The sequence below is a fragment of the Thiovibrio sp. Mzg5 genome (assembly GCF_055379285.1).
Genome location: NZ_AP022872.1, coordinates 2,734,810 through 2,792,480, shown reverse-complemented (window position 1 = coordinate 2,792,480; position 57,671 = coordinate 2,734,810). Strand labels below are relative to the sequence as shown.

47 protein-coding genes (2 of these 47 only partly in view) are annotated in these 57,671 nt (G+C 56.7%); 8 read left to right on the top strand and 39 right to left on the bottom strand.

Annotation, left to right across the window (positions count from 1 at the left end; translation table 11 throughout):
- Both ACZ46D_RS12935 and ACZ46D_RS12930 read left to right on the top strand, forming a co-directional pair.
- Nucleotides 1-1,032, top strand: partial view of an acetate/propionate family kinase gene (locus ACZ46D_RS12935; protein ID WP_464927851.1) — the 3' portion only. It extends 207 nt beyond the left edge of the window; 1,032 of the gene's 1,239 nt are visible here — the last part of the coding sequence; its start codon lies beyond the left edge, outside the window; its stop codon occupies nt 1,030-1,032.
- A complete protein-coding gene (locus tag ACZ46D_RS12930) occupies nt 1,014-1,808 on the top strand; it encodes an ABC transporter substrate-binding protein (RefSeq protein WP_464927850.1) in 795 nt (264 codons plus the stop codon). Before ACZ46D_RS12935 ends, ACZ46D_RS12930 begins: the two co-directional genes overlap by 19 nt.
- A 15-nt stretch (nt 1,809-1,823) precedes the next feature.
- Here ACZ46D_RS12930 and ACZ46D_RS12925 read toward each other — a convergent pair whose 3' ends face one another.
- The 4 genes from ACZ46D_RS12925 to ACZ46D_RS12910 all read right to left on the bottom strand — a co-directional run bounded on the left by ACZ46D_RS12925 (nt 1,824) and on the right by ACZ46D_RS12910 (nt 4,698).
- The gene (locus ACZ46D_RS12925) at nt 1,824-2,267 is read right to left on the bottom strand and encodes a hypothetical protein (protein WP_464927849.1); all 444 of its coding nucleotides are present in this window, start codon (nt 2,265-2,267) and stop codon (nt 1,824-1,826) included.
- A gap of 72 nt (nt 2,268-2,339) precedes the next feature.
- Nucleotides 2,340-2,540, bottom strand: coding sequence for a hypothetical protein (locus ACZ46D_RS12920; RefSeq protein ID WP_464927848.1), 201 nt, complete (start codon nt 2,538-2,540; stop codon nt 2,340-2,342).
- Between the two features lie 277 nt (nt 2,541-2,817).
- Nucleotides 2,818-4,311 carry a methyl-accepting chemotaxis protein gene (locus ACZ46D_RS12915; protein ID WP_464927847.1) on the bottom strand — a complete coding sequence of 498 codons (1,494 nt, stop codon included), beginning with the start codon at nt 4,309-4,311 and terminating at the stop codon, nt 2,818-2,820.
- A 195-nt stretch (nt 4,312-4,506) separates the two neighbouring features.
- On the bottom strand, nt 4,507-4,698 hold the full coding sequence (locus ACZ46D_RS12910) for a hypothetical protein (protein ID WP_464927846.1): 192 nt from the start codon (nt 4,696-4,698) through the stop codon (nt 4,507-4,509).
- Nucleotides 4,699-5,291: 593 nt separating this feature from the next.
- Between ACZ46D_RS12910 and dusB the strand changes: the two genes are divergently transcribed.
- The 4 genes from dusB (at nt 5,292) to ACZ46D_RS12890 (ending at nt 22,040) form a co-directional block, all read left to right on the top strand.
- Nucleotides 5,292-6,251 (top strand): tRNA dihydrouridine synthase DusB, encoded by a 960-nt coding sequence (dusB, locus tag ACZ46D_RS12905; RefSeq protein ID WP_464927845.1) that lies wholly within the window; start codon nt 5,292-5,294, stop codon nt 6,249-6,251.
- Between the two features lie 766 nt (nt 6,252-7,017).
- Nucleotides 7,018-11,019 carry a beta strand repeat-containing protein gene (locus tag ACZ46D_RS12900; protein WP_464927844.1) on the top strand — a complete coding sequence of 1,334 codons (4,002 nt, stop codon included), beginning with the start codon at nt 7,018-7,020 and terminating at the stop codon, nt 11,017-11,019.
- 42 nt (nt 11,020-11,061) lie between these two features.
- Entirely contained in the window at nt 11,062-12,678 is a 1,617-nt protein-coding gene (locus ACZ46D_RS12895) for a ShlB/FhaC/HecB family hemolysin secretion/activation protein (protein WP_464927843.1), read from the top strand.
- A gap of 302 nt (nt 12,679-12,980) precedes the next feature.
- Entirely contained in the window at nt 12,981-22,040 is a 9,060-nt protein-coding gene (locus ACZ46D_RS12890; protein WP_464927842.1) for a glycoside hydrolase family 94 protein, read from the top strand.
- Between the two features lie 95 nt (nt 22,041-22,135).
- On the opposite strand, the gene ACZ46D_RS12885 is transcribed toward ACZ46D_RS12890, so the two are convergent.
- The 7 genes from ACZ46D_RS12885 to ACZ46D_RS12855 form a co-directional block, all read right to left on the bottom strand.
- Nucleotides 22,136-23,455 carry a diguanylate cyclase domain-containing protein gene (locus tag ACZ46D_RS12885; RefSeq protein WP_464927841.1) on the bottom strand — a complete coding sequence of 440 codons (1,320 nt, stop codon included), beginning with the start codon at nt 23,453-23,455 and terminating at the stop codon, nt 22,136-22,138.
- Nucleotides 23,456-23,721: 266 nt separating this feature from the next.
- Nucleotides 23,722-24,018 carry an ElaB/YgaM/YqjD family protein gene (locus ACZ46D_RS12880; protein WP_464927840.1) on the bottom strand — a complete coding sequence of 99 codons (297 nt, stop codon included), beginning with the start codon at nt 24,016-24,018 and terminating at the stop codon, nt 23,722-23,724.
- A 78-nt stretch (nt 24,019-24,096) separates the two neighbouring features.
- Complete coding sequence (locus ACZ46D_RS12875; RefSeq protein ID WP_464927839.1) at nt 24,097-24,288, bottom strand: Thivi_2564 family membrane protein; 192 nt, start codon at nt 24,286-24,288, stop codon at nt 24,097-24,099.
- Nucleotides 24,289-24,455: 167 nt separating this feature from the next.
- Nucleotides 24,456-24,611, bottom strand: coding sequence for a DUF3309 family protein (locus ACZ46D_RS12870; protein WP_464927838.1), 156 nt, complete (start codon nt 24,609-24,611; stop codon nt 24,456-24,458).
- 67 nt (nt 24,612-24,678) lie between these two features.
- On the bottom strand, nt 24,679-25,065 hold the full coding sequence (locus ACZ46D_RS12865; RefSeq protein WP_464927837.1) for a hypothetical protein: 387 nt from the start codon (nt 25,063-25,065) through the stop codon (nt 24,679-24,681).
- A 196-nt stretch (nt 25,066-25,261) separates the two neighbouring features.
- A complete protein-coding gene (locus ACZ46D_RS12860; protein ID WP_464927836.1) occupies nt 25,262-26,017 on the bottom strand; it encodes a BON domain-containing protein in 756 nt (251 codons plus the stop codon).
- Nucleotides 26,018-26,145: 128 nt separating this feature from the next.
- Entirely contained in the window at nt 26,146-28,182 is a 2,037-nt protein-coding gene (locus tag ACZ46D_RS12855) for an OmpA family protein (RefSeq protein WP_464927835.1), read from the bottom strand.
- Between the two features lie 35 nt (nt 28,183-28,217).
- Here ACZ46D_RS12855 and ACZ46D_RS12850 point away from each other — a divergent pair, with 35 nt between their 5' ends.
- Nucleotides 28,218-28,505, top strand: coding sequence for a hypothetical protein (locus tag ACZ46D_RS12850; RefSeq protein ID WP_464927834.1), 288 nt, complete (start codon nt 28,218-28,220; stop codon nt 28,503-28,505).
- 44 nt (nt 28,506-28,549) lie between these two features.
- Here the strand turns inward: ACZ46D_RS12850 and gspF are convergent, their stop codons facing one another.
- From gspF to ACZ46D_RS12725, 25 genes are all read right to left on the bottom strand, one after another.
- Nucleotides 28,550-29,755, bottom strand: a complete 1,206-nt coding sequence (gene gspF, locus ACZ46D_RS12845; RefSeq protein ID WP_464927833.1) for a type II secretion system inner membrane protein GspF — start codon at nt 29,753-29,755, stop codon at nt 28,550-28,552.
- Nucleotides 29,756-29,764: 9 nt separating this feature from the next.
- Nucleotides 29,765-31,234, bottom strand: coding sequence for a type II secretion system ATPase GspE (gene gspE / locus ACZ46D_RS12840; protein WP_464927832.1), 1,470 nt, complete (start codon nt 31,232-31,234; stop codon nt 29,765-29,767).
- A 9-nt stretch (nt 31,235-31,243) separates the two neighbouring features.
- Nucleotides 31,244-33,376 (bottom strand): type II secretion system secretin GspD, encoded by a 2,133-nt coding sequence (gspD, locus tag ACZ46D_RS12835; protein WP_464927831.1) that lies wholly within the window; start codon nt 33,374-33,376, stop codon nt 31,244-31,246.
- Between the two features lie 46 nt (nt 33,377-33,422).
- The gene (locus tag ACZ46D_RS12830) at nt 33,423-33,902 is read right to left on the bottom strand and encodes a type II secretion system protein N (RefSeq protein ID WP_464927830.1); all 480 of its coding nucleotides are present in this window, start codon (nt 33,900-33,902) and stop codon (nt 33,423-33,425) included.
- A gap of 2 nt (nt 33,903-33,904) precedes the next feature.
- Nucleotides 33,905-34,717, bottom strand: coding sequence for a type II secretion system protein N (gene gspN / locus ACZ46D_RS12825; protein WP_464927829.1), 813 nt, complete (start codon nt 34,715-34,717; stop codon nt 33,905-33,907).
- Nucleotides 34,717-35,205 carry a type II secretion system protein M gene (locus ACZ46D_RS12820; protein ID WP_464927828.1) on the bottom strand — a complete coding sequence of 163 codons (489 nt, stop codon included), beginning with the start codon at nt 35,203-35,205 and terminating at the stop codon, nt 34,717-34,719. The genes gspN and ACZ46D_RS12820 overlap by 1 nt, the downstream gene beginning before the upstream one ends.
- Nucleotides 35,202-36,428, bottom strand: coding sequence for a type II secretion system protein GspL (gspL, locus tag ACZ46D_RS12815; protein ID WP_464927827.1), 1,227 nt, complete (start codon nt 36,426-36,428; stop codon nt 35,202-35,204). Before gspL ends, ACZ46D_RS12820 begins: the two co-directional genes overlap by 4 nt.
- Nucleotides 36,425-37,315: a type II secretion system minor pseudopilin GspK gene (gspK, locus tag ACZ46D_RS12810; RefSeq protein WP_464927826.1), complete on the bottom strand. Its 891-nt coding sequence runs from the start codon at nt 37,313-37,315 to the stop codon at nt 36,425-36,427. Before gspK ends, gspL begins: the two co-directional genes overlap by 4 nt.
- A 23-nt stretch (nt 37,316-37,338) precedes the next feature.
- Nucleotides 37,339-37,947: a type II secretion system protein GspJ gene (locus tag ACZ46D_RS12805; protein WP_464927825.1), complete on the bottom strand. Its 609-nt coding sequence runs from the start codon at nt 37,945-37,947 to the stop codon at nt 37,339-37,341.
- Nucleotides 37,948-38,340 carry a type II secretion system minor pseudopilin GspI gene (gspI, locus tag ACZ46D_RS12800; protein ID WP_464927824.1) on the bottom strand — a complete coding sequence of 131 codons (393 nt, stop codon included), beginning with the start codon at nt 38,338-38,340 and terminating at the stop codon, nt 37,948-37,950. It lies immediately after the preceding gene.
- Nucleotides 38,318-38,827, bottom strand: coding sequence for a GspH/FimT family pseudopilin (locus ACZ46D_RS12795; RefSeq protein ID WP_464927823.1), 510 nt, complete (start codon nt 38,825-38,827; stop codon nt 38,318-38,320). Before ACZ46D_RS12795 ends, gspI begins: the two co-directional genes overlap by 23 nt.
- A 27-nt stretch (nt 38,828-38,854) precedes the next feature.
- Complete coding sequence (gene gspG, locus ACZ46D_RS12790; protein ID WP_464929290.1) at nt 38,855-39,283, bottom strand: type II secretion system major pseudopilin GspG; 429 nt, start codon at nt 39,281-39,283, stop codon at nt 38,855-38,857.
- 180 nt (nt 39,284-39,463) lie between these two features.
- The gene (locus ACZ46D_RS12785) at nt 39,464-40,618 is read right to left on the bottom strand and encodes an OmpA family protein (RefSeq protein WP_464927822.1); all 1,155 of its coding nucleotides are present in this window, start codon (nt 40,616-40,618) and stop codon (nt 39,464-39,466) included.
- Nucleotides 40,619-40,760: 142 nt separating this feature from the next.
- Nucleotides 40,761-42,653 (bottom strand): Ig-like domain-containing protein, encoded by a 1,893-nt coding sequence (locus tag ACZ46D_RS12780; RefSeq protein WP_464927821.1) that lies wholly within the window; start codon nt 42,651-42,653, stop codon nt 40,761-40,763.
- A 536-nt stretch (nt 42,654-43,189) separates the two neighbouring features.
- Nucleotides 43,190-44,218, bottom strand: a complete 1,029-nt coding sequence (locus ACZ46D_RS12775) for an ABC transporter permease (RefSeq protein ID WP_464927820.1) — start codon at nt 44,216-44,218, stop codon at nt 43,190-43,192.
- Nucleotides 44,215-44,895, bottom strand: a complete 681-nt coding sequence (locus ACZ46D_RS12770; protein WP_464927819.1) for an ABC transporter ATP-binding protein — start codon at nt 44,893-44,895, stop codon at nt 44,215-44,217. The genes ACZ46D_RS12775 and ACZ46D_RS12770 overlap by 4 nt, the downstream gene beginning before the upstream one ends.
- On the bottom strand, nt 44,889-46,943 hold the full coding sequence (locus tag ACZ46D_RS12765) for a hybrid sensor histidine kinase/response regulator (protein ID WP_464927818.1): 2,055 nt from the start codon (nt 46,941-46,943) through the stop codon (nt 44,889-44,891). Before ACZ46D_RS12765 ends, ACZ46D_RS12770 begins: the two co-directional genes overlap by 7 nt.
- A gap of 29 nt (nt 46,944-46,972) precedes the next feature.
- The gene (locus ACZ46D_RS12760) at nt 46,973-47,377 is read right to left on the bottom strand and encodes a hypothetical protein (protein ID WP_464927817.1); all 405 of its coding nucleotides are present in this window, start codon (nt 47,375-47,377) and stop codon (nt 46,973-46,975) included.
- 68 nt (nt 47,378-47,445) lie between these two features.
- Entirely contained in the window at nt 47,446-48,003 is a 558-nt protein-coding gene (locus ACZ46D_RS12755) for a DUF1003 domain-containing protein (RefSeq protein WP_464929289.1), read from the bottom strand.
- A 51-nt stretch (nt 48,004-48,054) separates the two neighbouring features.
- Nucleotides 48,055-48,534 (bottom strand): LapA family protein, encoded by a 480-nt coding sequence (locus ACZ46D_RS12750; RefSeq protein ID WP_464927816.1) that lies wholly within the window; start codon nt 48,532-48,534, stop codon nt 48,055-48,057.
- Nucleotides 48,535-48,672: 138 nt separating this feature from the next.
- Nucleotides 48,673-48,963 (bottom strand): sll1863 family stress response protein, encoded by a 291-nt coding sequence (locus ACZ46D_RS12745; protein ID WP_464927815.1) that lies wholly within the window; start codon nt 48,961-48,963, stop codon nt 48,673-48,675.
- A 33-nt stretch (nt 48,964-48,996) separates the two neighbouring features.
- Nucleotides 48,997-49,248, bottom strand: a complete 252-nt coding sequence (locus ACZ46D_RS12740; RefSeq protein ID WP_464927814.1) for a GlsB/YeaQ/YmgE family stress response membrane protein — start codon at nt 49,246-49,248, stop codon at nt 48,997-48,999.
- A gap of 55 nt (nt 49,249-49,303) precedes the next feature.
- On the bottom strand, nt 49,304-49,954 hold the full coding sequence (locus ACZ46D_RS12735) for a hypothetical protein (protein WP_464927813.1): 651 nt from the start codon (nt 49,952-49,954) through the stop codon (nt 49,304-49,306).
- A 58-nt stretch (nt 49,955-50,012) separates the two neighbouring features.
- A complete protein-coding gene (locus ACZ46D_RS12730; protein WP_464927812.1) occupies nt 50,013-50,234 on the bottom strand; it encodes a hypothetical protein in 222 nt (73 codons plus the stop codon).
- 119 nt (nt 50,235-50,353) lie between these two features.
- Entirely contained in the window at nt 50,354-50,500 is a 147-nt protein-coding gene (locus ACZ46D_RS12725; protein WP_464927811.1) for a lmo0937 family membrane protein, read from the bottom strand.
- A gap of 212 nt (nt 50,501-50,712) precedes the next feature.
- Between ACZ46D_RS12725 and ACZ46D_RS12720 the strand changes: the two genes are divergently transcribed.
- A complete protein-coding gene (locus ACZ46D_RS12720; RefSeq protein WP_464927810.1) occupies nt 50,713-50,847 on the top strand; it encodes a hypothetical protein in 135 nt (44 codons plus the stop codon).
- Nucleotides 50,848-51,408: 561 nt separating this feature from the next.
- On the opposite strand, the gene ACZ46D_RS12715 is transcribed toward ACZ46D_RS12720, so the two are convergent.
- The 3 genes from ACZ46D_RS12715 to ACZ46D_RS12705 form a co-directional block, all read right to left on the bottom strand.
- Nucleotides 51,409-53,145 (bottom strand): sigma-54 interaction domain-containing protein, encoded by a 1,737-nt coding sequence (locus ACZ46D_RS12715; protein WP_464927809.1) that lies wholly within the window; start codon nt 53,143-53,145, stop codon nt 51,409-51,411.
- Nucleotides 53,146-53,220: 75 nt separating this feature from the next.
- On the bottom strand, nt 53,221-54,750 hold the full coding sequence (locus ACZ46D_RS12710) for a sigma-54-dependent transcriptional regulator (protein WP_464927808.1): 1,530 nt from the start codon (nt 54,748-54,750) through the stop codon (nt 53,221-53,223).
- A gap of 74 nt (nt 54,751-54,824) precedes the next feature.
- Nucleotides 54,825-57,671, bottom strand: the 3' portion of a protein-coding gene (locus ACZ46D_RS12705) for a hybrid sensor histidine kinase/response regulator (RefSeq protein ID WP_464927807.1). Its footprint extends 471 nt past the window's final position; 2,847 of the gene's 3,318 nt are visible here — the last part of the coding sequence; the start codon falls outside the window, past its right edge — the gene reads right to left on this strand; the stop codon is at nt 54,825-54,827.

Sequence of the window (57,671 nt, the reverse complement as noted above, 5' to 3'; positions counted from 1 at the left end):
CTGATCGCCTCGGTCCTCCGGGAAACCGGGGCGCTCGCCGACACCGGGGAACTCAGCGGCATCGGCCACCGGGTGGTACACGGCGGCGAGAAATTCAAGGAACCCGCCCGGGTTACTGCCGAGGTCCTGGCCGCGATCCGGGCCTTGATCCCCCTGGCGCCGCTGCACAATCCGGCCAATCTCCTCGGCATGGAGGTAGCCATGGAAAGCGCTCCGTCCGTGCCCCAGGTTGCCGTATTCGACACCGCCTTCCACCAATCCCTTCCCCCCCACGCCTACCGCTACGCCATCCCCAAAAAGCTCTACGAGGCACATCAAGTCCGGCGCTACGGCTTCCATGGCACCTCGCACCGCTATGTGGCGAAAAAAAGTGCCGAATTTCTAAAAAAACCACTGAACACCCTCAACCTCATCAGCCTGCATCTGGGCAACGGCGCCAGCGCCGCCGCCATCCAACAGGGGAGGTGCATCGACACCTCCATGGGTCTCACCCCTCTTGAAGGATTGATCATGGGCACCCGCTGCGGCGATCTCGACCCGGCGATCATCTTTTACCTGGAGCGGGAAACCGGGCTTGCCTCCGGGGAGATCGAATCGATCCTCAACAAGGAAAGCGGGCTCAAGGGGATCTGCGGGGCCAACGACATGCGCACCGTAGGGGAGCTTGCAGCAGGCGGCAATCCGGAAGCGCAACTTGCCATCTCCATGTACTGTTATCGGATCAAGAAATACATCGGCGCCTACCATGCGGTGCTGGGGGGGCTGGACGGGCTGATCTTTACCGGCGGCATCGGAGAAAACGCCGACTTTATCCGGGCGGGGTGCTGCGAAGGCCTTGCCCATCTGGGGTTGGAACTGGATAAGGGGAAAAACCATGGGCGGCTGGAAGGATGTGCCGCCCTGGAAAGCGGAGCCAGCCGGGTGAAAATCCTGGTTATCCCCACCAACGAAGAGCTGGAAATTGCCGAACAGACGATCGCCTGTCTGGAGGCTGACTCATCAGGGAGCGCATTATGTCTCGCAAAACAATGACAACAAAGATCATGGCCGTGCTGTCTGGCTACCTTCTCTTGAGCCTCGTCGGCTGTAGCCTGAATGAAAGGAGCGCCCGGCCTTCTTGGGAAAACGGGGTGCTTCGGGTGGGGGTTACGCCAAATTACCCTTGCCTTATCCATAAGACCGCGGAAACTGGCCTGATTTCCGGCTTTGAAGCCGAATGCGCCGCCCTGCTTGCCAAAAGGCTCCACAGCAGACTCCAGTTTGTTGAGCTGGAATGGGAAGCGCAAATCCCCGCCCTGGAGCGCAGGGAGGTTGACATCATCATGTCCGCCATGTCCATCACCGAGATGCGCAAGCTCCAGGTGGCCTTCAGCGAGCCATACCTCACCATCAGCCAGATGGCCCTAACCACCAAAGACGGGGAAGAGAAGTTCCCGTCCGCCCAAGCGATTCTTGCCACCGGCAAGGCCATCGGCGTGGAAAAGGGAACCACCGGGGATATCTTTGTCCAGCGCTATTGCCCTACGGCGGAACCGTTTTTCTTCTCCTCGCCGGATGCCGCAGTGCAAGCGCTCCGTGACAAACGCATCGACCTCTTCATCCACGATGGGCCGGTGCTCGGCTCCTATGTGGCCCCAACCGTCGCAGACGGACTGGTTCTGCTCCAGACTCCCCTGACCAGCGAAGAGCTTGCCTGGGCGATGCGCCGCGACGATCCTGCCCTGCTCAAGGCGGTGAACTCCGCCCTTGGAGCCTGGAAAAGAGATGGCACCTTGGAGCAACTCCTCAAGAGGTGGTTGCCCCAATGAGCAGCCGAGCCCGCCTCAGATTTGCTGAGCCTTTCGCCACCCCGCCGCCTTGAGGCGAGTGACGCGGTCGATGTTCCAGCTCAGGATCGCCTGAAGATACTGGCGCTGATCCTCGCGCAGAAGGGCCATGATCTTTTCCCTCTCTTCCCGGATCTCCTCCCGTTCGCCGGGATACATCTCCAGCCAGCAGGCATAGCCCTGATCAAAGAGGAATTCCGGGTGCACCGCCTCGGGGTCCAGCTGCAATTTTGCCGTGAGCAGCATGGTGGCGAGGAGCATATCATACTCAACCACCCAGCCGTTGTCGTTGAGCATGGAACGCCCATCAAACGGAGCATCTCCGGGACAATTCGGGCAGAATACCCGCTGGATGACGTCTGCTTGCAGAAGGTTATCGCGGAGATGAAACTGAACGGTTCTGGCGCCGCACTCACAGGTTTTTCGCACATCAATGCACATATCACTCCTCTTTTTTTCTTTGCCTCGCCGCTTTCTCGGCTTCCCAAATAGTGCGCAACCAGGCCGGGGGTTTCAGAACCTTCGCGGCAGAGGGGCAGAATCCTTCCGGCCATCGATTATTTTCTGGAGTTGCTGGCGTTCAGCCCGCGCATCCTGCAGCTCGCTCTGAATCGTCATCTCCTCCTCCGGTGCTGCGGAAAGCAGAAGTTTTTCCAGCCGCTCAACCTGTTGCTGCGCCCGATAGAGTTCCCGTGCCAAATCCCGTAAAGACATGCGGTTACCTGTGTGGATGGTGTTTTTTGTATAATGCCCGAAAGGCGGGCAAGGCCGCGCCATTGAGCCTGCCCTGTCTGTGGTGATAATCTTGACCGGGATGGTGAAAAGGATCCCTGCCATGCGCCCTTTGCCGGCAAAGCGCACCATAGATATCTTGAAATCAAAGACGAAGCAGAAGAGGCCGCACCCCGGAATGGGGTGCGGCCTCTTGCAAAAACGTACAATCTTAAAAAGTCGTCAGGCAAGACGGAACGGTCGCCCCCCGCTACCTCTTCTAATCCCTACTCCCCTCCACCAAGCGGGTAAGATGGCCGATATTATCGCGGAGCATCAAAGTCTGGGAGGTGACTGCCTCGGAGGCTGCTGCCAGTTCCTCGGCATTAGCCGCCATCTGCTGGGTGCCGGTGTCCATCTCGGTCACGGCCTTGTTGATCTGGATAACCCCCTGGGTCTGCTCATGGGAAGCGGTGGAAATCTCTTCCACCAGAATAGCCACTTTCCGAGAACCCTCGACCACATCCGTGGATTCCGCCACAACCTCATTGACCTTTTTCAGGCCGTCATTGACGTTGGCGATGGCCCGTTCAATCAGATCACTGGAGGTTCTTGCCGATTTGGCAGTCCGTTGCGCAAGATTGCGCACCTCATCGGCAACCACGGCGAAACCCGCGCCCTGTTCCCCGGCCCTGGCCGCTTCCACCGCTGCATTCAAGGCGAGGAGATTGGTCTGGAAGGCAATCGCCTCGATCTCCCGAATGATGGTGGCGATGGCGTCGCTGTCCTTTTTGATGTTCTGCATGGAAACCTGCATGGCCGCCACATTGGCGTTTGCCCGGGCACCAATCGCCTCATTCTGCTTCATCCCGGAATTGGCCTCGCCGGAGTTGGCGTCATTCTGCTGGACCATGGCGGTGATCTCTTCAAGGGAGGCGCTGGTCTCCTCCAGCGATGCCGCCATCTCCGAAGCCATTTCCGCCACCATCTGGGAGGTGCTGGCCGTGGCCTGGGCCTCTTCCGAGATGCGATCGGCGCTTTCGTCCAGATCACTGACAATGGCATTGATGGAACGGACAAGCATCTGCACGACAAAAAAGGCGAACAGGCCAACGGCCACAAGAGAGATAACCCCACCAATGATGAAGAACAGGCCGAACATCTTCACCTCGGCCATGGCCTTTGCCTTGGTCAGTTCCTGTCCCCCGCGCAGCTCGTCAACCGCGGCCTTACTGCTTCCCATCAGGCTGTAATACTTTTCAAAAAATTCCCCGTCAAAGGCCTCCAGGGCGGTGGACTTATCCCCTTTTTCCAGGGCCGGCAGGATTTTATTGTTGATGATCTCTTCCATCTTCGGCCAGGAGGCGGTCAACTCGTCATAGGACGCCATAACCGCCGGGGCCTGATCCACCGCGTGGCATGACCCGCAATACAATTTTTTGCCTCCGGGATTAACAAGACTTTCCCGCATTTCGGCAATGGCCTCGTCAAACTTCTTGCTGGTGGTTTTCAGACCACTCAAGGTTTCCGGATCGTAATCCATGATCTGGCCCTTAAGAATGCTGTTGAGGAGGTTGAGATTGAGACGGATCCGGGCGACCTTGTCAATGTAATCCATCTTGAGTTCGATGCCGGTGTACATCGCGCCCCCGATCTGCACCCGCTGGATGATGAACTGGGCAATCGCGACGCTTGAAACCATGGAAAACGCAACAAACCCAACGATAAGAAAAAGCTTTACCCGCAGACTCAAGCCGTCAAACCACTCTCTCATAACCCCTCCCCTTATGCGCACATCATTAAAGCCATATTCAACTATTTTGCATTATATCGTATACTCTTGCTTTTTTTACCACTATTTTTCTCACTTTCCCGTTAGTTGCCAGAAATAGTGACGCCAAGGGTGCCAACCAAAAAAACGAGGCGGACCGATCTCTTTTCATTAAACACCCAAATGGGCCGGAAGGCTTCACTCCAGTTCACAGGCAAAAAAACCGATGGAAAGGTTCCACAACTTGTTTCTGATATTCTGCCCAGACAAGTATAATTTTTTGTACCCCTGTCCAGCAATATCCCCTCCACCTTGACGATCCTCATGGCATTTTTCAATTCCTCCCCAGCAAAACTCTCTCTCCACCGGTACAAAAAAACTTGCACCCATACAACATCCTGAAACAACAACACAAACTGCCTAATCACCACTACGCCCCTTTATTCCCGTTCAAAATTTTGTACCCCGCCCACTTTTTCCCGCCTACAGCCACCCCCCAGAACAGCCCATGATTCCTGCAAAAAACCAAATTACATTAAAAATAAAACCATTGGCACGCTTGTTGCTTTACCAGAAAGACAGTAAAACAACTCTTATCTCCTTTCTCCTTAAAAGAAGACCGACTTTCCCCGCGAAGTCGGTCTTCTTTTTTTTGCGCAGACTAGCAAGCCAACGACATCCCAGTTCGCATCCTTCTCCAACCAAGCACTTTTCTCCGCACAGTCTTTTTTGCTGTTTGCACTCTGCGCCAAAGCCCGATATATTGCGAGCCCTGTGGCCGTCGGCGCCTTGCCCACCATAAAGACCCCGCAGCCAACCCTCCCGAACCCGGCAAGGGGGTTCGGTTTTACCCCGCCTCGTTTTCGGCACCGGCCTATCACACAATTCTCAGTCTCTTGCGGGACGGAGGCATGCCGCTCACGCTGCCCTCCATCTTCCCTGTTGTTTCATTTCACAAAACCAGCCGACACCATGAGCCTGCGATGACCTTTTCCCTTGGGACAATCCCCATTAAAAATCCATTCATTCTCGCACCCATGGCCGGCGGCACCGACCTGCCCTTCCGCCTGCTCTGTAAAGAATATGGGGCTGGCCTCTGCTATTCCGAGATGATCGACTGCCATGGCCTGGTGGCGCAGCAACAAGACTGCCTGGAACTGCTCCTTACCAACGCCGCAGAACAGCCGGTGATCATGCAGCTTTACGGCAACGACCCCACCACCATGGGAGAAGCTGCGGCAATCCTCAGCGAACAGCCCATTGCCGGTATCGATATCAACATGGGCTGCCCCATGGAAAAAGTCGTCCAGACAGGCGCCGGAGCCGCATTGATGAAAAACCCGCGCCTTGCTGAAAAAATCATCACCTCTGTCTATAAAAATTCAACAAAATCGGTGACCGTCAAGATCCGCTCGGGCTGGAACCAGCACACCATTACCGCCCCGGAGATTGCCAAAATTGCGGAAGGCGCAGGCGCGCAAGCCATTGCCATCCATGCCCGCACCTGGAGCGACGGATTCACCGGCCCCATTGACCACAGGGTCATACTGCAAATCATGGAAAGCGTTTCCATCCCCATTTTTGCAAACGGCGACATCACCTCCCATGAGCAGGGGGTGGCCCTGCTTAAAAAAATCGGCTGCGCCGGAGTGATGATTGGCCGGGCCGCCCTGGGCGCACCCTGGATCTTTTCAGGGGGTGTGAATCAGCACCCCTCCATGGCTTACAGGATCAAGGCCCTGCAACGCCACCTTGAACTCGCCGAGATCCACCTTGCCCCGGAACCAAACCTCTCTAAAATCAGAAACCACGCCTGGAAATACTTTCGCGGCACAACCAATGGCGGTGCCATCCGCAAACAGATCGACGCCACCTCCACCTACCCTGAGCTGAAGGCCTTGGTCCAGACCCTTGCCGAACGGGTATTAAAACCCTCTGCCTGAACTACTGCGGGGATGCGATTACACGAAAACAGCCACGGGCTCAAACCATGTCTTCCGGCACCGCCTTTTCCCTCGGCCCAATAACCCTCTGAATTTCATACTATCTCTTCCGGATCACAGGGATAGGATCTCACTCGCTCTGCCTGCATATCAATATATCTGGAACCGGATACCGCAGAAAACGAAGGGGGGTCTTCCCCTGTAATTATATTGTCATATCGACATGTTCTGACATGTCAGGAAATTCCTGATATGTCAGGTAGCGCTCTCCTCAAAAGCATTCATCTCCCCTCTCATTAGTCACTTAAGTTCATATTATTTCAATATGATAGTAGCATATATCCCGGCAAAAACACTCCTGGCACACATTCTGCTATTCAAATAACAACAGCAAACGCCAAGGCCTGTTTCCCTTGGGTGCGATTGGTGCATCATAAAAATGCGGCATCTGCTGCGTTCGATTGTTGTGTTACGACCTAATATCCCATCTGATCGCCAAACAATCTCAGCCAGGGCATTTTAAAAATCCCCTTTATCCCCTAGCCGAGCTCTGGAGATGCTGCCGAAAAATGAATTTGCACTGTTTGAGGCGCCGCCGAGGTTGCAAACCTCCGACAGAATGGAAGGGTACCATCAACAGCTATAAACTTCAGGTGTCCTGTCGGCAGAAAAATGGCGAGGTGCTTTTTCCCGCCATTCTTTTTCTTTGGGTGTAGCAAAAAAATAAAGACTTTTCTTTTTTGAACATCTGGTATGGGTGATATCGATGATAACAGCAAGGGGCAACCCTGTTTCAACCTTGTGGCAACAGATAGCCATTACTGCGGCGATTGCCTCCCTCTTTGCCGCAGGCCAAGCCAGGGCGAATGGCACAAATCCAACCGTGGTTGCGGGCCAGGCCAGCTTCTCCACTCTGGGAAGTTCATTAAACATCAGCAACAGCCCTGGAACAATTATCAATTGGCAAGGGTTTTCGATCGGTGCGGGCGAAACCACCCGCTTTATTCAGCAAAGCGCTGCCTCGAGCGTCCTCAATCGCGTTATCGGTCCCGATCCTTCATCCATCCTCGGCACGCTCACCTCGAATGGCAGGGTCTTCCTGATCAATCCGAGCGGCATTCTGGTCGGGCAGGGCGCACACATCGACGTGGCCGGGTTGGTGGCCTCAACGCTCAACCTGAGCAACCAGGATTTTCTCGAGGGTCGGCTCAATTTCTCGGCCAACTCGCTTGCCGGCAAGGTGGAAAATCAGGGCAGTATCACCACGCCTTCGGGTGGCAGCGTCTATCTGGTCGGAGCAAACGTCACCAACAGCGGCATCATCAACAGCCCTCAGGGCGACGTAATCCTGGCCGCCGGTCAGTCGGTGAAGATCTTCGACTCCAGCACACCGGGGGTGAGGGTAGAAGTCACGGCGAGCGATAATTCCGTTGTCAACCTCGGCGAGATCCTTGCGCAAAGCGGGGAAGTCGGCATTTACGGCGCGGTGCTTCGCAATGCGGGCATCATCGATGCCGACCAGGTGGTGCGCGACATCAACGGAAAAATCGTCCTGCGTGCGAAGCAGGACGTGACCTTAGATTCCGGCAGCCGCCTCAGCGCCAACGGTGAGCAGGGCGGCGAGATAACCATTCAGTCCGAAACCGGTACCACGCAAGTATCCGGCACGATCGCAGCCAAAGGCACGGGCGAGGCGACAGGCAAAGGCGGCACCGTCCAACTGCTGGGCAATCGCGTTGGGCTGATGGCGGCGAATGTCGACGCGTCCGGCACGACGGGTGGCGGTACCGTTTTGGTCGGCGGCGACTACCAAGGGAAGAATCCGTCCGTGCAGAACGCCTCGGTGACCTCTGTGAGTCCTGACTCGAGCGTTACGGCCGACGCGATCACCAGCGGTAATGGCGGCAAAGTGATCGTCTGGTCGGAGGGCGACACGTCGATCGGCGGCACCCTGACTGCGCGCGGCGGCGCGAATTCCGGCGACGGTGGGTTCATTGAAACCTCCGGCAAGCATGTATTGCTTGCCGACGGCACGAGAGTCAATACGCTGGCGCCGCACGGTAAGACCGGTCTCTGGCTGCTTGACCCCTTCGATTGGACAATCGCTGCCGCAGGGGACGAGACTCCGGCCAGTGTGATCGCCAGCTTGAGCGCGACGAACCGCACGATTTTGGCAGACAATGATATCACTGTCGCCGATGCGATTGCCTGGGTTACCGGCCAAACCCTTACGCTGAACGCGGGACATGACGTGCTTGTCAACGCCGCGATGACCGCCAGCACCATTGGCGCCGGGATCGAGTTGATCGCTGGCAATGACGTGATCGCCAATGCCTCGCTCGTCGCCAGTGCCAACACTGCAGTGATCGATGTGAGCGCCGGGCATAATGTGAGCGTTACCACGGTCACCGCCAACGGTGGTGGTTCCGTGAACCTGCGCGCCAACAACAACGTGATCGTAAACGGCGTGATCACCGCCGACACTAATCTCGATTCCGTGATTCTGCGCGCCGACAATGATGGCACCGGTCCCGGTGCCGCCGGGGGGACGGTTACCTTCGTGGGTCCAGGTTCTGTTGTCACCCCTCGGGCAATAATTCGCTTCAATCCGAATGGATACGTCAATACAAGTGCGGAAATTGCAAGTTACGTTACAAAGGTGTCAGCACTCTTGGACGCAAAAGCGTGGGTGTTCGCGCAGGGAAACAATAAGACCTATGATGGTACGAACGCGGCAACACTTTCGTTCAAGGGTACACCCACTGACGGTGGTGCCGTCACACTGGTCGACCCTGGTTCAGGGGCAACTTTCTCGGACAAGAACGCTGTTGCCGGGAAGACGATCACTTATGCCGGTTTTACCCTCGTTGGTGGCGATAGCGGCAGATTTTCTCTATTCGGCAGCGGTTCCGGGACTGCGACGGCGGACATCAACAAAGCCGCCTTGAGCGTGACAGCCAACGCCGTCACCAAGACCTACGACGGCACCCTCGCAGCCATAGGCACGGGTACGGTCGGTGCCATCGCCGGTGCCGGGGATGTGGTGAACAGCGCCGGCAGCCAGGCCTTCCTTGACAAGAACTTCGGTATCGGCAACAAGACCGTCCGTGCTTCCGGCGTCACGATCAAAGATGCGCTCAATGCCGACATGAGCACCAACTACACCATCACCTACATCGACAACCTCGTCAGCACCATCAACAAAGCCCCCTTGAGCGTGACAGCCAACCCCGTCACCAAGACCTACGACGGCACCCTCGCCGCCACGGGCACGGGGACGGTCGGCGCCATCGCCGGGGCCGGGGATGTGGTGAACAGCGCCGGCAGCCAGGCCTTCCTTGACAAGAACTTCGGTATCGGCAACAAGACCGTCCGTGCTTCCGGCGTCACGATCAAAGATGCGCTCAATGCCGACATGAGCACCAACTACACCATCACCTACATCGACAACCTCGTCAGCACCATCAACAAAGCCCCCTTGAGCGTGACGGCCAACCCCGTCACCAAGACCTACGACGGCACCCTCGCCGCCACGGGCACGGGGACGGTCGGCGCCATCGCCGGGGCCGGGGATGTGGTGAACAGCGCCGGCAGCCAGGCCTTCCTTGACAAGAACTTCGGTATCGGCAACAAGACCGTCCGTGCTTCCGGCGTCACGATCAAAGATGCGCTCAATGCCGACATGAGCACCAACTACACCATCACCTACATCGACAACCTCGTCAGCACCATCAACAAAGCCCCCTTGAGCGTGACAGCCAACCCCGTCACCAAGACCTACGACGGCACCCTCGCCGCCACGGGCACGGGGACGGTCGGCGCCATCGCCGGGGCCGGGGATGTGGTGAACAGCGCCGGCAGCCAGGCCTTCCTTGACAAGAACTTCGGTATCGGCAACAAGACCGTCCGTGCTTCCGGCGTCACGATCAAAGATGCGCTCAATGCCGACATGAGCACCAACTACACCATCACCTACATCGACAATCTCCTCAGTACCATCAATAAAGCCGCCTTGAGTGTGACGGCCAACCCCGTCACCAAGACCTACGGCACGACCGACCCGCTGCTGAGTTACACCACCGGCCCCTTTCAATTCGCTGACACGGCGGCCACCGTATTGAGCGGCGCACTCAGCCGCGCGGCGGGCGAGAGCGTCGCGAGCGGACCTTACGCCATCAGCCAGGGCAGTCTGGCTGCGAACAGCAACTACAGCATCGCCTACACCGGCAACACACTCACAATCACCCCAGCACCGCTGAATGTTGCCGCAAATCCCCAGAGCAAAATCTTCGGGACGAACGATCCGGCACTGACCTTTAGCTTTACGGGGGTGGTAAACAACCCGGCACTCGGCATCACCGACACCGCAGATACCGTACTTTCTGGCGCGCTCACGCGCGTCCCCGGCGAAAGTGCCTTGGGCGGACCATACGCCATCACCCAGGGCAGCCTTGCGGCCAACAGCAATTACACCCTTGGTTTCACGCCCAACAACCTCATCATCATCGGTGCTGCTGCCGAGCCAGTTTTGGGTTTCAATCCGGTGCAGGTTGTTTTTGCCGGAGTAATTAATAACGAGTTCTACTACCGTCCCGGCAACTTCTGGCATATCTCTTTGAATCCAAACAACGCTGACCCGGGATTCGACGTGATGCGGGGGACAAACGATTTCAACGCACGCCTGAATCGTTACGATTCTGATTTCGGGGGAGATTTTTTTGAAACCTGGTCATTCCCGCAGCAATTTGAGAAAGTCGATGAGAAATAACTTTTTGTTCAGGATTTACCGGAGTTCAGGAGAGGGGGTGACATGCCGTTAATTTTTCGTTGCATGGTACTTGCGGTGGCGCTGCTGCTGACATCGGCGCCTTGCTTTGCCCAGACACAGACGGAGCGTTTCGATATTGATCGTTTCAAGATCGAAGGCAATACGTTGCTCCAGTCCGATGAAATAGACGCGGTGCTCAAGCCCTTCACCGGCAAAAACCGCGAGTATGCCGATGTGCAGCGCGCCATCGAAGCTCTCCGGCAGCGCTATCGCGCCGGAGGTTTTAGCGTGGTATGGGTGGTCGCCCCCGAACAGGACCTCGACCAGGGGATAGTCACGCTGCGGGTCATCGAATCGCGGATCGGCAAGGTCACCATCCAAGGCAACCGTTTTTTTGATGATTTGAACATCCGCGCCGGCCTTCCGGCGCTCAGGGAAGAAGTTTCACCCAGAGCGGGGGATATCTCAGCGGACGCGCAGCTTTGCAACGAGAATCCGGCCAAACAGGTGGATGTGGTCTTGCGCCCCGGCGAAAAACAGAGCGTGGTGGACGCCACCGTCGAAGTCATCGATGTCCGGCCGCTCAAGGGATTTCTAACCTTTGACAATACCGGCAACCCGCAGACGGGCGACTTTCGTCTCGGCGTCGGCATGCAGCATGCCAACCTGTTCAACCGCGATCACGTTGGCACGCTCAATTACGTCACCTCGCCGGGGAAGGAGGATCAGGTAAGCCTCTACAGCGCGAGCTATCGGCTGCCGCTGTATTCTCTGGGCGATTCCATGGATTTCATCATCGCGTACTCGGATGTAAGCGCCGGCACCGCACAAACCGTTGCCGGGCCGCTCGCTTTCTCCGGCCAGGGCGCTGTTTACGGCTTGCGCTATAACCAGTTGCTGAAGCGGCGAGGCGAATATTCGCACCGGCTCGTTTACGGCCTCGATTATCGCGCCTACGAAAACGACTGCACGCTCGGCGATTTCGGCGTGACCGGCTGCGGGCCGGCTGCGGTGGATATCACCGTGAGGCCCGTGAGCCTGGCATACAGCGGCAATTGGGCAAAGCCCGGGCGGATCTCCGATTTTTATATTACCTTATCGCACAATATACCTGGGGCAGATAATGGAAAAGGGAGTGATTTCGATGCGGCGCGGCCGAGTCCCTATGGCGGGGATGGAGCGTCTTCCCATTACACGATCCTTCGCTTTGGCGCCAGCACGGTGAAGGCCTTTGAGAGCAACTGGCAAGTCCGCGCCGCGTTCAACGCACAGTACACCGATGATGCCCTCGTCTCCGGCGAACAATTCGGCATTACCGGCGCGACTTCCGTTCGCGGCTTTCTGGAGCGCGAAATTGTCCGCGATACCGGCTATTCCGTCAATCTCGAACTCTATACGCCCAATCTGGCGGGTGAACTGATCCCCGGCGAAGGCAACCTGCGCGGCTTGCTGTTTTGTGACCTCGCCAAGGCTGCCAATAATCCGTTGGCCGGGGAAGCCGAACAAGACACCTCCATCGCCAGCATTGGCGCAGGTCTTCGCTGGAACATCCAGAGGAACTTCAATATGCGCTTCGATTTGGCGCGGGTAATGGATGCAGGCGGGAGCAAGCAAGCCGGTGACTTTCGCGGGCACATCTCTGTCTATATTGGCTTTTAGTGCCAGCACTATTTCTCGATCCAATACTTTGTAAAATCTTCTGGAACAGTCCGCACAGTTCCTTTCTGAGCACTTCAGTCACGGGAAATACTTCACGTTGACAGGATCCTCAGGCTATGTTGCGTAAAGGATAAATCGTGGGCGTTGGCATTCTAATTGGTTATTTCGCAAAACCTGATGAAGCTCGCAAAGCCCTTCGGGAGCTGGGGAAACAAGACTTCCACCGCACCGCTTTGGTGCAGAAGAGGACGAACGGAGAGGTTCACATTACGGATCCTTTCCTCTGGCGCCGCGCTTACGGCGTGACCCTGGCTGTCATCCTGTCCGGCGGGATAGCCGAAGTTGCTTTTCTCGTTCTCTCCTGGTGGGGCTTGTTTCCGAGCGGCAACCTTTTTACTACGCTGACCTTGTTCCTCTCGACGATCACCATCGGCGGCCTGGTCGCGCTGTTATGGTTAAGACGCTCCAGGTACGGGGTTGCATCTGGGATCATCCGGGATCACGCCCGCTGGCTTGTGTCCGGGGAATCCGTCCTGCTTCTCCAGGCACCGGTCGAATCTTTACCGCGTCCGGTGGCTCTGCTCCGGGAAAACGGCGATATCCCTCCGGCGCTGTTCGTCATGCACCGCAAATGCGAGCGGCGGTCCGAGGCGCGGATCCCCAAGGTAAAGCTTTCCCCTGCCCAGGTTATTGAGCATGCGCAACGTCATGCCCGGGAGCAGCAGGTGGATCTGAAGCCCCATCGCAATTTTGAATTGCTCAAGCGCCTCAAACAGTCCCGGCAATGGGTCCGTCAGGTCTGTGAAGACCTTGCCGCGGCGAGCCGCTTGGAACAAAAAGCCACGCCGGCGGCCGATTGGATCCTGGATAACGAGTACATCCTGGAAGGGAACACCCGCGATGTATTGCGGAACCTTCCCCGGCGTTTTTACCAACAGCTGCCCACCCTGGCCTCTGATCCCTATCGCGGGTTGCCGTGCGTCTATGGTCTGGCCAAAAATCTTGTTTCCCATACAGAGCTGCGTCTTGATCGGGAGAATATCCTGGCGTTTATCGAAGCCTACCAATCCGTGCGCACGCTGACCATCGGCGAACTCTGGGCGACCCCCCAGATGCTGCGCATCGCGCTGATCGAGAGCATCCAGAATCTGGCCGTGACCGCTCTGACCAATCTGCGCGAACGTCAGTTGGCCGATTTTTGGGCCAACCGGCTGATAGCCGCCAATCGCCGCGATGCCAACCAACTCTTCGCAATTTTAGAGGAACTCGCCACCTCAGAGTTGCATCCCAGTCCGTATTTCGCTACGCAGTTGGTCAGTCTGCTGTACGACGAGGCCGCCGCCTTGGCGCCGATCAAAAACTGGCTTGAGCGCACGCTCAAAACCCCCCTGCACGACCTTAATCTACGGGAACAGAACCGGCAGGCCAGGGAGCAGTTGGCCAGCGGCAATGCCTTCACCAGCCTGCGTCAGCTTGCCCAGCTTGACTGGCGTGAGATCTTCGAGCAACTCAGCCGGGTGGAGCAGGTGTTGCGCCGCGATCCTTCCGGGATTTATGCAAAAATGGATTTCGCAACCCGCGACCGTTGTCGGCGGGCGGTGGAAGACCTTGCCCACGCTGCCGGCCAACCCGAGGAACAGGTTGCCGAGCGCGTTATCACGCTGGCGACGCAGGCAGGGCATGAAGCAACAGGCGATGCACAACGCAGCTACGTCACCACCTGGCTGGTCGGCAAGGGACGGGCCGAGTTGGCCCGGCTGTTGGGTTGCCGCGAAAAGCTCCGTTACCGCACGCTGGAATGGGTCTATTGCCACCACCCTGCTCTTTACGCCTTCGGCATCGGCGGCTTCTCCGCGCTGTTCGTTTTGCTGATCGTCGTTTTCGGCCTGCTCCCCGGCTTCGGCCAGACTGGGCCGTCGCCGGCCGTCCGGGTCGGGCTGGTCCTGCTCCTGCTGATTCCGGTCAGCCAGTTGGCCATCGAGGTGGTCAATTACCTGATCACGCGCTTTCTGCCGCCCCGGCCTTTGCCCAAGATGGATTACGAGAAGTCTGGGATTCCGGATGCCTTCCGCACCTTGGTGGTCGTGCCGATGATGCTGGTGAATGCGGAGACGATCCGAGACGAGGTGGAAAAGCTGGAGATTCGCTACCTGGCCAACAAGGAAGCAAATCTGTTCTTCAGCCTGTTCTCGGACTACACCGATTCCGCCACGTTTTCCCGTGAAGAGGACAAAGGGCTGCTCGAAATCGCGCGAGCACACCTGACAGAGCTCAATATACGCCATGGCGGCGAGCGTTTTTTCCTCTTCCATCGGGAACGCACCTGGAGCGAATCCGAACAGAAATTCATCGGCTGGGAGCGAAAGCGGGGCAAGCTGGAGGAGCTGAATTGCCTGATCGACGGGACGCGGCCGGAAAATGCTCCTGCTTTGGTATATGTGGGCGACCCGGATCAGCTGGCAGACATCCGCTTCATCATCACCCTGGACAGCGACACCCAGTTGCCGCACGCCTCGGCCCGCAGACTGGTCGAAACCCTGGCCCACCCCCTCAATCAACCCCGCTTCGATGCCACGGGCAGGATCATGGACGGCTATACCATCATCCAGCCGCGGGTGAGCCCGACCTTGCCGAGCACGAGCGCCTCGGTCTTCAGCCGGCTTTTCAGCGATGCCGTGGGGATCGACCCCTATACCCAGGCGATTTCCGATGTCTATCAGGACTTAAGCGGGGAAGGATCGTACCATGGCAAGGGGATATACGATGTCCGCGCCTTCAGCCGGGTGCTCTCCGGGCGGTTCCCTGAAGAGTGGGTTCTGAGCCATGACCTGCTCGAAGGGGCGCATGTCCGCGTTGGTCTGGCCAGCGATATTGAGCTTTTTGATGATTTTCCGCAAGGGTATCAGAGCTACAGCAGTCGGGCCCATCGCTGGATTCGCGGTGACTGGCAGATAGCGGGGTGGATTTTCCCGCATGTTCCCCAGGCTTCGGGCGGACAGGGACCGAACCCGCTTTCCCCCTTGAACCGTTGGAAGATCCTCGACAATTTGCGCCGCAGCCTCCTGCCGATCACGAGCCTGCTCCTGTTGACCGCCTCCTGGTTTATCTCCCCGAAAATCGGTGGCATCGCCACGCTGGTGGTCGGCATGCAACTGCTTTTTCACCCCTTGGCGCAGCCCTTCACCATGGCTACCACCCACAAGGGATTGATGTACTTCTCCCCGACCAAACTGTTGCACGACCTGCTGCGGGCCGTTATCGATGGGGCGCTGTTGCCGCACCAGGCAGCGGTGGCCCTGGATGCCATCATCCGGGTCTGCTACCGCCGCATGATCTCCCACCGTAACTTGTTGGAGTGGACCGCTCAATCAACCCATTGGCGCGCCTCCCTTCACCAACCGCTCTTTCTCGCGCACCTGGCCCTGGGGAGCCTCTTCAGTATGATCGTGGGTGCGGCGATCTGGCTTGTCATGCCGACCAGCCTGCCTGTTGCCGCCTCCTGGCTCGTTTTGTGGTTTTTCTCCCCGTTGTTCGGCTGGCTCCTCAATCTGCGCCCCATTGAACAGCGTCGGGAAAAACCGTTACCCGAAACGGACCGCCGTTTCCTCCGGCTGGTTGCCCGGCGGACCTGGCGCTATTTCTCATCCTTTGTCAACGCCGAAACCTCCTGGTTGCCCCCGGATAACTACCAGGTTGCCCATCAGAACAGTCTGGCCATGCGAACCAGTCCGACCAACATCGGCCTCTGGATGACCAGTGCCCTGGGAGCCCATGATTCCGGCTATTTGGCCATTAACCAGGTCGTGGAAAAGCTTACCAATACCATGGCAACCATTGGCCGTCTGGAACGCCACCAAGGGCATCTTCTCAACTGGTACGATATCCAGACCCTGGTGCCGCTCGAACCCCGCTACGTCTCCATGGTGGACAGCGGCAATCTGCTGGGCGCCCTGTGGGCCTTGGAGCAGGGGCTTGACGAGTTGGTGCATGGTCCGCTTTTGGATGGCAAGGCGTTTGCCGGTCTGGCCGATACCGGGGAAATCCTCAAGCACGACGCAGCCTTGGAAGAAAATGCCGATTTGTATCGGCAGACACTCGACCAACTCCTGGCGGAATGGAATGCTCCGTTGTCCGGCATCGTCGATCTTCTCCGTCTGCAGCGGCGGACTGAGGTCAATGTCAGGGCGATGGTCGTTGCCGCAGGGGCGACGCCATGGGGTGCGGAACTGGAACAACAGGCCACGGCCTGGGCCCAAAACAGCGACCGCTATCTCACCTGGATCGAGATTCTCGCGGAAAAAACCGCAGAGGAGCTGGCCCCGCTGGGTTCGGTGGCTCTGCTCGCCATCCGACATGATCTTGTACAGGCGCCTTCGCTGCACGATATTGCCCATGACCGGATCGGCTCGATCACGATTCTTCGCGTGATCCGCGAGGAATCTCTCCAGGCCAGCGCGCCTCTCACCCCTTGGCTCGACCGGGTTATCAAGGCATTCGCCACCTCGCAGTGGCTGGCCGGGGAAACCCTGGGAATGACGACCCGGCTCCGTGAGGATGTTCGGGAGTTGTCCGCCGCGCTGGACATGCGATTTCTCTATGACCGGGAAAGTAAACTGTTTGCCATCGGCTTTAATGTCTCCACCGACGTTTTGGACACTTCCCGTTACGATCTTCTGGCCAGCGAGGCGCGGTTCGGGAGTTTCGTTGCCATTGCCCGGGGCGATATCCCTCTGGAGCATTGGTTTTCCATGAGCCGACTGTATGGGGCTATCGGGAGACAGCGCGTGCTGCTTAGTTGGGCCGGGACCATGTTTGAATACCTGATGCCACTTTTGTTCCAGTACTCCTACGGCCACTCGCTTTTGGACAAGGCAGCCCGGGAAGCGGTGCAGGTCCAGATCACCTATGGCCGCAAGCGGCGCGTACCGTGGGGTATTTCCGAATCCGCCTTCGGCAATATGGACCTCAACAAAACCTATCAGTACAAGGCGTTCGGCGTGCCGCTGCTCGGCTTGAAACGCGGCCTGGAGGAAGAGCTGGTCATCGCTCCCTATGCCACCTTGCTGGCCCTGAACCTGGCGCCCAATGAAACCGTGCGGAATCTGAAACAACTGGCCGGCTTGGGGCTGCTTGCGGATTACGGGTATTACGAGGCCATGGATTTCAGCCGGCAAACGCAGCGGGTTGGCAAGCGCGGGGTGATAATCAAGGCGTATATGGCCCATCACCAGGGCATGGCTTTTCTGGCCTTGACCAACTTCCTGCATGGCAATCCGTTTCCGCGCCGTTTTCACAGCGATCCACGGGTCCGTGCCTTTGAGGCGCTTCTCCAGGAACGCATCCCGACCCTGCCTGCGCTACACCTGACCTCGACGCGGGAGAATGAGCCCACCTTGCTGGGCGTAGACCAGATTGCCCCGGCGGAAAGCATCTTTACCACGCCCCATACCGCCATTCCCCACAGCCTGCTGCTCAGCAACGGCCGCTATGGCGTGATGGTCACCAACAGCGGGGGCGGCTACAGTCAGTGGAGCGGCCAGGAACTCACCCGCTGGCGGTCGGATCGGACCTGTGATGCCATGGGGACCTTTTGTTTCCTTCATGAGCCTGATTCGGATCGGGTCTGGTCCAGCACCTATCAACCGGCCGATGGGAAGCTGGAAGGGTATTCGGTCAATTTCGCCCTCGATCGGGCCGTATTCCGGCGTGACCACAACGGGCTGCACAGTGAAACCGAGGTGATCGTCTCGCCGGAAGATGACGTGGAGATTCGGAGGATTACCCTGATCAACAGGTCAACCCGCGTCCGCCATCTTAACCTCACCAGCTATGTTGAGCTCTCCATGGCCCCCCACCGCGCGGATCGCCAGCACCCGGCCTTTAACAAGCTGTTCATCCAGACCGAAGCGCTCCCCGAACAGCAAGTTCTCCTGGCTTACCGGCGGTCACGCAGCGAGAACGAACTGCCTCTGTTTGTGGCGCACCGTTTGACCTGTGAGCCGGCAGGGGCTGATAGCCCGCCTGAAAAAGGTTGGCAGTTTGAAACCGACCGGAAACGGTTTATCGGGCGTGGCCGTCCCCTGGCCAAACCCATGGGGGCCATGCAAGATCTCGGCAACAGCCAGGGATTTGTCCTCGACCCGAGCTTAAGCCTGCGGCGAAGCATCACCCTGCAGCCGGGCCAACACACCCAGGTTTCCCTGGTGCTCGCCGCCGGTTCAAGCCGTGAAAAAGTTTTGCTGTTGATGGATAAATATTCCGAGCCCCAGGAGATCAACCGGGCCATGGATTTTGCCTGGGTCTCGGCCCAGCAGCAGTTGCAGATGCTGCACATTCAACCGGATGAAGCGCGCCGCTTCCAGCAACTGGCAAGTCATCTGTTGTTTCCCAACCCCCTCTTGCGTGCGGCCGGGGAGCAGCTCGCCGAGAATCGCAAGGGGCAAGCCGGCTTGTGGCCCTACGGCATCTCGGGCGACCTGCCCATAGCCCTGGTTACTATTGGCGAGGCCCGGGATATCAGTCTGGCCCGGCAGATGCTCCAGGCCTATACCTATTGGCGGATGCATGGCTTATCCACCGATCTGGTGATCCTCAACGAGGAACCCGGAAGTTATGAGCGTCCGCTTCAGGAACGCTTGGAACGGTTGATTCAGGCCCATTCCCTGATGAACGCGACGGATCAACCGAGCGGGATCTTCCTGCGCAATGCGGCGCTCATTCCCGAGGAAGATCTGAAGCTCCTCAAGAGCGTGGCCAGTGTCCTGCTGGTGGCGGCCCGCGGCACACTTCCCCAGCAATTGCGGGCGCCGGTGGAGGCTCCTGAGTTGCTGGAAAGGCTAAGCATAAAACGTGCGGTCCGGGAGCCCTCGGCGCCGCTGCCATTCATGGAGCTGCATTACTTCAACAGCCTGGGCGGCTTTACCCTGGATGGCCGTGAATACGCGATCTATCTCGGCCCCGACACCAACACCCCGGCCCCCTGGGTGAACGTCATCGCCAATCCGACCTTCGGCACCATGGTCAGCGAAACCGGCGCCGGCTTTACCTGGTATGGCAACAGCCAGCGCAATCGTCTGACCGGCTGGTCCAACGATCCGGTACTGGACCCAGCCTCGGAAGCGCTGTACATCCGCGACGAGGAGAGTGGCGTATTCTGGTCGCCGACCGCGGCGCCGATCCGTGAGAAAACGGCCTACCGGGCCCGGCACGGGGCAGGCTATACGGTATTTGAGCATAACAGCAACGGGATCGATCAGGAGCTGACCGTTTTTGTACCCGTGGATGAGAGCGGCGGACAGCCGGTCAAGCTGCAACGCTTGCGGCTCACCAATGGTTCCGCCAGAAGGCGCAGGCTCTCACTGACCTACTATGTGGAATTGACCCTGGGCGAGAACCGCGAAACCTCCCAGATGCATGTGATGACCAACTGGGATGACGAGGCCCAGGCCGTGCTGGCGCAAAATCGCTATCACCCCGAATATCCGGAGCGGGTCGCCTTCGTGGCCATAACCCCCCAGGCCGACTCCTACGGCGGCGACCGCACCGCCTTTATCGGCCGCAACCGCACGTTGGTGAACCCGGCGGCCATGGAGCTGACCCGGCTCTCGCAACGGACCGGCGCTGGGCTGGACCCATGCGCAACACTCCGGGTTACCCTGGAACTGTCGCCGGGCGAGCAACGGGAGATCACCTGTATGCTGGGCCAGGCCGACTCTGTGGCCCACGCCCGGGAACTGGTGCTCCGCTTTCAGGAGGAGAATGCCCTGGAGGAGGCGCTCGAGCAGACCAAAGCCTGGTGGGATAACCTGCTCGGCACCATTGAAGTGCAGACCCCCGAGCTGGCCGCCGATCTGTTGATCAACCGCTGGCTACAGTACCAGTCCTTAAGCTGTCGCCTCTGGGGCCGTTCCGCTTTTTACCAATCAGGCGGCGCCTTTGGTTTCCGCGATCAGTTGCAGGATGTCCTGGCGTTTTTGTATTCCAGGCCCGAATTGGCCCGCGCCCAGATCCTGCTCGCCGCCAGTCGGCAGTTCAAGGAAGGCGATGTCCAGCATTGGTGGCATGAACCTGCCGGGGCCGGAATCCGCTCACGCATTTCCGACGACCTGCTCTGGCTCCCCTATGTGGTGGCGCACTACGTCCGGACCACCGGCGATGCGAATATCCTCAAGGCCGAGGTCTCCTTCCTCAACGCCCCCATCCTGGCAGATGACCAGTACGAGGTATTCTCCACCCCCGAGGTCACCCTTGAACGCGCCACCCTTTTCGAGCACTGCCAACGCGCGGTCAGTCACGGCCTGACCATCGGGCCCCATGGCCTTCCCCTGATGGGGACCGGGGATTGGAACGACGGCCTGAACCTGGTGGGCGCAGGAGGCAAAGGGGAGAGCGTCTGGCTCGCCTGGTTCCTCTGCGAGTTGCTGCAGGGCATGGTCGAAATGTCCAATCTCCTGCAAGAACCGGAACTGGGACGAACCTACCAAAAGGCGAGGCAGGACCTGATCCAGAGGGCGGAGCAGGCCGGCTGGGACGGGGAATGGTATCTGCGGGGAACCTTCGACGATGGCTCTCCCCTTGGTTCCGCGGAAAACACCGAGGCAAGGATCGATTCCCTGCCCCAATCGTGGGCCTGGCTTTCCGACGCTGCCGACCCTGCGCGGGCCGAGCAGGGACTGGAGTCGGCCTGGAACCACCTTGTCCGCCAGGATGAAGGGCTGGTGCTTCTTTTTACGCCCCCCTTCGAGACATCCGAACCCTCGCCCGGCTACATCAAGGGCTATCCGCCCGGAGTGCGGGAGAATGGCGGCCAGTATACCCATGCCGCCCTCTGGATGGCCATGGCCATGGCCCGCAAAGGGGATGGGAATCGGGCGGTGCAGCTTTTGCGTATGCTCAATCCCATCGAGCACGCCCGCGATGCCGAAGCGGTCTGGCACTACGGGGTTGAGCCCTATGTGGTCGCGGCCGATGTCTATCGGTTGCCCGGGCGGATCGGACAGGGGGGATGGTCCTGGTATACCGGGGCTGCGTCCTGGATGTACCGGGCCTGGGTGGAAGAGGTTTTGGGCTTACAGGTGCGGGGCAAAGAGCTGCGAGTGAATCCGGTCATCCCCGCAACGTGGCCGGGCTTCAGCCTCCGCTATCGGCATGGGGAAACGATCTACGCGATCCAGGTGGAGAATCCGGACAGCTGCCAGCGCGGGGTTGCCTGGGTGGAGCTCGATGGCCAGCGCGTTCCCGAAGGGGTGATCCCCCTGGAACGCGAATTGGTGAAACATCGGGTCGTGGTCAGGATGGGGTTGCGGCAAGAGCCGAGCGGGGCTGCCAAAAAGCATCCCGGTGGAAAACGAGGCCAGCAGTAGTGCCCCAACTTTGCCTTGTCCCATTGATGGCACGACAAGACTGGTGATTGCTGGAGCGTGACGGAGTTGCTGTCTCCTCTTGAGGACCGACCCCTTCAGGCCTGACCATAAAGAGAGTATTGATTCCGTCCCGCTTGCTTGGCCTGATACATGGCGCTGTCGGCTTTCTTGAGAATGGTGTCGATATCCGCACCATGATCTGGATAGAGGGAGATCCCGATACTGCTGGTGATACTTAACGAGTGTCCCTCGAGCACAAAGGCGCTCTGGAAAACATCGATAATTTTTTTGGCAACCCGCAGTCCATTCTGGACGTTTTTTTGGTCGGAAAGCACAAAAACGAATTCATCCCCGCCGAAACGGCCAACGGTGTCCCCTTTCCGAAGGATTTCCGTCATTTTTTCCGCAACAGCTTGCAGCAACTTATCCCCGATATGATGACCGAGGGTATCATTGACCTCTTTGAATCTGTCAAGGTCGAGCATCATGAGGGCCACCTTCATTCCGTTTCTGTCGGCCTGGCTCATAGCCATATTAAAACGGTCGATAACAAGCATTCGATTCGGCAAGCCAGTCAGATGGTCATGATAGGCGAGACTCAGAATCTCCCGCTCCAGTTCTTTCTGGGTCGTGATGTCCTCAATGGCAAGAAGGATGACCCGCTTCTTGCCCTTTTCTCGTTTAATTTGCCGGGCATTCAAAAGCATTATGCGCCTGCCGATGGTGGAAAAAACGTGTTCCACCTCATAGTCGTCAAAGGTAGTCCTTTCGGGCAGGATGGTTTCCAGGAGTTCGCGCAGCTTGGGGATATCCCATTGTTTGTTGCCCAGGTCATAGATAAGCTGCCCCACGGTCTCTTCAGGCTTTACCTTGAAAACCTTATAGAACGAACGGCTGGCCGAGACCACCCTGAGGTCTTGATCCATAGCAACTAACGGCTCGCGCACGGTGTTGATGATGCTCTCGGCGAATTCACTGGCTTCATCTGCTTTTTCCTTAATGATGGCCAGTTCTTTTCGGGTCTTTTCCAGGCCGGCTTCTATCTTCTTCCGCGCGGTGATGTCCTCAATGGCAAGAAGGATGATCCGCTCCTTTCCCTTTCCTCGTTCAATTTGCCGGGCATTCAAAAGCATTATGCGCCTGCCGATGGCGGAAAAAACGTGTTCCACCTCGTAGTCGTCAAAGGTTGTCTTTTGGGGAAGGATGGTTTCCAGGAGTTCGCGCAGCTTGGGGATATCCCACTGTTTGTTGCCCAGATCATAGATAAGCTGCCCCACGGTCTCTTCGGGCTTTACCTTAAAGACCCCATAGAAGGAACGGCTGGCCGAGACCACCCTGAGGTCTTGATCCAGGGCAACTAACGGCTCGCGCACGGTGTTGATGATGCTCTCGGCGAATTCCCCGGATCGTGTCATGCGTTTTCCGCTGACCATTAACTACCTCTCATTTTTTGTTGATATGATCGTTGCGGCAAAAGGATTCGTGCATTTTTCACAGGAGCACAAATAAGGGGAAGATCACTCCCAGGCAGGCCAGGAGTACACCTGAACTAAACGGATCTTGGCCTCCGGCATCTCCAAAACCAAGAGTTCCAAACGATTCCGGAGGATTGGGGCCGCTATCTCACCAAACCGACCGGCAACCCAGAGATGCCGGAAATGATCAGCGGCAGGCGTCCACGCTATTTCCTGGACATCAACCAGCCCAGGAGCAGGCCAGCGAGGAAAGTGCCACCGATGGCATAATATGGCTTTACATGAATAAACTCGTCAGCGGTCTGGACCTTGTCCCGGAATTGGGTTTCAAGATCGCCGTACTCGCCCCGGGCTGCTTCCAGACGTTTCTTCAGTGCGGTTCTGGCTGAGTTGATCCGGTCGTCGAGTTCGCCGGAAGTAGCATCCACAAGCGCATGGGCATGGTCGATGATGTAGTGCATTTCCTGACTCATTGGTTTGTAGTTTTTGTTTGTGGTTGCCATATTGCAGAACCTCCTCAGGTTGAGTCTTTGCCTTTACTGCAGCAATGTAAATCTCTTCGTTCCTGAAAAGATGACGGCTTATCTCCCCACACGGATAGTGGAGAGGTAACTGGAAAGTCCAAAAACATTCAGGAGCCACAAAACCACGGCAATGATCACAACGGCATTCAAAATTGACTTTATGGATCTCGCCATTGGGATGAATCGGTTGATGAGCCAGAGAACAACACCAACCACGACCAGGACAAATACCACTTGAATTAACGGCATGAGTTCATACACCTCCCTATTGTGCTTTTGGAAACAAAAACCTCATCAATCCGCTCCCTATCATACTCTGCCCGGTATAATGGGCTTGAGGATCAAGTTAGCCGCCACTCTGCTTTCAAAAATCGTTTGCCCAATCTTCTGCAAGCAGCATCAGACGCTTCGGTCATCTAAAACCGCCCCAACAGCATCAGGATGAGGAGAATCAAAAGAATCAAGCCAAGCCCGCCGCTCGGGTAGTAACCCCACTCTCGGCTATGAGGCCAAGTGGGGATTGCGCCCAACAGCATCAAAATCAGAACAACGACCAAAATCGTTCCAAGCATAATATTCCTCCTTTGTATTGAAGAGACTCGCTACCGCATGCCGTAATTATGGTTTCTCTGCTAATTACTAGAAACTCTGCCGCATAATCATACCGATCTTGGTAGCGCCTGCATTATCATGCTCAACAACCGGCATCAGTAAAAACCGGTCGGTGATTGTTGCACCGATCATCGCGCCAAGCATGTGTGACGCTATATCCAGGAGTGAACTCGAAAACTTTTCTCCTTCGGCCATCTGTAGCCCTTCCCCGATCAAAATAACGGCAGTGCTCCCTGTAAACCCGATGATGCCCCGGTCCTCCGGCCAGTACTTGTCGGCAACAGTGGCCGTAATGACACCAGCGATGAGCGCCCCTCCCGCAACATGGCTCAATTCGCCCGGCACGTTGATGCCTGCTGCCAGTGCAGATGTGGCACATAACAAAAAACTACCTATCCACAAAACCAATTTCATTACTTACTCCTGCGGATGACCATCGGAACTCGTCACGCGCATCTATGGTTAAAAGACTGGAAAAATAGTGTGACCAATTTGGTCTCCATGCATTTCCCCGCAGGCCCAGCATTCCCCCTGATTGCTCTTTCCACTGCCGTCTCTTGCATGCCGGCAGCGTTATCCAGCTTCTTTGAACGAGGGCTTTAAACGCGGACTACTTGATGGTCATCCGGTTCGTTACGCTCTTCACTCCGGTTACGTCGCTGGCAAGTTTGGTGGCCAAACTCAACTCGGCGGCGTTATTAGCCTTGCCATACAAGGTGACCGCACCACGCTTCGTTTCGACCTTGGCATTCATGGCGCTGGTCGAATGGTGAGAAAGCAAAGTTATCTTGACCTGGGCAGTGATGGAAGCGTCATCAATCTTTTCGCCCACCGTTCGCTCCTTTTTCGGAGTCTTTGCCACACTCATCTCGTTCTGTACGCCTTTAACCCCTTCCACATCCTTGGCGTATTCCGCCGTCAATTCCTTTTGCGCCAGACTGGCAGCCTCGCCCCGCAGGGTCACGATACCGTCTTTAACATCCACCTCGGTTGTGCCGGCGCGCACACTGCGATGAAACAAAAGCGTGATTTTCACCTTATCACGGAGCCACGCATCGGAATTTGCGGTGGGGGCTGCCCCTTTAACTTCCAACCTGTTGTCCACACCCTTAACCCCGGGGAGGCCTGCGACGGTCTCCTGGGCCAAGGATTTGTGGAAGTTTTCGGAAACAATCCCGGTCAAGGTGACGGCGCCGTCCTTGGATTCGATTTTGATATCATCACCCTGAAGATAGGTTTTGAACACATACGACTGCCTGGCAGAGGATTCGATGCGGACGTCCATATTTTCAGCTTGCACCGGCTTATCGAGCGACCCCATAGCCAGCGCGGCCACCATTAACGCTATAAAACTTATCGTTTTCATAAAACGTTCTCCTGTGTTGGTTGCCATAGCTCCTGCATCAAATTTCCGAGGTCGTTTCTCCTTGAGAAAATGAACAAAAAAATTGGCGCCAGCAAGGATGCTGACGCCAATTAAACCCCCGAAGAGGGTTACTCCGTATACTGGAGGGTGATGATCACGGTCCGGTTCAGCGATCTCCCCTCGGGCAGACTGTTGTCATAGGGCGGATTATAGGGTCCGTTGCCCGCATGATTTATCTGTGCGGCAACCAATGTCCCGGCTTGCTGAGTGGTGCCGTACACCGTTTTTGCCCGACGTTCGGACAACTCGACATTATATTTTTCCTTACCGATATTATCGGTGTGTCCTACGATATCCATGGTCACGGTCTTAAGCTCCGCCACCCTGGCGAGCACTCTGTTGACAATGATCTGATTGCGATCCTTCAATTCCGTCCGGTCAAAATCAAAGAGAATCAGGCCATACTTCTCCACAATCTTATTGCCGATTTTCTGGGCAATGCGCTCCTCCCGCTTGATAACATTGATGGCAATCGGAGAGGTGGAGACGCCGAAGGCATTGCCTTCCTTGTCTTTCAGTTCAAGATCAGCGCTGAGCTGCCCAAGCGCGGCAAGATTGCGAGGGCCCATCGTTTCCAGGGGAAAAATAATTTCCGTCGGCGGATTCCCCACGCCCTCCCGGGTAGCCAGCACCTTGTCCCCGCCCAACAGTCTAAGCTGCCAGCGCACAATCTCGGTCTCCGCCTGCAATGCCGAGCGGATTCGAATTTCCTTGGTGTCGGCTTGTTCCTGCACATAAGTGCTTTTGATGGTATCGAGGATGGCGGGATGACTGGACAGGATTTCAACCCGCTGATTTTCAACGATACCGTCCGGCACCCGGCTGGTGCTGGGCACTGCGGGAAGGTTCCGCGCCTTGATTTCCATCCGGGCCGGGTCAATGGACCACACGGATTGAAGGTAAGCGGCAACCGCCTCAGCCCGATTCTTTGCCAGGGCAATCTTTCCCTTTTCCACGCCGTTATTGGAATTGCAGCCCACCAGGGTTATCCGAGCCTCGGGGTTGGCCACCAGCCGTTTGCCGATCACGTTCAAAACCTGGTGGTACTTCTCCATGGTGCCCGTGAGTTTTTCCTCGGAAAACGCCGCTATCTCCTCCGGGCCGGACAGGGCAACATATCTTCCCGGAATACGGCTTTCCCCCGTGCCAAAATAGACATGATTCAACAATGGAGAGCTGTCCCGTATGGTGACCTCCTCGATATTCACGGAGGAAGGCACACTGAAAAGAGTCGCTGTCGGCGGGATGAGAAATCGGTAAGTGACCAAGTAACGATGGAAGATGGTGGTGGAAAATTTGTTGAAAATAGGCAGGAAATCGTTGGCCGATTTGGCCTTGCGGATCATCCCGTTATTCCCCTGGACAAAAGAAGTCAGGAAGGTGTCCAAGCCCGGCTTGTCCATGTAATCCACGGCATAGGCGGCGAAATTGACCAAGCCCTTGGCTGACAAACCAACCTCCTCGGCTTTCACCTTGCTATTGATATCTTCTCCGTCTGAGAAAACGATCATGAACTTCTGGCTTTCCGCAGGCATCTGCCGGATGATCTCCAACCCCTTCTGCATGCCGTCATAGAGATAGGTGCCATCGGTCGTCTTCGGGAAAAAACTGCTCCGGAGAGATTGGTTCAAGGCCGAGACATCGTTGCTCTGAAACATCTTGGTGGAAACCCTGGGCTGTTTCGTCCCCGGATCAACAAAGGTGACGATATGGACGTTGTCGATGGGCCGAACAAGGGCAAGAAAGCTGCTCAGAGCCGCCAGCAATGGTTCGACCGCTTTGCGCTCTTCCATGGAATAGGAATTATCCACCACCAAAACGAGATTAAGACCGATATTTCTCTGTTCCTGGACATCTTCCACCGAAAGAATCTTCGCTGTTTTTGGCCCTTGCTTGATGGAAAAATCCTCTCTCTGTAAGCCTGTGACATATTCTCCGTCCTTATCCTGGACCGAGACCAGCACCTTGCCTTCGGCAAGAGGTTGGAAACTCGATCTTACCCCCTGCCGGAGAACCCGCACCTCAAGGGGATCAAGGGCCAGACTTCGGTCGACCCATGAAAAAACGGCAACCAACAAACAAAAAAGACTAACGATTTTTTTCATGGTGTTTCTCCTGTAAGAATGCGCTGTGCAACACGATGGCAAGACTTCACACGGTTTTCTTTATCCAACTGGCCAAGAACTCTCAGCAAAAGAAAGCAAGAGCACGAGTCTCCCATTACAAAAAACTTGTCTCGGTGTTTGTTAGTGATCTTGCAAAGCAGAATATGTGCCAGGTGATTTATTGCCAGGATACTGGCGGTCATCATACTGAAATAATAGAAATTAAAATAGATATTGCTCTGGGGACAGAATACTTTGAAAGGGGCTGTTGCCTGACATGTCAGGAATTTCCTGATATGTCAGGCGTGCTGAACAACTCATGAGCCGATGGACTAACAGTCGAGAAAAAACGCGCCAAGTACCACTCTCAGCGCACCAATTGGTTGATTTCCATGATGGGCAACAGGATGGCCAGCACGATCATGAGCACGACTCCCGCCATCACCAGGATCATTACCGGTTCGAGCAGGGTCAGCAAAACCGCCAAGCGCCGTTCAAGGGCCTGGGTTTCAAGTTGAGCGGCCCGTGCGAGCATTTGCTCCAGCTTGCCGCTCACTTCCCCGCTCGCCACCAGATGGACCATGAGCGGCGGAAAAATGCGCGTCGCCCCGAGCGCTCGCGCCAGGCTTTCGCCCTCGCGCACACGCTCTACAGCGCCCTCCACACCCTCCTGCATCACCATATTGGTCATCGCGCGCGCCCCGGAATTGAGCGCGGAAAGCAACGGCACTCCGCCGCCGACGAGAATGGCCAGCGTGCTGGCGAAACGCGAGGTGTTGACGCCCCGGACAAGCGGCCCGAGCAGTGGCGCGCGCAGCAACAGGGTGTGCCAGCGACGTCTGGGCGCATCCCGGCGGAGCGCGATGCGCGCCCCGACAAAGATGCCGACACCGGTGACCACGAGATATGGCCAAGCCAGGCGCAGAAAATCCGAGAGCCCGATCAGCGCGCGCGTGAGAAAAGGGAGGCTCTGCCGTGACTGCTGGAAAACCTGAACGATCTGCGGAACCACATAGATCAAAAGACCGGTGACGATACTGATTGCGACAACCGTGACCAGGACCGGGTAGAGAAGCGCGAGGCTGGTTTTCTGCTTGAGCGCCTGCCGCGCATCGAGATAGTCGGCAAGATGCTCCAGCACGGTGGGCAGGGCACCCGATTCCTCGCCGCCGTGAACCAGCGCCCGATAAAATTCGGGGAAATGCTTGTCGTAGGTGCCCAGTGCGCCGGCAAGAGAGAGGCCGGCCGTAACCTCGGCTTTGACGCCACCGAGCACCTCCCGCGTCATCGGGGCAGACACTTCCTCGATCAAGGCGGTGAGCGACTGCTCCATGGTCAAACCCGAGGAAAGCAAGGTCGCCAGCTGCCTGGTCACCAGGCTCAGTTCAGCAGAGGAAATCCCGCGCGTCCACGGCTGCCGAGCACGTTCGCGGGTCCGCACCCGGTCGATCTGCGATGGATGCAGACCCTGGGTGCGCAACTGGCTCCGCGCCTGACGCGGCGAATCGGCTTGCACCACCCCGGAGACTGAACGTCCGGCCATATCGAGGGCTTCATAGCGGAATGCTTCCATACCCTGCCCCTATTCGCGCGTTACGCGCACAACTTCCTCGAGGCTTATCGCACCCTCGGAGGCCAAGCGAATACCGTCATCGCGCAACGAGCGCATCCCGCGCGAAAGAACATATTCACGGAGTACCTGCTCGGAGGCGCGATCATGGATCAGCCGGCGCAGGCCATCGTCGACGGTCAGCAATTCGTAGAGACCGGTTCGCCCCTTGTAGCCCGAACGATTGCAGGAGGGGCAGCCCTGGGGCGCATAAAAGGATCCCTCTGTCGGAGTGAACCCGAGGGTGACAAGCTGCGCCGGGTCCGGGGTAAAGGGCTTGCGGCATTCCAGGCAAAGCCTGCGCACCAGGCGCTGGGCCCCAACACCGATCAGACTGGAGGCGAGCAAAAAAGGTTCCACCCCCATGTCGACCAGTCGGGTAACCGCACTTACCGCATCATTGGTGTGCAGGGTGGCAAAAACCAGGTGGCCGGTAAGGCTTGCCTGCACGGCAATCTGCGCGGTTTCAAGATCGCGGATTTCACCGATCATGATCACGTCCGGGTCCTGACGCAAAATGGTGCGCAGGGCACGGGCGAAACTCATTTCGATCTTGGTATTGATCTGGGTCTGGCTGATGCCGTCGAGGTCATACTCGATGGGGTCCTCGACGGTCATAATGTTCAACGCCTTCGGATCCAACCGCGACAGCGCGGCATAGAGCGTCGTGGTCTTGCCCGACCCGGTGGGCCCGGTGACCAGCACAATGCCGTGCGGTTCGCGAATCAGCGCATCCATGTGCGCCAGGGTCGCGTCGTCCATGCCCAGCCGCGATAGATCGAGCCGCCCGGCCTGCTTGTCGAGCAAGCGCAGCACGACCCGTTCGCCGTGGCCGGTTGGAATCGTCGACACCCGAACGTCAATCGGCTTGCCCGCCACCCGCAGAGCAATTCGCCCATCCTGCGGCAGGCGTTTTTCGGCAATATCGAGTTGCGCCATGATCTTGATGCGCGAGATGATGGCTGCATGCAGGGCGCGGGCCGGTTCAATCAGGTCACGCAGCGTCCCATCGACTCGCAGTCTTACAACCAAACGCGTTTCGAATGGTTCGATATGGATGTCCGAAGCCCCCTCCCGCAGCGCTTGCGTAAACAGCGCATTGATCAGACGGATGAGGGGGGCATCGTTCTGGCTGTCCAGCAGATCTTCAATGCGGGGTATTTCCTGCAACAGCCGCGACAGGTCCTGATCCTGCGCCATGTCGTCCGCAAGGGCTGCCGCGCCTGCATCCTTGGCGTTGTACAGCTCGGCGACAAGCTCATCGAAGGCGTCGGCCCCAAGACACCGGGCTTGCACAGGCATGGCCAGGATGCGGCGCAGTTCGGCCAGCGCGCCTGCCGGCGCACCGTCACGCACAGCTACCTCGGCAAAGCCGTTGCCAAAGGCGCTGACAACGACGCCGTTGGCGGTCACAAAAGCGTAGGGAACGGATGGTTTTGTCATGACCTTGCGCTATTCCGGTTTGACGGTTTCCGCCGGTGCTGCACTCTCAAGGGGAGGCAGGCTCGGCGACGGGTAGTTGGGGAGAATGGCATGAGGGACGGGCACAGCCTCGGCTTGCTCGCCGCGGATGTAGTCATAGCGATTGCTGGTCAGCGCATCGGCACGCTGGGCGTCGCGCAGTACGGTCGGGCGGAGAAAGACCATGAGGTTCGTCTTGGTGCGGGAACGGTTGTCATACCTGAAAAGACCGCCGATCAACGGGATATCGCCAAGAAGGGGAATCTTCGAAGCCCCGTCGCTGACGGAATCCTGGATCAGGCCGCCTATCACGATGATTTGTCCATCGTTAACAAGCACGCTCGTTTCGACCGAACGCTTATTGGTGGTCAAACCGGAGGGATCTTTAATGCTATTTTTGTCAACATTCGACACCTCCTGAAAAATATCCAGGCGAACGGTTCCGCCTTCGGAGATCTGCGGCTTGATACGCAACGTGAGGCCGACATCCTTGCGCTCGATGGTCTGAAACGGCGTCGGCGTGGTCGCCGCGCCGGAAATCGCATACTGACCGGTGAGAAACGGGACGTTCTGCCCGATGACGATTTTTGCTTCGCGGTTATCGAGGGTCAGCAGCGTCGGCGTGGACAGGATATTGGCATTGTTGTCCGTCTCCAATGCGCGCACGAGGAGGCCAAGGTTCAAGATCTCCACGCCGCCGAAGGTTACCGTGCCCCGTAAAACGCCGATGTTCAAGCCCTGTCCGGCGGTGAGCGGGTTCTGGGTAATGCCGAGGATGTTCTGGCCGGCGGTGCCGAAATTGGTGCCGCCGAACACCTGGGAAGTAGACTTGCCAAGACCGCTCAGATCCTGCCACTGAACACCGAACTCCGCGGCCTTGTCGGCGGTAACTTCGGCAATCAGCGCCTCGACATACACTTGCGCCCGGCGCGCATCGAGTTTTTCCACCACCGCGCGCAGATTGTTATAGATCGGATCCGGGGCGGTGATGATGATCGAGTTGGTGGCTTCATCCGCCTGAATGATGCCGGCTTGCGTGGCTGTCTGCGGTTGCGCCTGCGCCTGCGCCTGTGCTGCCGGCGTGGCCCCTCCCGGCTGGTGCTGGTTGTTGCCGGGCAGGGATTCTCCCGTGTAAATCGCCCGCAATACCTCCGCCAGCTTTACCGCCTCGGCGTTTTTCAGATAGACGACGTGGATATTGCCGGCAACGCTGGTTGGGGAGTCAAGCTTTGCCGCCAATTGGCGTATCCAGGCAAGCCGCGAGGGGTCACCCACCCGCGCAATCAGGCTATTTGAGCGGGCATCCGCGACGACGATGATGCGCTGCGTCGGTTCCGTACCCAGCTGCCCTTGCTGGGCCTGGGCCGTGTCGGCGAACAGGCGGTTGACCGTTTGCGCCACATCAAAGGCCGAGGCATAGTACAGCGGAATCATAACCGGCTCCGCGGTGCCGGCCGGCCGATCGATGGACTCAATAATCTTTTCAATGCGCTGCAGATTACTGGCGTAATCGGTAATGACCAGCACGTTGCTGTTCTGAATGGCGGAGATGGCGTTGTTCGGGGCGATGAGCGGACGCAGGGTCGGCAACACCTGTGCGGCCGATTCATAGGTCAGCGCGAACACTCGCGTTTGAATCTGATCGCCTCCGGGACGTAAAGCGTCCTTCGGGCCGAAAGTGGGACTGCGGTGCAATTTGGCGTCGGCCTCAGGGAGGATCCTGACCAACCCGCGTCCCTCGATCGCCGCATACCCTTGCAGGCGTAAGGCCGAGAGGAATACTTCGTAGACCAGCGCCCGGGACATCGGCTTGACCGAGATGATATTGATTGTGCCCTTGACGCGCGGATCGAGCACGAAATTTTTGCCGGTGATTTCGCTCACCGTCTTTACCACGCCTTCAATATCGGCATTGACGAAGTTGAGCATGACCATATCGGGACCAGTCGGCTGCCCCTTCTCTTGTCCCCCACTGCCCGCCTGAGGCGGGGTGGGAGTTTGCCCGGCAGGCGTCATCGCCGGTGCGCCGGAAAGCGGAGCGCTTCCCGAATCGGCAGACCATGCCTGCGCGCTGCAGACCACCATGACCAGACACATGAGTACTGTTTGTAAGCAACGCTTCATAGCTCAACTCTCCCCAGGCCCATCATTGGTAAGCAATGGCGGGTCTTCATTTGTTAACAGCGGGAGTGGCCATCCCCGCTGTGCTGCTCTTTCCCGGCCAAGTAAGCGTTTCGCGCACCCCGCTACGCTCCAGAATGACGTGCTCCGGATGGACTTCCGCAAGCCGAATTCCGGGCGCAATATCCTCACCCTCGTGCACCGCGAGGATCTGCTTGTCCTCGAGCCGCACCACCGCATAGCCGAGTCGTCCGCCGGAAGCGGCCACGACTCCGAGCAGCTTCAGCGCAATTCCCGTCGGTGCGGCAACACCCTGATTGCGCTCAAGCTTGCCGAACAACAGACCAGCAGAGACAATATCGCCGTTTTGGCCCGTACCCGCTTCCACGCGCGGTTCGGGGCTGGGGCCAAGCCAGGTCCAGGTCCAATACGCCAGCACCAACCCCAGCAACAGCAGCGAGACAATACTCAGCACAGTCACAATGGCCGTTTCCACAAGATTTGATCGTCCGAATTTCATTTCCTGCATTTTTACTCTGTTTGAAGTTGACGGATCGCACTGCCCGGGATGCGCCCGATGTTCTGATTGAGCTGCAGTTCAAAGCTGCCATCGCCACGTTCAATGGCGATCAGGCGCAGAAATGGTGCGAGTTGTCGCTCGTACTGAGCCTCAATGCGGGCGGTGGCAAAAAAAACCGGCGGCCCGCTCTTTCCCCGGGAGCCTTTGCCATCGAGGTGCAACGGGCCCCGGATGGTGCGCAGAGAGGCATTCAACCCATCAGCTTCACCGGCAAGGCGCAGTTCGTAATCTCCCAAGGGCGAAACCGGCGTGAGAGTCGAACCGGCGTTCCGCCATTCCACGAGAACATTCCCCCGCATCTCGTCATGGGCGAAAGAAATTTTCGGCATGTGGACGAGCAGATCTCCGGTGGGCTCAAGGAGCGCCAGCCTGGGTAAGACGAGTCCCAAGGCCGCAGCCGGAAAAACGAAGTCGGCGTCCGCTATTTCAAGCCCCCACGGGGAGATGTTCAGCGAAAAACGCTTTGCCGCCTGGCCGAGATCGACGGCAAAGCCGAGACGTCCATGCAGCAAAGATTGCGGCTGAAAGTGCCAGGCGAGATCCCTGGAGACGCCGCTTCTCCCCGTCGCATCGCGAATCTCGAACTGGCCGGTGCCGGACCACAGAGAGCCCCGTGCTTCGGCCAGGCGTAATCTGCCGTTGCTGGCTCGCTGCAAACCTGCATCGAGGAGCGTAGCAGGCGCCAAGATAAAAAGACACATCGCATAGGCGCAAAGCCCTGCCGCATAAACACCGAGATCATGACCAAGCAGTCGCCAATGCATCAGAGCTTGGGCCGAATGAAGGTGGCGGTCGCACTTACCAGACCCGGCGTGGAGAGGGCCTCAACCCGGCTAGAGTCCAGACGAATTTGCTGCTTTTGCAGGGTTACCACCCATGCCAGCCAATCGGCAAACGGTACGGCACCGAAAACGACCTTTATCTGGCTTGCATCCCCTGAATCGATCCGCTCCAGGGAACGGGCCAGCCCGGCGGAGTCCACCTGGGCTTGCATCAGCTGGCGCAGATTGGTCTCCGGCGGCACAATCGCCGGCATCGCCCGCAAACGTGCAATTTCCTCGGCGCTCTTATCGAGGCGGAGCGCCTCCGCGCGCAACTGAAAAACCGCGGGCCCGAGCTGTTTCCGGGCGCGATGCGCCGTCTGCAGCAGCAACAGATAAAGGGCAATCCCAAAGACCGCAGCCAGCACGATAATCACCCGGCGCTCCTGCGGTGGCCGCGATTCCCAGAAATTGCGCAACGTATTTTTCATGAGGGCCTCACGGTCATGGTGACTGTCTCGCGTCCGGTGCCTGGCGCAGCCGGCAAGGTCTCCACTTTCAGGCCTGCCTGAAGCAGACGCGCCGCGATTTGGCGCACAAGCGATTCTTCGCGCACGGCGATTTCCAGGGTCATCCGTCCGTTTTCGTAGGAAACGGTGCGCAGGGCTCCGGCCGGCAAATCTCTCAGCCCGGTTGCCACTTTCTTGATCATTACCGGGAAATCGCCGTCATCGGGTTGGTTGACGGCATGGCGCGCTTCGGCAAGTTTGCGGCGCATCTGCAGGGCCGGGTCCGCTACTGCGGTGGCGTCGGGAAACGCAGAACGAAAACTCGCTTCCATCTGTCGGCGTAACCCCCGCTGCTCGACCGCAAGTCGCGTCCAATCGGCGACCAGCGCAAGCGAATGAACCGCAAGGGCGATGCCGATAATCCAGACCACGGGCCGCAAGCGCGGGAGAATGTTTTGGAGCATAAGCAGGGGCAGGCGCCACGGCCGATCTTTCGGCACCAGGAGGCTGACCCCGGCTTCGGGCGGCGCCGTCCGCCAGTCCCACGGCTGGGCCGGGAGTATCGTTATGCCCAAGCTTTGCTGCCATGCGGCAATATCGGGCATCGCCTCCGGCGCCGTCAAATAGAGAGCAATAGCCGTCGGCGCCTCATTGCGCGCTTTCGCGTCTTCGAGCAGCAGATGCAGGGAAAGCGGCGGTGATTCCCGGTCGCCGCAATCGGTTGCGGCGCCTTCAAATTCGCCGGTGCGGACAAATCCTTCCCGGCCGTTCCAGGCGAAACTCCAGCCCCCGGTGGGCTGCGGCAGCATCAGGGTTTCGCAGCACACGGCATAGCCGTAAATCCCCACGGCGCCGAGCGCAGCGCCCCAATTCTCCAGACCCTGCCGATCAACCACCGCCAGCACATCCGCATCGCCGGCGGAACCGAGCCAACTTACCTGATTGGCGTTGGGCTCGGAGGCCGTATTCTCCTCGACCGCATACGCGAGCAGCGATCCTGACCGGCGCCCGGCCGAAGGCGGCAAATGCGCACGGGTGATCAGGACTTGCGAGGCGGGAATCACCAACTGGATGCGCTCCGCCCCGTGCGGCAACTGCGCGAGAGAACCCTCGCCGGTTACAGGTTCGCCGCCCCCGGCGATGAACGCCCACTGGCAGTGTTGTGGCGGCTCCAGCAGTGAACAGAAGATACGAAGCAGACTCATTGATACTTACTCCAAACGATTGTGGGCCATTGCGTCCCGTTCAGACGGGTGAGCAGCGTCTTGCCGCGTACTTGCGCGCCGCCGCTGGTCACGCGCAGCGATGCCAGAAAATAATCGCTGCTCACGCACAGGTCTTGGTCGGACACGGTGGCGCCTTTGCCAAGTTGTTTGAGAAAATCGGCACTGGCGCGATAATAGGTGTTGTTTCGGCGCGCGACCAGCATCCGGGCTGTGTCAAGGTTCAGACCCTCGGCCAAGGCAGCAAGGACTTCCGCCGGAGCCGTGTTCACGTTGACCGCGGTTGCCCCGGGGAGCGCCGTAACAAACGGGGCCAAGCGCGCCCGCACGCCGGCGTCGAAGCCGCGCACCAATGCCAGTTCATCAACGTCGATCATGGGCCGATTTGCCGAACGGTACGGGGGGTCCAAGGCAAGATAGTATTCATCCTCTGCTCCATTCTGCGGCTGCGGTTGGTTGTCGGCGTCGATCCAGTCGGCGAGCACCTCGGCAAGTGAGGCGGGCAGGCCCTCCATCGCCAGCAGCCGTCGGAAACGGGCGAGCTGCGTCACGTTGAGCTTGCCGTCGCTCACCAGATTATTGAGGTTGAAAAGACCCTGTTGGTCCACGATACTTCCCACCAGCTCTCCGTTTTCGACGGCAATGGGCGGCAAACGCGATGCCCACGGCTCGCCCAAATGGTCGATACTGCCTGCGCGACGGTCATCGCCGAGCAGGGCGCGAGCCCAATCGCTGCCGGCCTGGACCAGCTCCTGCGCCTGACGATGGTCGGCGGTGAGTTCGGCCCGGCGCGACCACATACTCTGCGTCACCAGGATCGCGGTCGCTGCCATTGTGGCGAGGGCGACTACTCCCATGGCCACAACCACGGCGGCCCCCCGTTCCCCGAGTCTCATGATTTCAGCGCGAATACGCGCCTCAGTTCTTCCCCGGAACCAAGCACAATGCGCAGGCGCACCGCCAGGGGAATGGGCGGGTCGCCTGGAGACCCGGGCCAAATATTTCTCCAGGCAAGATTGGCACCGAGGTATTGCAATTCGAATTCCTTTACGTCCCAGAGTACCGGGTAGCGGATGGGCACGGCATCAGGAGCGACATCGAGACCCGGCCAGATCCACAATTCAATCTCCCCTCTGCCGTTACGGCGGTAGCCAAGCCGGCGGGCGGTGTCCACGCCTTCGCTCGAGGCAAAGCGGCTGAATTCCAAGAGCGGCTCCCCCGTCGCCTCGGGCCGGTCGATCCGCCCAAGCCAGGCCGCCGCAGTGCCGGAGGTTGTCCGTACCGGCCGCGGTGCCGCCATGTGTACATCCTGCTCGAAGCGGGCAAAAAAGGAATCCAGGCGCCGCCATTTTTCAGCTTCCACCTTAAGATGTTCGCGGGTGTCCAGAACCGTGCCGAGTCCGCGATAGGACATCAGACCGAGCAGCGAGAGCACGACAAGCGCGACCAGAAGCTCGACCAGGGTAAAACCGCACCCGCAACCTCGATGACCGTCTCGCATTCATCCGCCTCCCGGCGGATTCACCACAAAGCCAACGAGATGCGCGAGAGCATGCGTTTTCTCCGACATCGGAAAGACAAAAACGTCTACCCGGCGAAATGCCGGATTCGGGGTCGCAACCACCTCTTCGCGCCAGGTGAAGTCGATGCCGCCCTGCCGCTGCATGCCGCTTTGGCTACCAAGCCCCAGCCAGTCGCCGCGCCCTCGATGCTCGGCAAGACGATCTGCCGCAATCCACCCGGCGAACAAACGCAAGCGAAGTTCGCCGACATTATTGGCGCCCTGGCCTGCCACGCGCAATGCGGCAAGGAGTGCCACCGCCACGATCGCCAAAGCGACCAGCACCTCGATCAGAGTAAACCCTGCCCGGCTACTGCGGCACCATCTCGCCATACGTTTTTCCTTTTCCCGGGGCCACCCGCAAATCTCCGACCGGAGAGGCCGCGATCGCATAATGTTCGGTGCCGAGAGACAAATCGAGGCTGAAAGCAAGTGCCAGCCCGTTGGGTGAAAACTCCAACCGCATGAATCTCTGCGGTCCCATGGCTTCGATGCGCAGGTCCGAGATGGTCATGCCTTGCGGCAGGCTGCGGGCGCGCAACAGTTCGCTGTCACGGATTTCCGACCACTCGTTCTCTCGGGACCGGTGCCAGAACCGGTAGCCGGAGGTGTCGGCGGTCCAGGCCAGGGACTTGCCGGTGAGCCGCGATTCTTCCGCCGCGAGATCCAAAAGCTGCGCCAGTCGCTCTGCCTCTGTGCGAAGCAGGTCTTGCTCGCCGGGGCGCAGGTTGGCGCGGACCAGGCCCAGAAAAATACCAATAATCATCAGTACGACCAACATTTCAATGAGGGTAAAACCCCGCACTCTCCAGGGAGTCACCGCGCCACTCATCTGCGCAACCCCCGGTTACAGATCCCACGAGCCGATGTCGGCATCGTTGGCTTCGCCACCAGGAATGCCATCGGCGCCAAAGCTATACACGTCGATTTCGGCATGCACTCCGGGGTTGAGGTATTGGTAGGGGTTGCCCCAAGGGTCTTTCGGGAGGCGTTCAACATATCCGCCCGCCTTCCAGTTGGGTGGAATCGGGACGGTGTTCGGCTTTGCCGCCAGGGCCTGCAACCCCTGCTCGGTCGTGGGGTAACGTTGATTGTCCAGGCGGTAGAGATGGAGGGTCTGCATCAGGCTGGCAATATCCTGTTTTGCCGCGATGATCCGTGCTTCGTCCGGGCGGCTGATGATCTTCGGCACCACCAGGGCCGCGAGGATACCGAGGATAACCACCACCACCATCACTTCGAGCAAAGTAAAACCACGTTGCAAGCGAATCTCCATCAACATCCCCATCTCTGTTAATAAGGCCCTGCCCTGCGGTGCGGAAAGCAACGTCGACAAGGCTGGTCATGGCAACCAGGTTCATGATTCGCAGGCATTAAAAAAGGAACTTGTTGGGTTCCTTTTTTAACGTCTGCGGGCAGCCCGCACTTTCATGCGGGCTGCCGGTGTGGCTGTTGCTTAGTTCACACGACGCTTAACCGTAATTTGCTCGATCTCCACCCGGCGATTGGGCGCCAGACATTTGACCAAGTCCACGTTTTTCTTACCCTTGCAGCTGGCGATCGGTTTTGCCTCGCCCTTGCCTTTTGCCGTCAGGCGATCCGCCTTGACGCCCTTGCTTACCAGATATTTTTTTACCGCTACTGCACGGCGCTCCGAGAGCTTCTGGTTGTATTTGTCGGAGCCGATACGATCGGTGTAGCCGACAATAAGAACGTTATCTATCTTGCTGTCGCTCATGAGAGCATTGGCGATTTCGTCCAGCTTCGGTTGCGACTTCTTCAATTCAGCGCTGTCAAAGGCAAACAGCTCCGTTACCGAGAGGGTATATTTTTGGAAGCGCGGAGCCGGAGGCGGAACCACTACTGGGGCTGGGGCCGGGGCAGGAACAGGTTCCGCCACTACTGCTTTAGCAACAGGCTCCGGTGCCGGTTCCTCGGCACGCGGGGCAGCAGGGGCTGTTTTCCCGCCGAACCGATAAACCAGGCCGACCGAGATAAGATCAATGTCGCCATCGTTGCCAACGGCATCGTTGATCCGGTAGCGTTCCGCCTCAGCGCGCATGGCGAGAGCGTCATTGAAAGCGTACTGTAGTCCCAAGCCGAGCTTGTAATTGGTATCGCGCTTGGTGGGGTTGGGATTGAGCGCCGTGAGTGAGCCGCCCCCGACAAAGGAGTCTTCGGCTTTGGCGTAGTTCGCTCCGACCCGGCCAAAGGCGGAAAATTTTTCGGTAATGGGCAAAATGCCGACTGCGTCGAGATTCACGCCTTTGACTTTGATATTGCCGCTCAGAGTTCCCGCCGGCACCCCGGTTGAAGTAAAATCAAACTTTCCCAGATCGAAATAGCCGCCTTCGAGGGCAAAATACTTGTTGAACTGATAGCCGCCAAACAGCTTATAGCCGAGATCGCGGTTGTCATCTTCAAACCCGGTTGTGGTAAAACCTGCTCCCGTCAGACCGTTGGTAATCCTGTCCTCGTCGATTCTCGCGCGTGATTGGCCGATGTTGCCTCCGACGTACACGCCCGACGAATCATCGGCCATTGCAAATGGGGTGGCAATTACAGTGAATGCCACCATCCCTAGTGTCACTGAGGCTCTTATCAATTTCATGGTTTTCTCCTGGAGAATTTAAAAACTCCCGTGCATGTTGCAACTGCAAGATGCGCAATATTTGTCAATCTCTTATATCACAGGTTGCCAAAACAGGTCGACAGAAATGACTCTGCCGACCTGTTTTGTAATCCACCGCCTCTTACTGGCAAAGAGGCCGTGCCGGATCATTCCCCGGCACGGAAATGACGGTATCGTCAAGCATTGACAAGAAACCATCCGTCGACGCCCCGGCAAACAGTCGGCCGCATGAGATGGTGCCGGTATTCAACGTGACATTGTCATAGGCCAGGATATTGCCATTCCAGATGGTGTTCGTTTGCAGCGTTGCCGCACTGCCAGCCTGCCACCAGACGTTGGAAGCCTTGGCTCCGCCGGTCAGGATGATATGAGCACCAACATCCGTACCGACTGTACTGGAGGACTGGAAGACGAAGACCGCATTGGCATCGCCCTGGGCATCGAGGGTGAGGTCGCCCGTAATCAAGATCGAGGTAAGGGATTGGTACACACCGGGATAGAAGAGATTATCTCCCTCCACGAGCGGGGCACCAATCGGCGCTCCCAGTGTAGTGCCGGCTGCTATCGCGGTTGCCCCTGGCAGATTTGCAGGAGTGATGTCAAGATACGCCTGCCGCAGGTCGCCCTTGGCTGCAATAGCCACGGCCGGGAGATAGTTGCCGGAGTATACCTTCCCGGTGACTGTTGGCGGGGTGCCATCACAAGCACCAATTGATCCATCGTTAGGAACGGCCACAGCATCACAGGTAGAAGTCGGATGCAGGACCACATCCCCATTAATAATAGGGTTGGCCGGGGCACCGTTGGTGGTCATCCCGGTGGTCGCCGCAATCGCGAACGTGCTGGCAGAGGCAAGGTTTACCGGGGCGGCGCAGGTGCCTGTGCCGGTGGTGAAGCTCCAGACCTTGTCGACCGCCAGGGCATTGCCCGCCAGATCCTTGACTCCGCTGGCGCCGCCTTTGATCGTGGCGGTATAGAGGGTATTGGCTGCGAAATCGGTGTCCGGGTTAAAGGACGCGATGAAGGTTATCGGATCATAGGTAATTAATCCGGTTTTGCCTGCCACCGTGAAGGTGAGGTTGGTGAGCGTAGTCTGATCTATATCCTCACTGAAGGTGGCATTGATGGTCTTGTTAACACAGACGCCGGTTGCAACGTTCAGAGGGTTGGTGGTAGTTACCGTGGGTGCGGTGGCGTCTAAGCCAGCCCCGGTTGACCAGGACCAGACATACGGTGCAACCATGGCATTGCCTGCCAGATCCTTGGACGCGACGCTGATCGTGCAAGTAAAGAGGGTATTAGCTGCGAAAACACCTCCTGTGGGGGTAAAGGTCGCAGTCTTGCCGGCGACGGAATATGTCACCGTGCCTGCTACGGGGACGCCAAGGGTTGTGTTCTGCACCGTAAAGGAAGGCGGGGTGGTGATGGTTAACGGGTTCATCGATTCATTAAAAGTTGCGGTGGAGACTCTGTTCGTGGGCAACCCTGTGGCGCCAGCCAAAGTTCCCGTAGTACCGTAAACACCAGTGGCGGTAATAAAGGGTGCGGTGGTGTCTGCGGTTCCTCCGGTGGTAAAGGTCCAGACATAGTTACTGGCCAGGGGAGTGCCTGCCGTGTCCGTTGCCGCCGTGGTAATCGTGGCAGTATAGAGGGTGCTGGGCAGAAGATCGGCCACCGGCAGGGTGAGCGTTGCCACATTGCCGGTCGTTACGTAGGTAACCGTCCCGCCGGTAACGGCCGTTGCGCCGTGGGCCAGGGTAAAGCTTGTTGTAGTGAGGGAGGCGGGAGCCATCGCCTTACTGAAGGCGGCGGTGATTAATTTTGTGTTGATCGGTACGCCGGTGGCATTGTTGAGCGGAGCTACGGCGGTCACCGTGGGCGCGATTACGGCATCGCCGCTTCCTAGAATAGGAGCTTGGCCATCACCACCACCTCCTCCGCAGCCTGTAATGGAAAAAACACTCAGAATTACAATAAACAAAAGATACATTTGCCGAGCCTTAAATATTTTCATAAAAACCCCTCCTTCTCTCTTTTCCGCTTGAACTCACGAACAACCTCTTTGCTTCTCTTGCTTGTCTCTTCAAAAAACCTTCAAAAATGATATTACAGCCAGACCATGTTCCTCCTCTCCACCATAGTGCCAGCGGTGCCTCCTTGCTCGGTCTCCATAACAATGGAATTATTGATTGCCATGTAGCCAAATTCCCTGCTTGAAATTATTTGCTTGGTAAACAGATACAGCGATTGATCAAGACATGTAGCGTTTCTAATGGGGGGCCGATCGCACCCTGAGGAAACATGCCTTGGCGTTTGTTAGTGATATTGGTTAGCAGAATGCGTGCCATGGATGTTGCCGCAAAGAGACAGCCTCCTATGGTACTGAAATAATTAGATTCTAAGTGAAAACTGCAATGAAAAAGAAATACCCTGAAGGGTCCTCCTACCTGACATATCAGGAGACTCCTGATATGTCAGGAATTCCTTTTGGCTTTGGGCATCTGCAAGGCATGGTGGCAGAATGAGCCAAGGGCCTTTAGCTAGCTTATCTCACATGAGCCAACGTTTTTTCAGTAAGAGATATGAAAACAAAGAGGTTATGAGTCCGACTAAACAGAGATATGTCCATTCCAGAGGAAAACTCGATATTCTGCCCCCCTCCAGCAGGATTGCCTTGATTGGCCCATAAAACTGATAGGAAGGCAATACCGGAGCAAAGGAATGTAATTTTTGTGAAAAGTCGGATAACGCAGAAGGAAGCAGAAGGGGCAGATAAAAAAGGACGCCCAAGGTCCTGGCACTTGCCTGCGTGCGACATAAAAAGCCCAAAAATATTCCAAAAGAACTGAAGCAGAAACTGCCAATGCCTATGAAGGCAAAATAACTCAGGCTGTTTTCAATTTCAAATTTACCCAGGAGATGCAGGAAGATAACTGCCAGGTGGATTAAAATCATCCCTAACAACAACTTGGCAAGCAACCACTCAAATTCCCGCACCGGGGTTTGCAAAAGGCCAAGAAGTAATTTTTTTTCTTTTTCTTCGGCAATTTGCGCAGGAATTACAATGAAACCGACAAGTAAAACCAACATTAAGATCCAGGTGGGCAACGTCTGCCGTTGAATCCCGCTATCACGAAGAGACTTGATATCAGAAAGCCAGTTTTTGCTCTTCCCTTCCACGGCTATTTGCAAGGCGGAAAATCCTTCAACAATGGCAATGGTTCGGAACGATGCTTTTTCCAAAACCAACAACTCTAAACTCTGCGGGTCCTTTTCAGATTTCAGCAAAAACCCATCTATTTTTTTTTCTTTTAACGAGCTTCTTCCTTCCTCTTCATTGGCAAGCCAAGAAACTACAAATAATTTATCCGCTGCTTTCAAGCTTTGAATAATAACCGGAGCATATTCCACATTTTGGATGAGACCGATCTTTATTGTTTGCAGCTCTTCATTTTTCTGATCCACGAATTGCAAGGATAAGAAAACAAATAATGGAATAAATAAGATGAGATAGATTGTCTTGTTTTTAAAGGCAATGGCCAAATCATTCAAAGTTAAGGTGACAATATTTCTTATCATGCGTAGAGATTCTCGTAAATTTTTGACTGGAAATATTCCTGGGGCGGGCCATCAAAAACCACACTTCCCTGATGCAGCAACATGATACGCGTGGCAAGGGTTTTAATCTCTTCAGGACGATGGGAGGTGAAAAGGATTGTTTTCCCTGAAGCATGGGTACTTTTCAGCAGCCTATAAACCTCTTTCGTCATCTCAAAATCCAGGCCGGAGGTGGGCTCATCAAAAAGAAGCACCGGCGGATCCGCCAAAATAGAACGCCCGATGCTCACCCTTTGTTTTAAGCCCTTGGACAAAACCTGGACCTTGTTGTGTCGGTAGGTGAGCAAATTAAACTCTTTCAAGATTTCTTCTATGCGGGAAAAAGGTATTTGGAAAAGACGGGCAAAGAGTTTGAAGTTGTATTCAACGGAAAAAAAATCAAAAAGATTGGGCGTTTCCGGAACAAACCCGATCTTGCGCACCAATGCTATCCTGTTTTTCAGGTTGATCCCATCCACCAAAACTTTTCCGCTGTCGGGAACTATCCAGCTGGCTAACATTTTCAGAAGCGTGGATTTCCCGGCCCCGTTGTGTCCGACAATGGCAATCAACTCTCCTTTTGCCACTGCAAAACTAGTGGGAAGAAGCCCCCTCTTGCCATTATAAACTTTTGTAAGATTCTGAACCTCAATCAACATAATAAATCTCCGCCTTTTCCCTTTGTGTCAAGGTGGTTGGTCGAGACACTTGCCTTGCGAATTCCGCTCAACACCGCAGCCACTTTGACGCCCAGGTCCTTCATCGAGAATGGCTTTTCAATAAAGTTCACACTCTCGTCCAGCACCCCCTGGCTCGCGATCATGTTCACAGAATAGCCGGACATGAACAAAATTTCCATATTGGGGCACAGGGCGTGCACCCGTTCCGCCAGATCTTTGCCGTTCATGCCCGGCATAACCACATCGGTGAGGAGAAGGTGGATCTCGCCCGCGTGTTTCTTGGCCAGGCCAATGGCCTCGCCCGGCGTGCCTGCGGCCAACACCCGATACCCTATTTTTTGCAACATCATCTTGCTCATCTTCAGGAGCGCAGGCTCGTCCTCCACCAACAGCACTGTCTCCCCGTGACTGAGAGGGATTTCCACCGCTCTTTCCCCCTGGGCATCGACGGCGTGGTCCGCGCACCGGGAGAGGTAGATTCTAAAGGTCGTTCCTTTTCCCGGCTCGCTGTAGACGTTGATGAAGCCATGGTTCTGCTTGACGATGCCATACACCATGGATAGCCCCAAACCGGTGCCCTGCCCCACCTCCTTGCTGGTGAAAAACGGCTCGAATATTTGGTCCAGGGTCTCCTTGTCCATGCCACAACCATTGTCGCTGACAGCCAGCAACACATATTCTCCAGGGATAAACCCAACATGATCAGCGCAATAAGCCTCGTCAAAGACAACGTTTCCCGTTTCAATCGTGATCTTGCCGACGTCGGCAATGGCGTCCCGGGCGTTGAGGCAAAGATTGGCCAGCATCTGATCCACTTGGACGGGGTCCATCTTGACCAGAGCTCGTTCCTGCTCGGGCAGCCAGAGCAGATCGATACCCTCGCCGATGAGTCGCCGCAGCATGTTGAGCATGTTCGTCACGGCTTTATTCAGGTCCAGCACCACGGGGATGATCGTCTGTTTTCTGGCAAAGGTCAGCAATTGCCGGGTTATGCCCGTGGAACGTTTGCCGGCCTTGATGATTTCCTCAAGGTCGGTATACAGCGACTGGGTCGGATCCACCTTGCGTTGCGCCAGTTCCGCATAACCGAGGATCACGGTGAGCATATTGTTGTAATCGTGGGCCACGCCGCCCGCCAGCAGGCCAACCGCTTCCATCTTCTGGGCCTGCTGAAACTGGGCAGCCAGCCGGAGATGATCGGTGATGTCCCGTCCGACGGCCACGTAGTTGACGATCTGCCCCAAAGCGTCGCGAACCGGCGAAATCGTGGTTTCCTCGGTGTAGTGAGTCCCATCCTTGCGCTTGTTGACCATCCGGCCACTCCAGGTTTTGCCGCCGGAGATGGTCTCCCACAGATTGCGATAAAACAGTTCGTCCTGCTCGCCGCTCTTGAGAATGCGCAGATTCTGCCCGACGGCCTCCTCTCCGGAGTAGCCCGTCATCCGCTTGAAAGCCGGATTGACGAACTGGATGGTCCCCTGGGCATCGGTCACAAAAATGCCCTCGCCAACCTGTTCGATGGCCGCCATCAATCGCGTGCGTTCGGCCTTGGCCCGCTTGTGGGCGGTGATGTCACGGATGTTGCATTGGATCACCTTGCTGTGATCCACCAAGTACACATTGCTGACAAACTCCACGGCGATGGATTGCCCCTCTTGGGTTTCCAGCGGCAAATCCTCATAGCGGATGTATTCGTTATCTTGCAGAGCCTGAAAAGCGTCCTTGGACGCGGCAATGTCTTTGAATACCCCGAGCTCCCAGATATGCTTCCCGCATAATGCATCGTACGAATACCCGAGCAAGTGCAACAGGAAAGGATTGACGTCAACCACCTTGCCCGTATCAGCATCGAGAATCAAGATTCCGTCCTTGGCCGACTCAAAGAGCCGACGGTAGCGCTTTTCGGAATCTTGCAGCGCCTCCCCGGCTTTCTCCTTTTCCAGCAAGGCCTCTTCCAGTCGCGCAATGTGTTTACTCAGTTCGATATTGGCGAGGGAAATTTGATTCTCGTCATTTGTATCTGACATACTCACAACCTCAATCTTCTTGCCGAATGTTATCCGGAAAAGTGCTGTCGAACCTTCGCCGCGACCTGACGATCCGTCATCTTGTCCACTGTTTCAATGCCGACGATGCGTTCACCGAGGTTGTTTTTTTCAAGACGTGCTTTCAGTTCGTTCTTTGCCTCACCAGGACCAAAGATCAGAATGGATTCCGCATCACGGATATCCGCGATGACCTCATCATAGTAACTATTGAGAAGTCCCGTGAAAATTCTCTGGCTACTATCCTCCGCCGGCACCTGCCGGGAGGCATAGAAACCTTTAAGCGGTGAATCACCGGACCGCCGGGGTTTTTTTTCTGCCTGCGACAATATCTGTCGGATCTTTTGCCCTTCTTCCGTAAAAACCACGACAATGGCCTTTTTGTGGTCAATCCACAAACCCACTCCAGTTTTCATCGGTCTCTCCTGTGCCTACTTTCCATCTGGCGTGCCAACGTTGATCGGTGCACAGTGAGACCCGAAACTCAGTCCGCCTCGATTTTCTTTTCCAGCAAATCCCCCAACAACCGCATCTGCTCCTTCTGAATGGCCAAGAGTTCTCCCCACTGGCCTTCTCTCAACAAATCCACCTTCTGGTGCAGCAACATGATTTCGAGTTCGGCCTTCAGATTGACCTCATAATCATGTTCCGCATGAAGCCGATCTTTTTCCGCCTGCCTGTTCTGCGACATCAAGATTATGGGCGCCTGAACGGCGGCCAGCATGGAGAGAAACAGGTTGAGCAAGATATACGGGTAGGGATCAAAAATCTTGTTGTGCGCAACAAGGATGAACGAATTCAGACCAACCCAGACGACCAAGACTGTCGCGAATAAGGCGATGAATGTCCAGGAACCCCCGAAGCTCGCAACCGCATCTGCTGCACGCTGCCCCAGAGTTGTCTTTGCCTCAGATTCCCTTACGATGTTTCTGGCAATGTGCTTTCGTCCGGCAACATGCCGGGCAATCTTCCTGGTGAGCTTGTCCAATGATGCATAGGGCACGCCAAGAAGTTTCTCTGCAACGTCTTCAGGTTTTTTTATCATGTCTCGAAGTGATCTACGTTTTCGGAGTGGAGGGCGGTGGTCGGCGAGTCAGGTCGCCCGCCCTCTTTCAAGACGATCTTCCAGTTCACCGATGTAGGCGGCGAGGGTGTTTCCCGACTGTTCAACCGCGGAGCGGAGATCACGATCAAGCTGGTCCAGCCTTGCCAGCACAATCGCCCTCGACTCCGCGTCCAGGCCCGCCTGTCTCCTCAACTCCGCCTCAAGGAACCCGCGCAGTTCGGTGAAACGCGAAGCCTCGGCTTGGCCCGCAAGCTCTCGGTTGGCCTGCAGCTCCCGGGCGTGACGGCGCGCCTCAAGGAGCACCGAGGTCTGGAGATAGACCACAAACACAAGAAAGAGCGCCGCGAGAAAGGCCACCAAGCCAAGCATGACCAGTCCCAGCGGCGCCTGAACATTGGCAACCCCCAAGGAAAGGGTTGTCGGCGTCATGAACGCGCTCCAGTTGAGCGCGGTGAAAGCGGCAATTGCGACCAGGGTCAGCAACAAAAACAGGGTGCGCACCTTCATGTTGACCAGTCTCCTTTGTCCATTTCACGGGGAACAAGTTGCGCTGCTTTCCAAAATATCACCGGCACTTCCCCGATCTCTCAAACCGATTCAAGGCGAGTGCTGCCGGCCGTTCCACGACAACCAGGAGAGGGCGCGTTATTTTTTCAGCTTGGCGCCGACATCTCGAACCCCATCGCGCAATGCCCCCCAAGCACTCTCCACTTCTTCTTTAAGATGCTCCCACGCATCCTCGTTCGCCTCGCCCAGCTCCTTCAGTTTAGCCTTCGTGGCTTCAACCCCCAGCTCAAGGTCATCAATCTGCTGAGCGTATTTGATCCGGGCGTCGGCGACAGAAATTTTCGCCTTGGCCCGCAACTCGGATAATTTCGCCTGCGCCAGCTCCACCTCGGCATCTATCTTCTGTTTATAAGCTTCTTTCGTGCTCATAACGCATCTCCTTTGTTATTGGATTCAGAATTTTTAGGCTTTCTTGAAAAGTCCGATTAATAACAGCAGGATCACAGCTCCCAAAGTAGCTGTCACGATTGAGCCGATTAAACCGCCCGCAGCAATTGCCAACAATCTGAACAAGAACCCGCCTACGACCCCACCGATAAGACCAATAATGATGTTCCCCTGCAGACCAAAGCCCCCGCCCTTCATGATTGTTCCGGCCAGCGAACCCGCCACTGCGCCTACGGCAAGAGAAATCAATAAGCTTACGAAGTCCATTGTTTCTCCTCTTGCTTATCAGCAAATACGGTTGAAAACCCCAAACACCCTTCGCTTAATTCGCACCACCTTGAGCCATTTCTCTTTTAGCGCCATCGAGGGCGGACAATACCGGCAAAACAGCATTCCTGAGAATGGTCCCGTCGCTTATGGCCTTCCGGGCAACCGGAGTAATGGATGTAATTCCCTTGTCAGTGAGGTCCGTCGAGAGGAACGACTGAATTTCCTTAATATCGCGCATGTAGGCAATGAACCAGCCTTTCACGCCGATGCTGGACTCGGATATTTTTCTATATACCGTATTCAAGTCGGAGCGCCGCTGTTCGCTGAGTTCCCGAATCTGCGGATTGGTGTAGGTATTCCCCTGCTTTTCCCACTCGGCGAAGTAGTCCTTGCCCCGAACGCTCATCTCGTCGGTGTGCTTGATCAACTTTTCCCCCAAGCGCTCCATCTTAACGACGTTTTCTGAATATGTTTCAAAAGCCCCTTTCGTATCGGACAACCCCGGCTTAATGAGTTTCTCCAGCGAGATCCCAGTCGCATCGATCTGGACAACGGCTTGCCGTATCTCGCTGTCCACGACCTCCATTTTGGCGGTGGTCTTTTCAGCGCGACCTGAACCGGTCGTCGCGCACCCAGGCAGGAGGAGAAGAAACCCAAGCAACGGGGCAACGAGAGGGAATACGGACTTGATTCTAAATGTCATGAAAAAATCTCCTTGGATGATATTTATTTACCCGGGTAACGGGACTACATTGTTGAGGCTAGCTCTTCTTACTGCCCAAAAGGAGGAGTCCGCCGCCAAGCACGATCGCCCCCACGCCGGCCCAAACCGGGACGTTGACCTTCTGCTTTTCCTGCACCGACAGCTCGAGCGATCCCAGCTTGGCTTCATGGGTCTCCGTGGTATAGCTGAAACCGCCATACACCAACCCCAGAACCCCGGCCGCGATCAGCAGGATTGCCGCAATCTTGACTGCGTTCATTTCGCCTCCTCTTTCTTAACTATTAAATAAACTCTTGCCCCTCCCCCGGGTCAGGACGCCAAGGATTCCCCGGCAAAAGCGGGGACCACGAGCAGTCGGCCCTCTCTGCCCAAGGGATGTTAGAGGCGGCGCCCCTGAATGATACGAAGCAGAAGCACCACGACCGCGATGACCAACAGGACATGAATGAGTCCACCCATGGTATACGAGGTGACAAACCCCAGAAGCCAGAGGACGACCAGGATGACGACAATGGTCTCGAGCATTTTGCTTCTCCTTGTGCCACAACCGAACTTTCGGGAGTTGAGCTAACTGGCCATTAAATTGTTTGTCTTCTTCCGCCTTCCCGGTGGGGAAGGCAACACCATATGTCAAGCCATACCCATGGCTATTGCACCTGACTTTTCCGGCGATATCGTTGCCGAATCCGTTCTTTTGCGCCACGACGCCCCGATAAAAAATCTCCCGGTCACACAAAGTGAGCAGGGAGATACCCCTGCCCAACCGGACCGGCGAGAATCCCAGCAAGGCGCTGGTTGCCGGCCCGGTTGAACAGGGTGACCATGACATTGTCATGCGTGGAGTGCGCGGGGGCGAAGCCCCCGCTCTTTAACCCATCAACATAGCGGATAGACACATGAATCGAACCGAATGTTAGGTGAGCTTCATAATTACTATCACGAGAATTACCACCACTAAGACTGCGATTACGAATCCCATGTTGTTCTCCTTTGTAGAATGTTTTTTTATCCGTACTACACCAAGTAAATAATTACATACACCAGCACAGCAACAACCAACACGGCGATAACAAATTCCATCTTGCCCTTCCTTTCAGGTTTACCCTGATTAATAACCTGATTGTATTGATACACTGACGCACACTCCGTTAAGCACCAACAAACATCAGGCATCGCTTTGCAATAGTCCTTACAATCTCTCCCTCATTCCGATAATTTCCAATGCATCTTTTCGATGCTCCTATCGCAACAAAAGAGAAACGCACCTTGGTCTTTCTATGGATGCTTAAAGCAGAATGTGTGCCAGAAGTGTTACTGCCGACGCATAAGTTCCAATGATATTGAAATCATTGAAACTTATGCGGAAACTGCGGGGGAAGGGTACATCCCTTGAGAGGTGCTGCTACCTGACATATCAGGAGACTCCTGATATGTCAGAAATTATTTCTATTTCTTTGGATGCCTAATCTTTGCATTCTCGATTCAAGCGTCTTGGGGTTGAGGCCTAAAATCGTTGCCGCCCCACTTTTGCCGCTTACCCGCCAGCCGGTTGCGTCCAGCACATCGACAATGTGGCGCCTCTCCAGATCCTCAAGGGTCCCGGACGGGGCTGGCCCCGACTGCATACTCTTCGGCAACTCGATCTGCAGCACAGGGCCGGTGGCGACAATCATCGCCCGCTCGGTGGCATTCCGCAGTTCCCGCACGTTGCCCGGCCAGGAATAGGTTTGCATGGCTTGCACGCTCTTGGGCGAGATGGATTCGATCCGCTTGTCCATGCTCTTACTGAACTCTTGCACAAAAGACCACACCAGCGGCAAGATGTCGTCCCGCCGTTCGCGCAGAGGCGGCACGGTGATCTGGAAAATGTTCAAACGGTAGTACATGTCTTGCCGAAAACTGCCCGCGCTGACCAACTCGGCAAGATCGCGGTTGGTCGCTGAAATGATTCTCACATCGACCTTGATGGTCCGGGGGTTGCCCAGACGCTCAAACTCACCGCTTTCGAGCACCCGAAGCAGCTTGGCCTGGAGCTCCAGGGGCAAGGCGTCAATTTCGTCGAGAAAAATGGTGGAACCATCCGCCAGCTCAAAACGGCCTATCTGTTTCGACATCGAGCCGGTAAAAGCGCCCTTCTCGCGGCCGAAAAGTTCACTTTCGATGAGGGTCGGCGGCAGGGCCGCGCAGTTGACCGTAATCATGAGCCGATCCTTGCGACCGCTCTGGTCATGGAGCGCATGCGCGAGCAGTTCCTTGCCCGTGCCGGTCTCCCCCTGGATCAGGACCGTCGCCTCTGTCGGGGCAACCTGCCCTACCTGTTTCAATGCGGCTCTAATTGCTTTACTGTCGCCGACAAAATTAGAATGTGAATATATCTGGTCGATTTCTTCCCGGAGATACAGATTCTCTTCCCGCAATTGTTCTTTTAATTGCTTGATTATGGTCAGCGCCTCCCGCAAGGAGTCCGCCGCCACCTTGCGGTCCTCTATTTCGTGGGAGAGCCGCGCGTTTGCCTTGATCAACTCTTCCGTCCGCTCATGGACGGTTAACTCCAGGCTGTCATACTCCTTGTGCATCATCGCTTCCAACTGTTTGTAAACCGTGACGTCAGTAATCGAGGTAAAGATATCATCATCTTTATGCTCAGGATTATGCACGGCGATGCTCTGAAATTGACCGGGAATCACCCTGCCGCTATTGCTCCGGAAGCTGACCTCGCATCTCTGGACAATCTGTTTTCTCGCAAGGCGGCTGAGGTGTTTTAAAAAAACATCCTTGCCGGCGGCATCGACAATAAAGCTGACAAATGGCTTATTGAGCAACTGTCGCTTCTCCAAGCCAAGCAGTTGCGCGCCGGCAAAATTCACCTCCCGGATCACGCCCGCGCTATCAAAGGCAAAATAGGCAACCGGCGCAAAATCGTAGAGTTCGGCATATTTATCCCGCGACAGTTCAAGCTCGTCCCTGGAGCGGCACAGCTCTGCATTTTGCATCTCCAACTCGATCTGATGGACCTTGAGTTCATGAACGAGCCGCAACAAGTCCTCTTCCCGAGCCTCGGGCGCACCAGGCCGTTTCCCTGCCTCCGCCTGCAACCGTTTTTCCGCTTGGCTGCGCAGTACGACTGCCGCGGCCAACTTCTTCTTTTTGCTGCATCCCATAGCGACCATAGCGAACCTCCTTTACCCCGAATTACCAAGAAGCTCTCTTCTATTTTCCCAGCTAGCTTAATCGCCTGTCCACTATTATTTCATGGCAAGATCACTTTTCCCGGTTCTTTGGATGCCCAATCTTTGCATTCTCGACTCAAGCGTCTTGGGGTTGATGCCCAAAATCGTTGCCGCTCCATTTTTGCCGCTCACCCGCCAGCCGGTTGCCTCCAGCACATCGGCAATATGGAGTCTCTCCATCTCCTCAAGCGTCCCGGACGGGCCTGAGGCAGACGGGGCAATCTTCGGCAACTCTATACGCAGCACAGGTCCGGTGGTGACAATCATCGCCCGCTCGGTGACATTCTTCAGTTCCCTTACGTTGCCGGGCCAGGGATAGGCTTGCATGGCTTGCACGCTCTTGGGCGAGATGGATTCGATCCGCTTGTTCATGCTCTTGCTGAACTCTTGCACAAAAGACCACATAAGCGGCAAGATATCTTCCCGGCGCTCGCGCAGAGGCGGCACGGTAATCGGGAAAATATTCAAACGGTAGTACATGTCTTGCCGAAAACTGCCCGCGCTGACCAACTCGGCAAGATCGCGGTTTGTCGCCGAAATGATTCTGACGTTGACCTTTACGGTCCTGGGGTTGCCCAGACGCTGAAATTCACCGCTTTCCAGCACCCGAAGCAGCTTGGCCTGGAGTTCCAGGGGCAAGGCGTCAATTTCGTCGAGAAAAATGGTGGAACCATCCGCCAGCTCAAAACGGCCTATCTGTTTCGACAGCGCTCCAGTAAAGGCGCCCTTCTCGCGGCCGAATAGTTCGCTTTCGATGAGGGTCGGCGGCAAGGCCGCGCAGTTGACCGTAATCATGAGCCGATCCTTGCGGCCGCTCTGGTCATGGACCGCACGCGCGAGCAGCTCCTTGCCTGTGCCGGTCTCCCCCTGGATCAGGACCGTCGCCTCAGTCGGCGCCACTTGCCCTACCTGCTTCAAAACATCCCTGATCGCTTCACCATTGCCCACGATATGCATGTGGGAGTGGATCAGGTCAATTTCTTCCCGCAGATAAGTATTCTCCTCCCGCAATTGTTCTTTTAATTGCTTGATTATGGTGAGCGCTTCCATGAGGGCGTCTGCCGCCGCCTTGCGGTCCTGTATTTCTCGGGAAAGCCGCTCGTTTGCCTTGGTCAAATCCGCGGTCCGCTCCTGCACCTTGTCCTCCAGGATGCGGTTTTGCTCGTAAAGCGCAAGGTGCGTCCTCACCCTTGCCTGCACGATGGGAGTGCTGATCGGCTTGGCGATGTAGTCGACGCCGCCGCAGGAAAGCCCCTTGGTCTCATCTTCGATCTCGCCCCGGGCCGTAATGAAGATGACCGGGATATTGCGCGTCTGCTCCTCTTCCTTCAGGCGTCGGCAGGTTTCAAACCCGTCCATTCCCGGCATCATGACATCGAGGAGGATAATATCAATCGGGGTCGTCATGGCGATCTCGATGGCCTTCTTGCCCCGCGTCGCCACCTTGATGTCGTACTCCTCCATCAAGGCAGCATTCAGGATGCTGACGTTATCCGGCGTGTCATCTACAATAAGAACGACCTTGCGTGCTCTGTTTGCTTCCACACTATTTCCCTTTTTTCAACCTTGACGGTCTCTTGAAAAGTCATCACTCCGGTGAAACCCGGAATCCGGACAACTCATAACTCCGTGGCAATACCGGCTTCTTCCAGGTCAATACCACTCTTTTCCGCAAGGGCACTGAGAACCGCATGCGCTTTCTCATAGTCAAAGTTTGCAAGACAAACCTCGAGTTTTCCCATCTCCTCTGGGGGAAGCCCTGCCAGCTCACGCCGGCATGCATCCAGATAGTATTCCGCCCTACCGTCGTTCTCCGTGATATAGCGGAGCAGTTGGTTCAGCACCGCTCTTGTCTCTGCCGAATCAGCAGCAACAGGGTCCTGTCTGCCAGCCGCGTCCGGTCCGGCCAGCGCCAGTTTCAGAGTAGCCACCAGGGCTGCCATTCCTCCGGCAAAACGCTGGAGTATCTCCCCGGTCGACTCCGGCGCATCGTTATGCCTGATGGAAGCGGTCAGTTCCGCCGCGACTTCCTGAACCCTGGTCGCGCCGATGTTCCCTGCCACCCCTTTTGTCGTATGGGCAAGGCGTTCCGCCAGGGAGCGGTCCCCCGACGCAAGGGCCGACTCAAGGGCCGCCGCGGTGCCGGCCTGGTTCACCATGAATTTCCGGAGCAATTGCAGGTAGAGCTTTTCGTTGCCGTTAATCCGAGCCAGCGCTCGCGTCACATCAACGCCGGGAATCTCAGGGATGGCAACCTGCCCCGGGGCGCTATTACTCCGGCAAGCACGCGCCTCCGCGCCCGTCGGGGAGTGCCGGAGATACCGGCTCATGGCCCTGAACATGATCCGCGGATCAATGGGCTTGGTAATGTGATCATTCATGCCGGCGTCAACCGTCTTCTGCCGGTCCTCCACCAGGGCGTGCGCGCTCAAGGCGAGGATGGGGAGCGCATTGAAGCGCGCATCCAACCGGATGCGCCGGGTCGCCTCATAACCGTCCATCTCGGGCATCTGGATATCCATCAGCACCAGGTCGTAGGAATGTTCCGCCGTCGTGACCATCTCCACCGCCTCACGGCCATTGTTGGCCACGTCAACCGTCAAGCCCGCATTCTTAAGGAGTTCGATGGCAAGCTGCTGGTTGATCTCGTTGTCTTCCACCAGCAGGATGTGGGCGGCCATGAAGTTGTAGGTTATTTCCCCGCCATGCGGAATTCTCATGGCCGTCGCTCGCTCTGCCGGGGTAAGGATCTCGATTATTGCGTCGAACAAAGACGAGGCGGTGACCGGCCTGCGCAGGAAATAATCAGCGCCGGCCTTCCCTGCATCCGCCGGTCCTGTTTGCGCACCAAAAAAGGAGGTGACCATAATGATGGAGGGAATGGTGTGCAGCGCCAGATATTCCTTGATGTGACGGGCCGCCCCGACCTCATCCATCTCCGAGGTGTTCCAATCCATGAGGATGAGCTTATAGGGGTCGGCGGGGTTCTGGTTCTGGATGACGGAAACGGCTTCGATGCCCGAATTAACGGTATCCACGCGTGCCGGGAAGCGACTCAAGAGCTTGACCATTTTCTGTTGACTGAGGTCATTATCATCGGCAACAAGGATTTTCATTCGGTTCAGCTTCTCAGGGATGCGCGGCGGTGAGCTCTCCGCGCTTTCAATGGCAAACCAGGCCGTAAAGCTGAAGACACTCCCCATGCCAGGCTCACTTTTCGCCCAGATGTCACCCCCCATCATCTCCACCAACCGCTTCGAGATGGAGAGCCCCAGCCCTGTCCCGCCGAAACGCCGGGTCATCGAGCCGTCGGCCTGGGTAAAAGGCTGGAAGAGCTTGGCGAGATGCTCGGAAGAAAGTCCGAGCCCCGTGTCGCGCACGGAGAACTGGAGTTTGGTTCTGCTCTCGCCCCTCTCCTGGAGAGTGACAATGAGTTCCACCTCCCCCTCCAGCGTGAACTTGATGGCATTGCCCACCAGGTTGGTGAGAATCTGACCGAGCCGGAGGGAATCGCCCACGAGCTGCCAGGGAATTTCCGGCGATACATCGAGGAGCAACTCTATATTCTTGTCAACCGCCTTTTGCTCGACAACTGCGATGACGCTTGACAGCACATCGTCCAGGCCGAACAGGGATTGCTCCAACTCCAGCTTGTCGGCTTCGATCTTGGAAAAATCAAGGATGCCGTTGATGATCCCGAGAAGCGAGACCCCGGAATCGTTGATCTTGCGGACGTAGCCATGCTGCTTGGGGGAGAGGTCCGTATTCAGGGCAAGGGCGGAGAAGCCGATGATGGCATTGAGCGGCGTGCGGATCTCATGGCTCATGTTGGCGAGAAATACGGATTTCAAGCTATTGGCGACTTCCGCGGTCTCCTTGGCCTCCTGCAGTTGTTTATACATCTCCTCCTGAATATCGAGCAAACGCTGTTGCTCTGCTTCGACTTGCTTGCGTGCGGTATTGTCGGTGCCGATCAGCAGGTAGCCGATGATTTCGTTGTGCGCGTCGCGCAGGGCCGTGACTGATACGACCGCCGGGAAGCGGCTGCCATCCTTGCGGATATAGGTCAACTCGTAAATGTCTTCGATTCCGCGGGAGGCCTTGAAGACCAAGGCCTCGAAGCCCTGGCTGATCATGGTGGCCAGCTCAACGCTCAACGATTTGGCGCGCACGATCAATTCCTGGGGATCGGAAATGTCGGCCGGGGTGATCTTGTCCACAACCTCGGCGGCGGTGTAGCCTAGCATCCGTTCCGCGCCGACATTGAAGATCTGGATAACGCCGTTCGCGTCAGTGGCGATGCTGGAAAAATTTTCACTGTTAAAAATCGCACTCTGCAGCGCCCCGGCCTTGAGCAGCGCTGCTTCCGCCTGCTTGCTCACCGTGTCATCAACAATTGAGCAAAGGATATACCCATCCTTGCTTTCGCTGGTGTCCACGGCGATGCTCTGCAGTTGCCCGTGGAA

Bases quoted from the DNA above. Each gene is read 5' to 3' on its own strand.
- ACZ46D_RS12830 (WP_464927830.1), bottom strand. From the start codon at position 33,902: ATGCAGGAAATGAAATTCGGACGATCAAATCTTGTGGAAACGGCCATT.
- gspN (WP_464927829.1), bottom strand. From the start codon at position 34,717: ATGCATTGGCGACTGCTTGGTCATGATCTCGGTGTTTATGCGGCAGGG.
- ACZ46D_RS12930 (WP_464927850.1), top strand. From the start codon at position 1,014: ATGTCTCGCAAAACAATGACAACAAAGATCATGGCCGTGCTGTCTGGC.
- gspI (WP_464927824.1), bottom strand. From the start codon at position 38,340: ATGGCGAGATGGTGCCGCAGTAGCCGGGCAGGGTTTACTCTGATCGAG.
- ACZ46D_RS12730 (WP_464927812.1), bottom strand. From the start codon at position 50,234: ATGAACGCAGTCAAGATTGCGGCAATCCTGCTGATCGCGGCCGGGGTT.
- ACZ46D_RS12865 (WP_464927837.1), bottom strand. From the start codon at position 25,065: ATGAAATTGGTTTTGTGGATAGGTAGTTTTTTGTTATGTGCCACATCT.
- gspL (WP_464927827.1), bottom strand. From the start codon at position 36,428: ATGAGTCTGCTTCGTATCTTCTGTTCACTGCTGGAGCCGCCACAACAC.
- ACZ46D_RS12765 (WP_464927818.1), bottom strand. From the start codon at position 46,943: ATGTCAGATACAAATGACGAGAATCAAATTTCCCTCGCCAATATCGAA.
- ACZ46D_RS12785 (WP_464927822.1), bottom strand. From the start codon at position 40,618: ATGAAATTGATAAGAGCCTCAGTGACACTAGGGATGGTGGCATTCACT.
- ACZ46D_RS12725 (WP_464927811.1), bottom strand. From the start codon at position 50,500: ATGCTCGAGACCATTGTCGTCATCCTGGTCGTCCTCTGGCTTCTGGGG.
- ACZ46D_RS12805 (WP_464927825.1), bottom strand. From the start codon at position 37,947: ATGCGAGACGGTCATCGAGGTTGCGGGTGCGGTTTTACCCTGGTCGAG.
- gspE (WP_464927832.1), bottom strand. From the start codon at position 31,234: ATGACAAAACCATCCGTTCCCTACGCTTTTGTGACCGCCAACGGCGTC.
- ACZ46D_RS12925 (WP_464927849.1), bottom strand. From the start codon at position 2,267: ATGTGCATTGATGTGCGAAAAACCTGTGAGTGCGGCGCCAGAACCGTT.
- ACZ46D_RS12915 (WP_464927847.1), bottom strand. From the start codon at position 4,311: ATGAGAGAGTGGTTTGACGGCTTGAGTCTGCGGGTAAAGCTTTTTCTT.
- ACZ46D_RS12900 (WP_464927844.1), top strand. From the start codon at position 7,018: ATGATAACAGCAAGGGGCAACCCTGTTTCAACCTTGTGGCAACAGATA.
- gspD (WP_464927831.1), bottom strand. From the start codon at position 33,376: ATGAAGCGTTGCTTACAAACAGTACTCATGTGTCTGGTCATGGTGGTC.
- ACZ46D_RS12875 (WP_464927839.1), bottom strand. From the start codon at position 24,288: ATGCCGTTAATTCAAGTGGTATTTGTCCTGGTCGTGGTTGGTGTTGTT.
- ACZ46D_RS12775 (WP_464927820.1), bottom strand. From the start codon at position 44,218: ATGATAAGAAATATTGTCACCTTAACTTTGAATGATTTGGCCATTGCC.
- ACZ46D_RS12760 (WP_464927817.1), bottom strand. From the start codon at position 47,377: ATGAAAACTGGAGTGGGTTTGTGGATTGACCACAAAAAGGCCATTGTC.
- ACZ46D_RS12715 (WP_464927809.1), bottom strand. From the start codon at position 53,145: ATGGTCGCTATGGGATGCAGCAAAAAGAAGAAGTTGGCCGCGGCAGTC.
- ACZ46D_RS12855 (WP_464927835.1), bottom strand. From the start codon at position 28,182: ATGAAAAAAATCGTTAGTCTTTTTTGTTTGTTGGTTGCCGTTTTTTCA.
- ACZ46D_RS12740 (WP_464927814.1), bottom strand. From the start codon at position 49,248: ATGGACTTCGTAAGCTTATTGATTTCTCTTGCCGTAGGCGCAGTGGCG.
- gspG (WP_464929290.1), bottom strand. From the start codon at position 39,283: ATGGAGATTCGCTTGCAACGTGGTTTTACTTTGCTCGAAGTGATGGTG.
- ACZ46D_RS12770 (WP_464927819.1), bottom strand. From the start codon at position 44,895: ATGTTGATTGAGGTTCAGAATCTTACAAAAGTTTATAATGGCAAGAGG.
- ACZ46D_RS12850 (WP_464927834.1), top strand. From the start codon at position 28,218: ATGGCAAGACTTCACACGGTTTTCTTTATCCAACTGGCCAAGAACTCT.
- ACZ46D_RS12895 (WP_464927843.1), top strand. From the start codon at position 11,062: ATGCCGTTAATTTTTCGTTGCATGGTACTTGCGGTGGCGCTGCTGCTG.
- gspF (WP_464927833.1), bottom strand. From the start codon at position 29,755: ATGGAAGCATTCCGCTATGAAGCCCTCGATATGGCCGGACGTTCAGTC.
- ACZ46D_RS12880 (WP_464927840.1), bottom strand. From the start codon at position 24,018: ATGGCAACCACAAACAAAAACTACAAACCAATGAGTCAGGAAATGCAC.
- dusB (WP_464927845.1), top strand. From the start codon at position 5,292: ATGACCTTTTCCCTTGGGACAATCCCCATTAAAAATCCATTCATTCTC.
- ACZ46D_RS12820 (WP_464927828.1), bottom strand. From the start codon at position 35,205: ATGAAAAATACGTTGCGCAATTTCTGGGAATCGCGGCCACCGCAGGAG.
- ACZ46D_RS12735 (WP_464927813.1), bottom strand. From the start codon at position 49,954: ATGACATTTAGAATCAAGTCCGTATTCCCTCTCGTTGCCCCGTTGCTT.
- ACZ46D_RS12860 (WP_464927836.1), bottom strand. From the start codon at position 26,017: ATGAAAACGATAAGTTTTATAGCGTTAATGGTGGCCGCGCTGGCTATG.
- ACZ46D_RS12745 (WP_464927815.1), bottom strand. From the start codon at position 48,963: ATGAGCACGAAAGAAGCTTATAAACAGAAGATAGATGCCGAGGTGGAG.
- ACZ46D_RS12780 (WP_464927821.1), bottom strand. From the start codon at position 42,653: ATGAAAATATTTAAGGCTCGGCAAATGTATCTTTTGTTTATTGTAATT.
- ACZ46D_RS12910 (WP_464927846.1), bottom strand. From the start codon at position 4,698: ATGGGTGCAAGTTTTTTTGTACCGGTGGAGAGAGAGTTTTGCTGGGGA.
- ACZ46D_RS12885 (WP_464927841.1), bottom strand. From the start codon at position 23,455: ATGACACGATCCGGGGAATTCGCCGAGAGCATCATCAACACCGTGCGC.
- ACZ46D_RS12870 (WP_464927838.1), bottom strand. From the start codon at position 24,611: ATGCTTGGAACGATTTTGGTCGTTGTTCTGATTTTGATGCTGTTGGGC.
- ACZ46D_RS12920 (WP_464927848.1), bottom strand. From the start codon at position 2,540: ATGTCTTTACGGGATTTGGCACGGGAACTCTATCGGGCGCAGCAACAG.
- ACZ46D_RS12750 (WP_464927816.1), bottom strand. From the start codon at position 48,534: ATGAAGGTGCGCACCCTGTTTTTGTTGCTGACCCTGGTCGCAATTGCC.